General features: G+C 65.8%; 42 protein-coding genes. 13 read left to right on the forward strand and 29 right to left on the reverse strand.

What is annotated here, in order from left to right:
* The first annotated feature begins 246 nt into the window (after nucleotides 1-246).
* Nucleotides 247-1860 carry an ABC transporter substrate-binding protein gene (locus AC6LKD_RS20535; protein WP_013391152.1) on the forward strand — a complete coding sequence of 538 codons (1614 nt, stop codon included), beginning with the start codon at nucleotides 247-249 and terminating at the stop codon, nucleotides 1858-1860.
* Between the two features lie 138 nt (nucleotides 1861-1998).
* Here AC6LKD_RS20535 and AC6LKD_RS20540 read toward each other — a convergent pair whose 3' ends face one another.
* A complete protein-coding gene (locus AC6LKD_RS20540; protein WP_013391151.1) occupies nucleotides 1999-2913 on the reverse strand; it encodes a LysR family transcriptional regulator in 915 nt (304 codons plus the stop codon).
* Nucleotides 2914-3195: 282 nt separating this feature from the next.
* On the opposite strand from AC6LKD_RS20540, the gene AC6LKD_RS20545 reads away from it, so the two are divergent.
* The 10 genes from AC6LKD_RS20545 (at nucleotide 3196) to dapD (ending at nucleotide 13945) form a co-directional block, all read left to right on the forward strand.
* Nucleotides 3196-4167 carry a M14 family metallopeptidase gene (locus AC6LKD_RS20545; RefSeq protein ID WP_013391150.1) on the forward strand — a complete coding sequence of 324 codons (972 nt, stop codon included), beginning with the start codon at nucleotides 3196-3198 and terminating at the stop codon, nucleotides 4165-4167.
* A gap of 69 nt (nucleotides 4168-4236) precedes the next feature.
* Nucleotides 4237-5868, forward strand: coding sequence for an ABC transporter substrate-binding protein (locus AC6LKD_RS20550; protein ID WP_498117307.1), 1632 nt, complete (start codon nucleotides 4237-4239; stop codon nucleotides 5866-5868).
* A gap of 49 nt (nucleotides 5869-5917) precedes the next feature.
* A complete protein-coding gene (locus tag AC6LKD_RS20555; protein WP_013391148.1) occupies nucleotides 5918-6895 on the forward strand; it encodes an ABC transporter permease in 978 nt (325 codons plus the stop codon).
* A 6-nt stretch (nucleotides 6896-6901) separates the two neighbouring features.
* Nucleotides 6902-7822, forward strand: a complete 921-nt coding sequence (locus tag AC6LKD_RS20560) for an ABC transporter permease (protein ID WP_207468781.1) — start codon at nucleotides 6902-6904, stop codon at nucleotides 7820-7822.
* Nucleotides 7819-8802, forward strand: coding sequence for an ABC transporter ATP-binding protein (locus AC6LKD_RS20565; RefSeq protein ID WP_207468780.1), 984 nt, complete (start codon nucleotides 7819-7821; stop codon nucleotides 8800-8802). The genes AC6LKD_RS20560 and AC6LKD_RS20565 overlap by 4 nt, the downstream gene beginning before the upstream one ends.
* Nucleotides 8799-9809: an ABC transporter ATP-binding protein gene (locus AC6LKD_RS20570; RefSeq protein WP_013391145.1), complete on the forward strand. Its 1011-nt coding sequence runs from the start codon at nucleotides 8799-8801 to the stop codon at nucleotides 9807-9809. Before AC6LKD_RS20565 ends, AC6LKD_RS20570 begins: the two co-directional genes overlap by 4 nt.
* A complete protein-coding gene (locus AC6LKD_RS20575; protein ID WP_013391144.1) occupies nucleotides 9809-10714 on the forward strand; it encodes a prolyl oligopeptidase family serine peptidase in 906 nt (301 codons plus the stop codon). Before AC6LKD_RS20570 ends, AC6LKD_RS20575 begins: the two co-directional genes overlap by 1 nt.
* Before the next feature lie 39 nt (nucleotides 10715-10753).
* Nucleotides 10754-11884, forward strand: coding sequence for a M20 family metallopeptidase (locus AC6LKD_RS20580; RefSeq protein ID WP_498117308.1), 1131 nt, complete (start codon nucleotides 10754-10756; stop codon nucleotides 11882-11884).
* 7 nt (nucleotides 11885-11891) lie between these two features.
* Nucleotides 11892-12881, forward strand: coding sequence for an autotransporter outer membrane beta-barrel domain-containing protein (locus AC6LKD_RS20585; protein WP_492275871.1), 990 nt, complete (start codon nucleotides 11892-11894; stop codon nucleotides 12879-12881).
* An 80-nt stretch (nucleotides 12882-12961) separates the two neighbouring features.
* Nucleotides 12962-13945, forward strand: a complete 984-nt coding sequence (gene dapD, locus AC6LKD_RS20590) for a 2,3,4,5-tetrahydropyridine-2,6-dicarboxylate N-succinyltransferase (RefSeq protein ID WP_492275870.1) — start codon at nucleotides 12962-12964, stop codon at nucleotides 13943-13945.
* Nucleotides 13946-13970: 25 nt separating this feature from the next.
* On the opposite strand, the gene AC6LKD_RS20595 is transcribed toward dapD, so the two are convergent.
* The 17 genes from AC6LKD_RS20595 to AC6LKD_RS20675 form a co-directional block, all read right to left on the reverse strand.
* A complete protein-coding gene (locus tag AC6LKD_RS20595) occupies nucleotides 13971-14591 on the reverse strand; it encodes a hypothetical protein (RefSeq protein ID WP_013391140.1) in 621 nt (206 codons plus the stop codon).
* A gap of 136 nt (nucleotides 14592-14727) precedes the next feature.
* On the reverse strand, nucleotides 14728-15582 hold the full coding sequence (locus AC6LKD_RS20600) for a class II glutamine amidotransferase (RefSeq protein ID WP_013391139.1): 855 nt from the start codon (nucleotides 15580-15582) through the stop codon (nucleotides 14728-14730).
* Between the two features lie 102 nt (nucleotides 15583-15684).
* The gene (locus AC6LKD_RS20605) at nucleotides 15685-17748 is read right to left on the reverse strand and encodes a UvrD-helicase domain-containing protein (RefSeq protein ID WP_041654782.1); all 2064 of its coding nucleotides are present in this window, start codon (nucleotides 17746-17748) and stop codon (nucleotides 15685-15687) included.
* A gap of 208 nt (nucleotides 17749-17956) precedes the next feature.
* Nucleotides 17957-20044: a primosomal protein N' gene (locus tag AC6LKD_RS20610; protein WP_498117310.1), complete on the reverse strand. Its 2088-nt coding sequence runs from the start codon at nucleotides 20042-20044 to the stop codon at nucleotides 17957-17959.
* 304 nt (nucleotides 20045-20348) lie between these two features.
* A complete protein-coding gene (gene hemE, locus AC6LKD_RS20615; RefSeq protein ID WP_013391136.1) occupies nucleotides 20349-21422 on the reverse strand; it encodes a uroporphyrinogen decarboxylase in 1074 nt (357 codons plus the stop codon).
* A gap of 176 nt (nucleotides 21423-21598) precedes the next feature.
* Entirely contained in the window at nucleotides 21599-22411 is an 813-nt protein-coding gene (locus AC6LKD_RS20620; protein ID WP_013391135.1) for a helix-turn-helix domain-containing protein, read from the reverse strand.
* 242 nt (nucleotides 22412-22653) lie between these two features.
* Entirely contained in the window at nucleotides 22654-23079 is a 426-nt protein-coding gene (locus tag AC6LKD_RS20625; RefSeq protein WP_013391134.1) for a F0F1 ATP synthase subunit epsilon, read from the reverse strand.
* A gap of 9 nt (nucleotides 23080-23088) precedes the next feature.
* Nucleotides 23089-24489 carry a F0F1 ATP synthase subunit beta gene (gene atpD, locus AC6LKD_RS20630; protein WP_013391133.1) on the reverse strand — a complete coding sequence of 467 codons (1401 nt, stop codon included), beginning with the start codon at nucleotides 24487-24489 and terminating at the stop codon, nucleotides 23089-23091.
* Nucleotides 24490-24532: 43 nt separating this feature from the next.
* Nucleotides 24533-25438, reverse strand: coding sequence for a F0F1 ATP synthase subunit gamma (gene atpG, locus AC6LKD_RS20635; RefSeq protein ID WP_013391132.1), 906 nt, complete (start codon nucleotides 25436-25438; stop codon nucleotides 24533-24535).
* A gap of 98 nt (nucleotides 25439-25536) precedes the next feature.
* On the reverse strand, nucleotides 25537-27078 hold the full coding sequence (gene atpA, locus AC6LKD_RS20640) for a F0F1 ATP synthase subunit alpha (protein WP_013391131.1): 1542 nt from the start codon (nucleotides 27076-27078) through the stop codon (nucleotides 25537-25539).
* 28 nt (nucleotides 27079-27106) lie between these two features.
* Complete coding sequence (locus AC6LKD_RS20645) at nucleotides 27107-27646, reverse strand: F0F1 ATP synthase subunit delta (RefSeq protein WP_013391130.1); 540 nt, start codon at nucleotides 27644-27646, stop codon at nucleotides 27107-27109.
* Nucleotides 27647-27658: 12 nt separating this feature from the next.
* Entirely contained in the window at nucleotides 27659-28129 is a 471-nt protein-coding gene (locus AC6LKD_RS20650) for a F0F1 ATP synthase subunit B (RefSeq protein ID WP_013391129.1), read from the reverse strand.
* Nucleotides 28130-28273: 144 nt separating this feature from the next.
* The gene (gene atpE / locus AC6LKD_RS20655) at nucleotides 28274-28516 is read right to left on the reverse strand and encodes a F0F1 ATP synthase subunit C (RefSeq protein WP_003815363.1); all 243 of its coding nucleotides are present in this window, start codon (nucleotides 28514-28516) and stop codon (nucleotides 28274-28276) included.
* A gap of 118 nt (nucleotides 28517-28634) precedes the next feature.
* Nucleotides 28635-29516 (reverse strand): F0F1 ATP synthase subunit A, encoded by an 882-nt coding sequence (gene atpB, locus AC6LKD_RS20660; RefSeq protein WP_013391128.1) that lies wholly within the window; start codon nucleotides 29514-29516, stop codon nucleotides 28635-28637.
* 82 nt (nucleotides 29517-29598) lie between these two features.
* Nucleotides 29599-30015 carry an ATP synthase subunit I gene (locus tag AC6LKD_RS20665; protein WP_413772869.1) on the reverse strand — a complete coding sequence of 139 codons (417 nt, stop codon included), beginning with the start codon at nucleotides 30013-30015 and terminating at the stop codon, nucleotides 29599-29601.
* Between the two features lie 435 nt (nucleotides 30016-30450).
* Complete coding sequence (locus tag AC6LKD_RS20670; RefSeq protein ID WP_498117311.1) at nucleotides 30451-32001, reverse strand: DUF1254 domain-containing protein; 1551 nt, start codon at nucleotides 31999-32001, stop codon at nucleotides 30451-30453.
* A gap of 256 nt (nucleotides 32002-32257) precedes the next feature.
* A complete protein-coding gene (locus AC6LKD_RS20675) occupies nucleotides 32258-33034 on the reverse strand; it encodes an enoyl-CoA hydratase (protein WP_498117313.1) in 777 nt (258 codons plus the stop codon).
* A gap of 31 nt (nucleotides 33035-33065) precedes the next feature.
* Here AC6LKD_RS20675 and AC6LKD_RS20680 point away from each other — a divergent pair, with 31 nt between their 5' ends.
* Entirely contained in the window at nucleotides 33066-34844 is a 1779-nt protein-coding gene (locus AC6LKD_RS20680) for a M61 family metallopeptidase (RefSeq protein ID WP_498117314.1), read from the forward strand.
* 538 nt (nucleotides 34845-35382) lie between these two features.
* On the opposite strand, the gene AC6LKD_RS20685 is transcribed toward AC6LKD_RS20680, so the two are convergent.
* Nucleotides 35383-36264, reverse strand: a complete 882-nt coding sequence (locus AC6LKD_RS20685) for a LysR substrate-binding domain-containing protein (RefSeq protein ID WP_013391121.1) — start codon at nucleotides 36262-36264, stop codon at nucleotides 35383-35385.
* Nucleotides 36265-36502: 238 nt separating this feature from the next.
* Between AC6LKD_RS20685 and AC6LKD_RS20690 the strand changes: the two genes are divergently transcribed.
* Complete coding sequence (locus AC6LKD_RS20690; RefSeq protein WP_498117315.1) at nucleotides 36503-37264, forward strand: maleate cis-trans isomerase family protein; 762 nt, start codon at nucleotides 36503-36505, stop codon at nucleotides 37262-37264.
* A gap of 16 nt (nucleotides 37265-37280) precedes the next feature.
* Here AC6LKD_RS20690 and AC6LKD_RS20695 read toward each other — a convergent pair whose 3' ends face one another.
* The 10 genes from AC6LKD_RS20695 to urtA all read right to left on the reverse strand — a co-directional run bounded on the left by AC6LKD_RS20695 (nucleotide 37281) and on the right by urtA (nucleotide 47797).
* Nucleotides 37281-37910, reverse strand: a complete 630-nt coding sequence (locus tag AC6LKD_RS20695) for an ANTAR domain-containing response regulator (RefSeq protein ID WP_013391119.1) — start codon at nucleotides 37908-37910, stop codon at nucleotides 37281-37283.
* Complete coding sequence (locus AC6LKD_RS20700) at nucleotides 37910-39064, reverse strand: transporter substrate-binding domain-containing protein (RefSeq protein WP_013391118.1); 1155 nt, start codon at nucleotides 39062-39064, stop codon at nucleotides 37910-37912. The genes AC6LKD_RS20695 and AC6LKD_RS20700 overlap by 1 nt, the downstream gene beginning before the upstream one ends.
* Nucleotides 39065-39161: 97 nt before the next feature.
* Nucleotides 39162-41141 carry a nitric oxide reductase activation protein NorD gene (locus AC6LKD_RS20705; protein ID WP_237709972.1) on the reverse strand — a complete coding sequence of 660 codons (1980 nt, stop codon included), beginning with the start codon at nucleotides 41139-41141 and terminating at the stop codon, nucleotides 39162-39164.
* Between the two features lie 2 nt (nucleotides 41142-41143).
* Nucleotides 41144-41950, reverse strand: a complete 807-nt coding sequence (locus tag AC6LKD_RS20710) for a CbbQ/NirQ/NorQ/GpvN family protein (RefSeq protein WP_498117316.1) — start codon at nucleotides 41948-41950, stop codon at nucleotides 41144-41146.
* 69 nt (nucleotides 41951-42019) lie between these two features.
* Nucleotides 42020-43057 (reverse strand): aliphatic amidase, encoded by a 1038-nt coding sequence (locus AC6LKD_RS20715; protein WP_013391115.1) that lies wholly within the window; start codon nucleotides 43055-43057, stop codon nucleotides 42020-42022.
* 25 nt (nucleotides 43058-43082) lie between these two features.
* The gene (urtE, locus tag AC6LKD_RS20720) at nucleotides 43083-43772 is read right to left on the reverse strand and encodes an urea ABC transporter ATP-binding subunit UrtE (RefSeq protein WP_013391114.1); all 690 of its coding nucleotides are present in this window, start codon (nucleotides 43770-43772) and stop codon (nucleotides 43083-43085) included.
* A gap of 14 nt (nucleotides 43773-43786) precedes the next feature.
* Nucleotides 43787-44548, reverse strand: a complete 762-nt coding sequence (urtD, locus tag AC6LKD_RS20725) for an urea ABC transporter ATP-binding protein UrtD (protein WP_085947826.1) — start codon at nucleotides 44546-44548, stop codon at nucleotides 43787-43789.
* Nucleotides 44549-44580: 32 nt separating this feature from the next.
* Nucleotides 44581-45627, reverse strand: coding sequence for an urea ABC transporter permease subunit UrtC (gene urtC / locus AC6LKD_RS20730; RefSeq protein ID WP_013391112.1), 1047 nt, complete (start codon nucleotides 45625-45627; stop codon nucleotides 44581-44583).
* Nucleotides 45628-45631: 4 nt separating this feature from the next.
* Nucleotides 45632-46534: an urea ABC transporter permease subunit UrtB gene (gene urtB, locus AC6LKD_RS20735; protein WP_041654757.1), complete on the reverse strand. Its 903-nt coding sequence runs from the start codon at nucleotides 46532-46534 to the stop codon at nucleotides 45632-45634.
* A 69-nt stretch (nucleotides 46535-46603) separates the two neighbouring features.
* The gene (urtA, locus tag AC6LKD_RS20740; protein ID WP_013391110.1) at nucleotides 46604-47797 is read right to left on the reverse strand and encodes an urea ABC transporter substrate-binding protein; all 1194 of its coding nucleotides are present in this window, start codon (nucleotides 47795-47797) and stop codon (nucleotides 46604-46606) included.
* Nucleotides 47798-47992: the final 195 nt, after the last annotated feature.

Genomic DNA, 47992 nt, shown 5'->3' on the forward strand with positions numbered 1-47992 from the left:
GCGCAGGCCTCGAGACGAGGCAGCGCGGCGCGCTCTTTCCCCCTCCCTCTCCGCGTTTTCCCTAGCGCCGCGCTTGCCATTGCGCATTGACAGTGCGCGAAGCCCCTACCGATAATCGGCCCCTTGCCGTCGTGCCCGGCGCCAAAACCCCCTGAGCCCCTTCCAGGCGACGCCGCCCGCGCGGCTGGCGCAGGCCGGTTTACACGCAGGCGCGATCCGGTTCGTTTCCCATCCGGAGTTGTCACCATGAAGTTGCGCACTACCCTGGCCCTTGCGGCCGCCGCCATCCCCTTGGCCGCCGCCCAAGCCCAGACGCTGAAGATCGGCCTGTCGGCCGAACCCACCTCGGCGGATCCCCACTATCACAAGATGACGCAGAACGACGCGTTCTCCGCGCACGTCTACAGTTCGCTGGTGGGCCGTAGCGCCGACATGAAGCTGGTGCCCGCCCTGGCCACCTCCTGGAAGACGCTGGACGACCAGACCTGGGAATTCAAGCTGCGCGACGACGTCAAGTTCTCCAACGGCAAGCCGTTCACGTCCGAAGACGTGCTGTTCACCATCTGCCGCACGCTGAACAACGAAACCAACGTGTCGCAGTCCTACATGGACATGACCAAGCGCATCACCGACGTGCAGACGCCGGACGCGCACACCGTCATCATCAAGACCGGCGAGCCCTTCCCCCTGATGCCCGCCGAACTGGCGCGTTCGCTGCCCATCGTCTGGAACGGCATCGTCGAGCACGGCAAGCTCACGTTCGACCCCAAGAAGGGTTGCGGCGTGACCGGCGCCTGGCCCACGGTGGCCGACTTCAACAACGGCAAGGATGCCATCGGCACCGGCCCGTACACCCTGAAGTCCTACGTCAAGGGCACCGGCATCGAGCTGGTCCGCAATGAGAACTACTGGGGTCCCAAGCCCTACTGGAAGGAAGTGAAGTTCGTGCCGGTGCCGTCCGCCGGCCCGCGCCTGACCGGCCTGCTGTCCGGCGACTTCGACATGATCGAAAACCCGGCCGCCCGCGACCTGCCGCGCCTGAAGGACAACCCCAAGTTCGGTTTCGTCGCCACCCCGTCGACCCGCCTGGTGTTCTTCCAGCCGGACGTGGGCCGCAACCCCAGCCCCTTCGTCAAGAGCGCCGACGGCAAGAACCCGCTGCAGGACCTGCGCGTGCGCAAGGCCATTTCCATGGCCATCGACCGCAAGACCATCACCGCCCGCATCATGGACGGCATGGCGACCCCGGCCTTCCAGTACATGCCCGACGGCATGTTCGGCGCCCTGCCCAAGGCCCCGGAAATCAAGTACGACCCGGAAGGCGCCAAGAAGCTGCTGGCCGAAGCCGGCTACCCGAACGGCTTTGAACTGACGCTGTCGTCCACCAACGACCGCTACGTCAACGACGGCCAGGTGGCGCAAGCCGTGGCCCAGTACCTGGCCCGCGTCGGCATCAAGACCAATGTGGACGCCATGACGGCCTCCATCTACTTCCCTAAGCGCGCCAAGCGCGAGTTCAGCTTCTCGATGGGTGGCTGGCCGGCGGAAACGGGTGAAGCCTCGGCGCTGTTCCAGCTGTGGGTGGCTTCCCTGGATTCCCCCAACAGCCTGGGTACCAGCAACTACGGCGGCTTCAGCAACGCCGACTTCGACAAGGTCTACAAGCAGGCCATCGTGACCGTCGACGCGCCCAAGCGCGAGAAGCTGCTGCAGGAATCCACCCAGATCGCGCTGGACAACGTGCCGCTGATCCCGCTGCACTTCGAAAGCAGCATCTGGGCCTTCCGCAAGGGCATCACCTACGAAGGCCGCCGCGACCAGTACACGCTGGCCACCTCGGTCACGCCCGAAAAGCAATAATCAGGTTCGCCTGAATGAACAAACGGCTGCCTTAGGGCAGCCGTTTTTTTTGCCCGACCGATCCAAGGCAAGAGCCTCTTGGGAGGCAGCAAGCACGCATGGCGTCCGCGGCCTGAGGGTCTTTTCGTTCTTGCCAGGCTATGCCGCCGGCCTGCCCTGCAGCGCATCGTCCAGTTCCCGCGCCAGCAGTTCAACGAAGGCTTCCGCCGCGGGCGGCAGCACCCGCCCGGGCATGACCTGGATCTGCAGGGTGCGCGATTGCAGCTCGGCATTGGAAATCGGCACGGCGACCAGTTCGTCGCGCCGCAGGCTCCAGGCCACCGAGATGTAGCCGCTGAGCATGATGGCGTCCGACCCGAAGACAAAGCCATGCAGCGGCGAGGAATCATTGCAGGTCAGCGCCGGCTCCAGCTGCACCGATTCCAGCGCGCAGCCCATTTCGAAGAGCTGCCGCGTGGTGGTGCCCGGCCCGGTCAAGGCCAGCGGATACTGGCTGAGATCCTGCAGGCTGACGCTGGCGCGGCCCGCCAGCGGATGGTCGGCCGCCATCACCGCATGCACCGGCGCGCGGCGCGAATAGCGCGGGCTGACCCCGCCGATGCGCTCGGCGATGAAGACCATGCCCAGTTCCACGCTGCCTTCGGCCACGCGGCGGCTGACTTCGGCCGGCGACCCCACATAGAGGTCGAAGCGGATGTTGGGCCAATCGCGCCGGAAGCGCGCCATCACCGAGGGCAGGAAGATCCGCGCCACGCCTTCGACGGACGCCACCCGGATCTCGTTGCGCGCGGTGCCCTTGATGGCCGCGATCTCCTGCAGCACGGAATCGGCTTCCAGCATGGTGCGGCGGGCATGCGCCAGCAGCAGCTGGCCCGCTTCGCTCAGCACCATGCCGCGCGCGGCGCGCTCGAACAGCGGCGCCCCCGCCTCCTCCTCCAGCTTGGCGATCTGCCGGCTGATGGCCGACACCGCCACATGCAGGCGCTCGGACGCGCCGCTCAAGCTGCCCGCCTGGGCAACTTCCAGAAAGTACTTCAGGGCAATGCCGTGCATGCCAGCCCCTCGCGGTTCTCAATGAATGGGAATGGGGAACAAGCTTTGCCTTTTCTGCAAAGCTCAAGATAAATATTCTAATTGTAGAGAAAGCAGCCAAGCTCCTAGAATTCGCCCAATACTCGAAGGCGGCGTGCGTCTGATGCGCCCCATATATAAGGGAAAACCCGTGCTAGCAGCCCATTTCAGCGCCCTTCGCGCCGCGGCGCCCGCTCATTCCGGCCGCTAGCCGCCCCCCCAGCGCCATCGCCTATACAATCCCGTCGCTTCATCGGAGTTCCCATGCCTACGTCCGCCCCCGCGTCCATTCCGCGCCCATTTCTACTTGCCTGTCCGAACTTGTCGGCGGAGCGGGCCGGCAATACGGACACCCCGGGGGTCTGGCATTTCGATTCGGGCGTGCCGGGCAAGCATGTCATGCTGAGCGCGCTGATCCACGGCAATGAACTTTGCGGCGCCTGGGCTTTGAAGGACGCGCTGGCGGCGGGCCTGCGGCCGCGCCGGGGCGCGCTGACGCTGGCCTTCTGCAATCTGGCCGCGTTCGACCGCTTCGACCCAGCCAATTACGCGCCCGCGCGCTTCGTCGACGAAGACATGAACCGCGTCTGGAGCGACGATAAGCTCGCCGTGCCCATCAGCCAGGAGCGACGCCGCGCCGCCGAGCTGCGGCCCTGGGTCGAGCAGGCCGACTGGCTGCTGGACTTCCATTCGATGAGCAATTCCGACGTGCCGCTGCAGCTGACCGGCATGGAGCAGCGCAATATCGACCTGGCGCTGGCACTGGGCAATCCCGCCACCATCATCGCCGATGCCGGCCACGCCGCGGGCGTGCGCATGCGCGATTACGGCCGCTTTGGCGAAGCCGGCGACAACGGCACCCGTTCCCTGCTGATCGAATGCGGCTTCCATGGCGCCCCCGAGGCGCGCGGCGTGGCCGTCGACCAGATGGCCCGCTTCCTGCTGGAAGCGGGCGCCGTGGACCGCGGCGATCTGCCGGCGGACTGGTTCGCCCCTGCGGCGTCAGCACAGCGCGCACTGCGCGTGACGCATGCGGTCGCCGCCAAGAGCGCCGATTTCCGCTTCGCCCAACCCTGGAAGGGCCTGGAAACGCTGGCCGCGGCCGGCACCCTGATCGGCTGGTCGGAAGGCGAGCCCGTCGTCACGCCCTATGACGATTGCGTGCTGATCATGCCGTCCACGGCCAATCTGCGGCCCGGCGTGACCGTCGTCCGGCTGGCGCAGCCCATCGCCTGAAGACTCGCGGCGGCCCGCCAAGGACGCCACCCAGCACCACAAGACCAATACAACAAAGGGACAAAATCCATGTCTGCCCAGACGCTCACCCGCAGCATGCTCACGGCCTTCGCCATGGCCGCCTGTACCACCGCGGCCATCGCGCAGGATGCCGCCGGCACCCTGAGGATCGGCCTGTCGTCCGAGCCGACGTCGATGGATCCCCACTACCACCAGGCCACGCCGAACGACGCGATGACCTCGCACATGTTCGAGACGCTGGTGGGGCAGGACGCGAAGATGAACCTGATCCCGCGCCTGGCCACGGCCTGGAAGCCGGTGGACGACACGACCTGGGAATTCACGCTGCGCGACGGCGTCAAGTTCTCCAACGGCCAGCCTTTCACGGCGCAGGACGTGCTGTTCACGTTCTGCCGCGTGGTCAACAACGAGCAGTCCATCAGCAGCTCGTACCCGGCCATCGTGCAGAAGTTCGCCGACGTGCAGGTGCGCGACGGCAACACCCTGGTGATCAAGACGCGCCAGCCCTATCCGCTGCTGCCCAACGACCTGACCCGCATGGGCATGCTGTGGAACGGCATCGCCGAGCACGGCCCGATCAGCTTCGACCTGAAGAACAAGTGCGGCGTCACCGGCGCCTGGCCCACCGTGGCCGACTTCAATACCGGCCGCTCGGTGATCGGCACTGGCGCTTACACCCTGAAGAGCTACGTCAAGGGCACCGCCATCGAACTGACGCGCAATGACGCCTACTGGGGCGCCAAGCCGGCCTGGAAGGACGTGAAGCTGGTGCCGGTGCCGGCCGCCGGCCCGCGCCTGACCGGCCTCCTGGCCGGCGACTTCGACCTGATCGAGAATCCCGCCGCGCGCGACGTGAAGCGCATCTCGGAAACGCCGGGCTTCGGCCACGTCATCACGCCCTCGGTGCGCGTGGTGTACTTCCAGCCCGACGTGGCGCGCAGCCCCAGCCCCGGCGTCAAGGCGGCGGACGGCAAGAACCCGCTGCAGGACGCACGCGTGCGCCGCGCCATGTCGCTGGCCATCGACCGCAAGACCATCGCCGCCCGCATCATGGACGGCGCGGCCACCCCGGCCAACCAGTTCCTGCCGGACGGCATGTTCGGCACCCTGCCCAACCCGCCCGAACTCAAGTACGATCCGGCCGCCGCCAAGAAGCTGCTGGCCGAGGCCGGCTACCCGGACGGCTTCGAGCTGGTGGTCTCGTCCACCAACGACCGCTACATCAACGACGCGCAGATCTCGCAGGCGGTGGCGCAATACCTGTCGCGCGTGGGCATCAAGACCACGGTCGACACCATGACGCGCTCGGTCTACTTCCCCAAGCGCGCCAAGCGCGAGTTCAGCTTCGCCATGGGCGGCTGGTCGTCGGAAACCGGCGAGGCCTCGTCGTTCCTGCAATACTGGGTCAGCGCGTTCGACAAGGAACACGGCCTGGGCACCAGCAACTACGGCGGCTATGACAACCCTGAGTTCGACCGCGTGTTCAAGCGCGCGCTGGTCACCGTGGACCCGGCCACGCGCGAAAAACTGCTGCAGGAATCGCTGACGCTGGCGTTGGCCGACCTGCCCAGCATTCCCCTGCATTTCGAAAGCAGCATCTGGGCGTTCCGCAAGGGACTGACCTACGAAGGCCGCGCCGACCAGTACACCCTGGCCATGTCGGCCAAGCCCGCCAAGTAAGCCCCTACGCGGCGCCCGCAACCCCTGAGCCCACCAAGGAAATCATCTCGTGGCCTTGTTCATCCTACGCAGACTGATACAGAGTCTGTTCGTGCTGCTGGCCGTATCGGTCGTGGTCTTCTTCGCGGTCTATGCCGTGGGCGATCCGATCGAACTGCTGGTCAGCCCCGAAGCCAGCCAGGCCGCGCGCGAGGCGATGATCGCCCGCCTGGGCCTGGACCTGCCGGTATGGCAGCAATACACAGGATTCCTGTGGCGCGCGCTGCACGGCGACCTGGGCACCTCCTTCGTGCACGGCATCCCAGCCATCGAACTGATCGTGCAGCGCATCCCCGCGACGTTCGAACTGGTGGTCGTGGCCATCATGCTGACCTGTGTGTTCGGCATTCCGCTGGGGCTGATCGCGGGCCTGTACCGCGACCAGCCGCTGGGCCGCGGCATCATGGCGTCCTCGGTGCTGGGCTTTTCGCTGCCGAACTTCTGGCAGGGCATGATGCTGATCCTGCTGTTCGCGGTATGGCTGGGCTGGCTGCCCGCAACCGGCCGCGGCGATACGGTCACGGTGTTGGGCGTGCCCCTGTCGATCCTCACGGCTGACGGCTGGTCGCACCTGATCATGCCGGCCATCAACCTGGCGCTGGCCAACATCGCCCTGGTGCTGCGCCTGACCGCCTCCGGCGTGGTCGAAGCCCGCAGCCAGGACTACGTGAAGTTCGCGCGCGCCAAGGGCGTCAAGCCCGGCCGCATCGTGCGCCGCCACATTCTGCGCAACATCCTGATCCCCGTGGTCACCGTGATCGGCATGGAATTTGGCACCCTCATTGCCTACTCCACCATCACCGAAACCGTGTTCGCCTGGCCCGGCATGGGCAAGCTGCTGATCGACAGCGTCTACCAGCTGGACCGCCCGGTGGTGGTGGCCTACGTGATGCTGGTCACCCTGATCTTCGTGATCATCAACCTGGTTGTGGACATCCTGTACGCCACGCTCGACCCGCGCGTGCAGCTCGTGACTCCCGCTCAATAATCCGCCATGGCTCAAACTCCCAATTCCGGCCGCACCCGCACCGTCCAGCCCCTGGCTGAGACGCCGCAGCGCGCCTCCATCCTGAAGAAACTGCACGCGCGCCCGACGCTGCGCGGCTCCGTGATCGCACTGGCCATCCTGATCGTGCTGGTGGTCTTCGCGCCCTACTTCGCGCCGCAGAACCCTTACGACCTCGCCAACCTTTCGCTGATGGACGGCCGCCTGGCGCCGCGCCAGGCGCTGATGGACGGCAGCATCGCCTGGCTGGGCACCGACGACCAGGGCCGCGACATGCTCAGCGCCATCCTGTATGGCCTGCGCATCAGCCTGATGGTGGGCTTGTCCGCCGTGGTGCTGGCCACCGCCGTGGGCGGCGCCATCGGCCTGGTGGCCGCCTATGTCGGCGGTGTGGTCGACACGGTGCTGATGCGCATCGTCGACTTCATCCTGGGCTTTCCGACCATCCTGGTAGCGCTGGTGCTGCTGGTGGTGCTGGGGCGCGGGGTCGACAAGGTGATCCTGGCTTTGGTGCTGGTGCAGTGGGGACACTATGCGCGCATCATGCGCAGCCGCGCCCTGCAGGAACGCCGCAAGGAATACGTCGAAGCCGCCGCCAACCTGGGCTACCCGGCCTGGCGCATCATGCTGTTCCATCTGCTGCCCAACTGCCTGGGCCCCGTCATGGTGTTCGCCACCATCCAGATCGCGACCGCAATCGCCCTGGAAGCCACGCTGTCGTTCCTGGGTGTGGGCGTGCCCATTACCGAACCCTCGCTGGGCCTGCTGATTTCCAACGGCTTCCAGTACCTGCTGTCGGGCGACTACTGGATCAGCCTGTTCCCGGGCATCGCACTGTTGGTGCTGATCCTCTCTATTAATATCGTGGGCGACCGCCTGCGCGAAAGCCTGGACCCGCGACGAGCATGAGCGAAATACTCTTAGACGTGCGCGGCCTGCGCACCGCATTCCATACCGAAGCCGGCGCCTGGCTGGCGGTCGACGGCGTCGACCTGACCGTACGCCGCGGCGAGATCGTCGGCTTGGTCGGCGAATCGGGCTCCGGCAAATCCGTCACCGGCTTCTCGCTGCTGGGCCTGATCGATCCGCCCGGAGAAGTGGTGGACGGCGAAGTGAAGTTCAAGGGCACGGACCTGCGCAAGCTGAGCGAAGAGCAGATGCGCCAGCTGCGCGGCAACCGCATCGCCATGATCTTCCAGGATCCCCTGATGACGCTCAATCCGGTGCTGCGCATCGGCGAGCAGATGATGGAAGCCATCCTGACCCACGAAGACGTGCCGCGCGCCGAAGCCGAAGAGCGCTGCCGCGAGGCGCTGGCCATGGTCGGCATTCCTTCGCCCGAAAAGCGCCTGAAGAGCTACCCGCACGAATTCTCGGGCGGCATGCGCCAGCGCGTGGCGATCGCGATCGCCATGCTGAACAAGCCCGACCTGATCATCTGCGACGAGCCGACCACGGCGCTGGACGTCACCATCCAGGGCCAGATCCTCTATCGCATGCAGGAGATCTGCCGCGAGCACAACACGGCGCTCATCTGGATCACCCACGACCTGGGCGTGGTGGCCGAACTGGCCGACCGCGTGGCCGTGATGTACGCCGGCCGCATCGTCGAAAGCGGTCCCGTCGAGCAAGTGCTGGACGCGCCCCGCCACCCCTACACCAAGGGCTTGCTGGATTCCATGCCCGGCGCCACCCAACCCGGCGCGCGCCTGCACCAGATCAACGGCATGGCGCCCAGCCTGGCCGGCCGCCCCTCGGGCTGTCCGTTCCGCCCGCGCTGTACCAGCGCGGTCACGCGCTGCACCGAGCAAGCCCCCACCGTCACCACCGAAGGCGCGCGCAACTACCGCTGCTACGTGCCGATTACCCGCGAGGCCCAGCCGGTATGAGCCAAGCCGATACTCCCGTCATCGAGCTCAAGAACGTCCACAAGCGCTTCGAGCAGCGGCCCGACCTGGCCCAGCGCATCCTGGCCCTGACCGGCCGTCCCATCGACCGCCGCACCGTGTATGCGGTCAACGGCGTGGACCTGTCCATCAAGCGCGGCGAAGTCGTCGGCCTGGTCGGCGAGTCCGGCTGCGGCAAGTCGACGCTGGGCCGCGTCGTCGCCGGCCTGCACGGCCAGACCGAAGGCCAGCTGCTGTACCAGGGCCAGGAAGCCCGCCGCCTGCGCGGCGCCGACAAGCTGGCCTATACGCTGGGCGTGCAGATGATTTTCCAGGATCCGCAAGCCTCGCTGAACCCGCGCCAGCGCCTGCGCCAGATCCTGGGCGAATCGCTCAAGGTCCACAAGCTGGCGCCCGCCGCGCAGATTCCCGCGCGCATCGACCAGGCGCTCAAGGAAGTCGGCCTGGACCCTGAATACCGCGACCGCTTCCCGCACCAGATCTCGGGCGGCCAGCGCCAGCGCATCGGCATCGCCCGCGCGCTGATGGTGGCGCCGAAATTCCTGGTCTGCGACGAGCCCGTGGCCGCGCTGGACGTGTCGATCCAGGCGCAGGTGATCAACCTGTTCATGGATCTGCGCGAACAGCACGGCTTCACCTACCTGTTCATCAGCCACGACCTGGGCGTGGTCAAGCACATCTCGGACCGCGTGGCGATCATGTACCTGGGCAAGATCGTGGAAATCTCCACGTCGGCCGAGATCTTCGCGCGCGCCAATCACCCCTACACCCAGGCCCTGATGGCCGAAGTGCCGGACGTGGGCCGCCGCGGCCGCAAGTTCACGCCGATCAAAGGCGAGATCCCGTCGCCGCTGAATCCGCCGCCGGGCTGTACCTTCAATCCCCGCTGCCCCCACGCCATGCCGCGCTGCCGCGAGCAGGCGCCGGTCCTGAAAGAAATCTCCGCGGGCCACTGGTCGGCCTGCCACCTGAATGAGGCGAACGCCTGATGAAACCCTCCGAGATGTCCAACGTCGACCGCATCGCCATCGAGCTCGGTCATGCCGGCCGCAACGCCATCCTGTATGTGGACGAGGACCGCAATTCCGACCGTCCCTTCAAGCTGCAGACCTACCGCCCCTACGGCTACACGCCGGACCGCCCGGTGGTCATCGTGCAGCACGGCGTGCTGCGCAACGGCGACGAGTACCGCGATTTCTGGGTCGAAGCGGCCGACAAGCACAAGCTGCTGATCGTGGCGCTGACCTTCTCCAACGAGATCTGGCCCGGCGTGGAAAGCTACAACAACGGCCGCGTGTTCTCGGCCGGCGGCAATCCGCGCCACATCGACGGCTGGACCTACGCGCTGGTGGGCAACGTGATCAAGGACCTGATCGCCGGTGAAATCACCGACGGCCAGAACATCTACCTGTTCGGCCACTCCGCGGGCGGCCAGTTCGTCCACCGCCTGATGAGCAGCCAGTCGCACGCGCCCTTCAAGGCCGTGGCCGCCGGCAACCCGGGCTGGTACACGCTGCCGACCTTCGACCATCCCTTCCCCGAAGGCATGGACGGAGTCGGCCTGACCGAAGAGCACCTGGTCAAGCTGCTGGCCTATCCCATGACCATCCTGGCCGGCGACCAGGACATCGCCACCGACGACCCCAACCTGCCGTCCGAGCCCGCCGCCATGCGCCAAGGCCCGCACCGCTTTGCGCGCGCGCAGAACTACTTCGAGTTCGGCCGCAAGGAAGCCGAGCGCCGCGGCGTGCCGTTCGGCTGGACGCTGCAAGTCGTGCCCGGCATCGGCCATGACGGCCGCGCCATGTCGGCCGTGTGCGCCAGCCTCTGGTTCGACGGCAAGATGCCCGACGACGCCGAGCTGGCCCGCCTGGCCGGCCAGCAGGTCGCCTGAACGCTCCCATTTTTTTCGTTGCAGATATCCGTTACCGCCATGTCCAACACCCAGAGCACTGAACAGATCGTCGCCGGCATCAAGAGCTGGCTGCAATGCGAATCGCCTTCCAACTTTCCCGAAGGCATTGCCGCCATGGCGCGCATCATCGCCGACTACGCCGCCGCCGCCGGCCTGACGGTCGAGCTGTCGTCGCTGGGCCCGACCACGGGTCCGCTGCTGTACGCGACCAACCGCGCCCCCGGCGACACGCGCCCCGGCATCCTGATCCTGGCGCACATGGACACGGTGCATCCGGTAGGCACGTTGCTCGAAAACCCCGTACGCATCGAAGGCGACCGTCTCTACGGCCCGGGCGGCTATGACATGAAGGCCGGCATCTACCTGGCGCTGTCAGCCCTGTCCGGCCTGGCGCGCCCCGGCGCGACCCAGCTGCCGGTGGACTTCCTGGTGGTGCCCGACGAAGAAACCGGCAGCCACGCCTCGCGTACGCACATCGAACGCTTCGCCGCCAACGCCAAGTACGCGCTGGTCTGCGAACCGGCTCGCCCCAATGGCGGCAAGTGCGTCACGGCCCGCAAGGGCACCGGCATGCTGAACCTGAACGTCAAGGGCCGCCCGGCCCACGCCGGCATGCAGCATGAGAAGGGCCGCAGCGCCATCCGCGAAATGGCCCACCAGGTGCTGGCGCTGGAAGCCATGACCGACTACGAGCGCGGCATCACCGTCAGCGTCGGCACCATCGCCGGCGGCACCGTGACCAACACCGTGCCGGCGCTGTGCCGCTGCGTGGTCGACTTCCGCGTGCCCGACATGGGCGCCGCCGAAGACGTGCTGCGCCGCATGCGCGAGCTGTGCGCCGTGGGTCCGGACGTCGAACTGGACATCGACGTGGAACTGAACCGCCCGCCCATGGTGAAGACCGAAGCCGCCGCCGACCTGCTGGCTCTGGTGCAGGGCTACGCCGAACGCGCCGGCTTCCTGCTGGAAGACGCGCCCATGACGGGCGGCGGCAGCGACGCCAACTTCACGTCCGCCATGGGCATCCCCACGCTGGACGGCCTGGGCGCCGATGGCGACGGCGCGCACACCTTGAACGAGCACATCCTGATTTCGACGCTGGAACAGCGCATGAAATTCTGGGAACTGCTGCTGAAAGAACTGGCGTAAGCAGCCCTTGCCGCCACCGATAGCCGTCCGCCGGCAGTTGCTGGCGCGGGCGTTCGCCGCGCATGCCGTGTTTGCGGCGGGCGCGGCGCACGCGCACGCCGGACAGACCCGCGACTTGCTGGCCGACCGGCCGGCCAGTCCCGCGCCGGCCCAGCCGGGCTGGCTCGTCGCCGTCGACAATTGGCAGATGCTGGAGGGCGGCGCCAATGTGGCCCGCATCAAGCAGCGCACCACCGGCGTGTACGGCGGCGGCGAGTTCGAAGCGGGCGCCGGCTGGCGGCTGGGCGGCGCGCTGGGCGCCACCCGCAGCCGAGTCAACATCGACGCAGCCGACGCCCGGCTGGACGTCTACAGCTATACCGCGGGGGCCTACGGCAAGAAGTCGTTCAGCGCCGGCCCCGGCAAGCTGAACCTGCTGGCGGCCGCTTCCTACTCCTGGCACGACATCGACACCCGCCGGCATTTCGAGATGCCCGGGATTCCCCGCCAGACACTGACCGCCGACTTCAGCGCCTACACCGCACAGGTCTTCTCGGAACTCGGCTACGAGCTGGCGCTGTCGCCAGGCGCCACCCTTGAGCCATTCGCAGGCGTGGCCGTGCGCAACGTGCGCACCCGCAGCTTCAGCGAGTCGGGCGGTTCCACCGCGCTCTCGGCCGACGCGGGACGCATCCGGCAAACCACGACCACACTGGGCCTGCGCGGCCAGACCGGCTTCGCGCTCGGCCCCACCATGGGTCGGCTGCATGCGACGCTGGGCTGGCGCCGGGCCTTCGGCGACGTGCAGCCGGAAACGACCCTGGTCCTGGACGGCGGCAGCGTGCTGACCGTGGCCGGCGCGCCCATCGCCCAGTCCGCGGCGCTGGCGGGCCTGGGCCTGGAAGTCGCCGTGTCGCGCTCGGCCGTCATCGGCCTGGCCTACGGCGGCCAGTATGGCGGCGGCAACCGCGAACACACGGGCTCGCTGAGCTTGCGCTGGGCCTTCGGCAGTCTCTGAAAACTGCGGCCCGGCGCCCCCGCCATCCGTCCCTTTCGTCTTAGAATTACGCACTCAGACCGCGCATTTTCTCTTTCATCATGGCCGATTCCCCCACGCCCCTCAGCGCCATCGCCTATGGCGTCGCCACGCTGGCCGCCGACGGCGCCATCCTGGACACCTGGTATCCGCGCCCCTCGCTGGCCGACAACTCGCCGGCCACCGGCACCCGCCACCTGTCGCCCGAGGAAGCCCGCGCCGCGCTGGGCGAACACGTGCCCACCGCCCTGATCCGCGACACCCGCCGCAAGGTGGACATCGTCGCGGTACGCACCGCGATCGCGTCGCTCGACGAACCGCCGGTCGACGCGCACGACGCCTACCTGCGCCTGCACCTGCTCAGCCACCGGCTGATCCGTCCGCACGACACCAATCTCGATGGCCTGTTCAATGTGCTGGCCAACGTCGCCTGGACCTCGGCCGGGCCCTGCGCGGTAGACCAGGTGGACTCGCTGCGCTGGCACTTGCGCGCATCGGGGCAGATCCTGGAGATCCGCGGCGTGGACAAGATCCCCCGCATGACCGATTACGTGATGCCCGCCGGCGTGCGCATCGCCGACACCGCGCGCGTGCGGCTGGGCGCGCATCTGTCGCCCGGCACCACGGTGCTGCATGAAGGTTTCTGCAATTTCAACGCCGGCACGCTGGGCGCGTCCATGGTCGAAGGCCGCATCAGCGCGGGCGTCATCGTCGATGACGGCAGCGATATCGGTGGCGGCGCGTCCATCATGGGCACCATGTCAGGCGGCGGCAAGCAGGTGGTGTCCATCGGCAAGCGCTGCCTGCTGGGCGCCAACTCGGGCATAGGCATTTCGCTGGGCGACGACTGCGTGGTGGAGGCCGGCTGCTACATCACCGCCGGCACGCGCGTGCTGACCCCCGAAGGCGCAGTGGTCAAGGCCACTTCGCTGGCGGGCCAGCAAGGCCTGCTGTTCCGCCGCAACTCGCAGACCGGCGCCGTGGAGTGCCTGGTGCGCACCGCCGCCTGGGGCACCCTGAACCCCGATCTGCACACGGGGCATTGACCGGGCGCCGCGCAAGCGGCCCTGCTCAGGCGTATTCCGCCGTCCGGCCCAATTGGTCGTAGACCAAGTTCACGAACAGGTCCGAACTCAGCACGTCTGCGGCCAGGCACGAAAACACGGTCTCGCCGTTTTCGTCCTGCAGGCTGATCGTCTCGGTCCATTGGTTCAGGTCGATGCGCTTGAGCGATTCGTACGGCCATGTAGCGCCGCCGATATGCAGGCCCTCGGCCGACAAAGCCAGCTCCTGCGTCTGCAGGTCCGGGAAATTGCCGCTCTGGACGTAGCGGAACGCGACTCGCGCGCCGTCCGCGATCTTCTCTTCCAGCACGGGCAGGCGCTGCGCCACGTAGCGCGCGCGGAATGCGTCCATCAGCTTGTTGAATTCACCGACCTCGGCGGGCACCAGAGTCCAAGGCTGCGCCGAACCGGTGCGGTAGGCAAAATGATTGATCGGGCCAGGGCCGTCGTCCGGCCCGGAGGCGAACAGGAACAGGTCCTGGATGTCCGCGAAGGCGGTGTAGATGCGCACGTCGCCTTGCCGGCAGACAACGCCGTGCTCGTGCAGTTCAAAACAATCCGGGGTGCTCCCCGTGTGGTTAAACACCGCCAGCGCGACAGAGGCTTGCGGGGTTTTGCTATCGGTCATGCAACTTCCTTATTGGAATTAGGGTGCTTTCGCGGCCCAGGACGTCGCAAAGTCATGCGATCCGTATTCTCCCTTATATAGGAGATACGTGCTTGATGACCCCGTTTTCCAGGTATTCCGGCCTGCCCGGCTGTAGTCACGCCCCCGGCGGCACCGGCGCGAACCGATAGTGCGCCACCGTGCCGCCGCCCGCGATGATGGCGGTGGATTCGGGCACTTCCTCCCAGGCGCCGGGCATTTCGGTCAAGGGTTCCGACAACAGCAGGAAGGCGTCATCGTCCAGCGCCGCGATCTGCGGGTTGTCGGGATACAGCTGGCGCAAATGGCGCACGCAGGTGTTGTGGAACAGCGTGCGCGAGTCCGCCTCGCTGGAATAGCGCACCGCGATCAGGCGCTGGCCGTCCAGCGCGCAGACCGTCATGTTGATGGGCTGCGCCACGCCATGCCGCCTGCCGGTCTCTTCCACCGCGCCCACCATGCGGGCCAGCGCCGTCAGCGGATCTTCGTCCAGGCCGAAGCTGAGCGCCAGCAGGAACATCACCTCGGAATCCGTCGACCCTTCCAGCGAGCCGAAGTACGCAGGCGCGATCATCAGCATCAGGTCGCGCCGGAGCAGCGGATAGTCGCGGATGACGCCGTTGTGGACGAACAGCCATTGGCCGTGACGGAACGGATGGCAGTTGGTTTCCTGGGCGGGCGTGTCGGTGGCGGCGCGGATATGCGCCACGAACAGCGGCGCGTGGATCGCGCGCGCCGCTTCTCGCAGATTGCGGTCGTTCCAGGCCGGATGGACGCTGCGGTAGCGGAATGGCGGCTCCAGCGGTTGGCCTTCGCGCTGGCGGCTGTACCAGCCCAGGCCGAAGCCATCGCCATTGGTAGTGGTGGCGCCCAGACGCGAGTGCAGGCTCTGGTCGATCAGAGAGTGCTTGGCCTTGAACAGCACGCTCTCCATCTGTATTGGACTACCGGTATAAGCCAGCCAGCGACACATGGCGCGCTCCTTCGATCCGCGGGGTTGCCGCCCCGGACCGCGGGACGGGCGCAGTCCAGTGTAGGAGCAGCCCGCGGCTTTTCACAAGCCGCTGCCCCGCCCCTATTTCTTCAGCAGCGCCTTGAGCATGGCCATGCGTTCCTTGGGGTTCATCGCGGCGGTGGCCTCGTCTTCCTGCACGCGCACGTCGCCCAGGCCCATTTCCTCGATGAAGCGCGAAGGCTCGCGCACCAGGTCCTCGCGCGCGCGGCGGCGGCGCTTGCACCAGCTCAGGTTCAGGCTGCGCTGCGCGCGCGTGATGCCCACGTACATCAGCCTGCGCTCCTCCTGGATGCGCGAGGCCAGGTTCTCGGCCGCGCGCGCCGGATCGCCGACTTCGTCGTCCTTGCCCAGGTGAGGCAGCAGGCCCTCTTCCACGCCCGCCAGGTATACGTGCGGATACTCCAGGCCCTTGGACGCGTGCAGCGTGGACATCTTCACCGCGTCGGGTTCTTCTTCCTCGCCGCGCTCCAGCATGGTGACCAGCGCCACGTGCTGCACCAGGTCGAAGAGCGTCATGTTGTCCTCTTCGGCCTTGCGCTTGAGCCAGCCCGTCAGCTCCAGCACGTTCTGCCAGCGCGTCTGCGCGGGCCGTTCCTCGAACAGCTCGTACAGATAGCGCTCGTACTGGATGGCCTCCAGCAGATCGTCCAGCAGCACGCCCGCGGGTTCGGCGGGCGCAGCGTCCTTGCCCGAGGCCGCGCCGCGACCGGCGCGCCATTGCATGCGGCGGATGAACTCGGTGAAGGTGCGCAGCGGTTCCAGCTGGCGCGGCGCCAACTGGCTTTCCAGGCCGGTCTCGGCGACCGCCGCCAGCAGGGACAGCTCGCGGCTGGCGGCGTACTGGCCCAGCGTCTGCAAGGTGGCCTGGCCGATGCCGCGCTTGGGCGTGGTGGCCGCGCGGATGAAGGCCGGATCGTCTTCGTCATTGGCCAGGATGCGCAGATAGGCCAGCACGTCGCGCACTTCGGTCTTGTCGAAAAAACTCTGCCCGCCCGAGATCGTGTACGGAATCTTCAGGTTGCGCAGCGCCTGCTCCAGGATGCGCGACTGATGGTTGCTGCGGTACAGGATGGCGAAGTCCTTCCATTGCGCCTGGCGCTCGAAGCGCGAAGCCGACACCTTCATGGCGATGGATTCCGCCTCCTGTTCCTCGCCGTCCATGGCCGACACCAGGATGGGCTCGCCCACGCCCAGATCGGACCAGAGTTTCTTGTCGAACAGCTTGGGATTCTTTTCGATCACCTGGTTCGCCGCCGCCAGGATGCGCTGCACCGAACGGTAGTTCTGCTCCAGCTTGATCAGCTTGATGTTGGGGTAGTCGGTGGTCAGCTTGGCCAGGTTTTCGATGGTGGCGCCGCGCCAGGCGTAGATTGCCTGGTCGTCGTCGCCCACCGCCGTGAACATGGCGCGCGAGCCCGTCAGCAACTGCACCAGGCGGTACTGACAGACGTTGGTGTCCTGGTATTCGTCCACCAGCAGGTAGCGCACGCGGTTCTGCCAGCGCGTGCGCACTTCTTCATTGTTGGCCAGCAGCAGCGCCGGGATGCGGATCAGGTCGTCGAAGTCCACCGCCTGGTAGGCGGCCAGCGTGGCCGCGTAGCTGCGGTAGACGTTGGCCGCTTCCACGTCCGCCGGCGTGATGGCCTCGCGCGCGGCGTCGTCCGGCTCCATCAGCCCGTTCTTCCACAGCGAGATGATGCCCTGCACGTGGCGCAGCCGGCCCTTGTCGGTGGTGTTCAGCAGTTCCTGGATGATGGCCATGGCATCGTCGGCGTCCAGGATGGAGAAGGTCGGTTTCAGGCCCGCGTTGCGCGCTTCCTCGCGCAGCATCTTCACGCCCAGCGAATGGAAAGTGCTGATGATCAAGCCCTTGGACAGCTTGCGGTCCACCAAGGTCTTGACGCGCTCGTCCATCTCGCGCGCGGCCTTGTTGGTGAAGGTCAGCGCCACCACGTTGCGGCCCATGTAGCCGCACTCGCGCAGCAGGTACGCGATCTTCTGCGTGATCACGCGGGTCTTGCCGCTGCCGGCGCCGGCCAGCACCAGGCAGGGGCCGTCCAGGTACAGCACCGCTTCGCGTTGAGCGGGATTCATGCCTTGGGCTATAGGTTCGCTGGCGGACATTTGAGTCAGGTGATCATGCATCGCGGCGGCCGCATTGAAGATGCGGCCGGCAAGCACGGGGCTTGCGGCCGCCCGTCAGCGGGCCGGTGATACGCGAGAAAAAGGGGACGGGCGCGGCCGCCGCAGCGGGCCTGCCGCGCCGGCGCGATAGAGGAGAAAGATCATAGAACAATCGGATCGGCGGTGCATCGGCCCTTGCCGCAAGCGATCAGATTTCCAGCGGATCGACTTCCAGCTGCCAGCGCACGCGCGCCTCATTGGCGAGGTACGGCAGGTGGTGCGACCAGGACGCCAGGAAGGCCTGCAAAGCCGGGCGGCTGCTGCTTTCCGCCAACAGCTGGGCGCGCTCGATGTTGGCGACGCGCACCACCCGCAACGGCACCGGGTCGTACAGCATGATGGCGTCCAGGCCCGGAAAGTCGGCCGCCCACTCCCCTTCCGGCAAGCTTCGCGCCCGCTCCAGGAACTCCTGGGCCACCTTCAGTTCGCGCGCCTCGGCGGTCAGGAGCGCCTGGTAGACGAAAGGCGGCAAGCCGGTGCTTTCGCGCTCGTGCAGAGCATGGCGGGCGAAGCCCGCGTAATCGTGCCGCAGCAGCGCCTGGTAGACCGGCTGCTCGGGGTAGCCAGTCTGTATCAGCACCTCGCCGTTGCCCTGGTGGCGGCCGGCCCGGCCCGCCACCTGCATCAGCTGCGCGAACAGGCGCTCCGGCGCGCGGAAGTCGTGCGCGAACAGCATCGAGTCCGCATTCAGCACGCCCACCAGTCCAAGGCGGGCGAAATCATGGCCCTTGGCCACCATCTGCGTGCCCACCAGGATATCCACCTCGCCCGCGTGCACCGAGGCGAACAACGCTTCGGCGCTGCCCTTCTTGCGGGTGCTGTCGGCGTCGATGCGCAGGATGCGGGCCTCGGGAAACAATTCCGCCAGGTGTTCTTCGACGCGCTGCGTGCCGCGCCCCATGGGCGCCAAGTCCTGGTCGCCGCATTCGGGACAAGCGCGCGGCACCGGGGCCTGATAGCCGCAGTGATGGCATTGCAGGCGGTGGCCCCGGCCATCGGTGCGATGCAGCACGGTGAACGTAGTGCAACGCGGGCAATTGCTGACCCAGGCGCAGGACTGGCAATGCAGCACCGGCGAATAGCCGCGCCGGTTCAGGAAGATGAGCGATTGCTCCTTGCGCTCCAGCCGCTGCGCAAGGGCGTCCAGCAGCTGCGGCGACATGCCATGCTTCAGTTGCAAGCGGCGCGTGTCCACCAGCCGCATCGACGGCAGACTGCTGGCGCGCGCCCGGCCCGGCAGGGTCAGGCGCAGATAGCGGCCGCGCTCGGCGTGCTGCCAGGTCTCCAGCGACGGCGTGGCCGATCCCAGCACCACCGGGATGCCCAGGTCATGGGCGCGCCACACCGCCAGATCGCGCGCCGAATAGCGCAGGCCGTCCTGCTGCTTGTAGGAGGCGTCGTGCTCCTCGTCCACCACGATCAGGCCCAACTGGCCCAGCGGCGCGAACACCGACATGCGCGTGCCCAGCAACATGCGCGCCTCGCCGCGCTGGGCGCGGGCCCAGGCCTGCAGGCGTTCGCCGTCGGACAGGCCGCTATGCATCACCGCCAGGCCATCCGGCCCGACCAGCGCCTCCAGACGCGCGCGCAGCGCGCTTTCCAGCTGCGGCGTCAGATTGATTTCGGGCACCATCAGCAGTACCTGGCGTCCTGCGGCCAGCACCTTTTCGGCCGCGCGCAGGTAGACCTCGGTCTTGCCGCTACCCGTCACGCCGTGCAGCAACACGGGCTTGAAGCCGTTCAGCGCGCCTATGGTGTCCACCGCCTCGCGTTGGGCGTCATTGAGTTCCGGCGGCTGATCGGCCTGGGCCGGCGCGCGCGCAGCCTTGCGCTTGCGTCCGTCCAGCCGCGCCACCGGTCCGCCGGCCGAGCGCTTGCCCTGATAGGCCGTGGGCTTGCGCAGCGGCGGCGGCAAGGTCGGCAGCATCACCTCGCCCAGCGGCCGCTGATAGTAGTCCGCGGCAAACCGGGCCAGGCGCAGCCAGTCCTCATCGAACGGCGGCAAGTCGTCCAGCACCTCTTCGATCGGCCGGATCTGCTTGGGGTCGAAGGACGGTTCCGCCGGGTTTTCCACCACCACGCCGATCAGCTTGCGGCGGCCGAACGGCACGATGACCCGCAGGCCGACCGTCACCGGGGCCTCGCTGCGGTAGTCGAACGGGCCGGGCAAGGGCACGTCCAGCGCCACGCGCACCCAGCAGACCGCGGGGGTCGTATTTGGCTGCGCTTCAGACATGGAGGCTAGGACGGTGCATGTAGAAGGATGATCCCGGATGATGGCGGCGTGCTCCGTTCCCGGCCTGTGGATAACTTTGGGGAAAAGGCTGGAGCAACATCGAAAATTGGAATTTGACAAGATTGCGCAAACTTGCGAAATCTTCTTGAAAACCATCAATTCATTATTTAAAACAATAACTTATGATGGCTTCCCAGATTGTAAACTAGCATCTAAAGGGTTTTCCCCGAGAGCAATCTTGCTGTGCACAAGTGTCCCCGGGGGCCCTCCTGCTCCGGCCCTTTAGACCGAAGCGTCCACTCACTTACCCCCGCAGCGAACGGCTGTGCTGGTGGACTTCATCCACCAATTCGGCTACGGCTTCCGGCGGAGTAAAGCGCGAAATTCCGTGCCCCAGATTGAACACGTGGCCGCCCTTGCCCACCGGTCCGAAGGCATCCAGCACGCGCCGCGCCTCGGCCCGGATGGCGGGTCCGCCGCCGAACAAAGCCATGGGATCCAGGTTGCCCTGGAACGCCACCGAGTCCCCGGTGCGCCGCCGCGCGGCGGCCAGATCCACCGTCCAGTCCAGGCCCACGGCGTCGGCGCCGCAGGCGGCAATCTGTTCCAGCCATTGGCCGCCGCCTTTGGTGAAGACAATGGCCGGCACGCGGCGGCCTTCGTGTTCGCGCTTCAGGCCGGCCACGACCTTGCGGGTGTAGGCCAGCGAAAACTGCTGGAACAGGCCGTCGGCCAGCACGCCGCCCCAGCTGTCGAACAGCATCACGGCTTGCGCGCCCGCGTCGATCTGCGCGTTCAGGTACTGCAGCGTGGCTTCGGCGTTGATCTCGAGTATGCGGTGCAGCAGGTCGGGACGCGCATACAGCATGGTCTTGATCAGGCGGTAATCATCGCTGCCCTGGCCTTCCACCATGTAGCAGGCGATGGTCCAGGGGCTGCCGGCAAAGCCGATCAGCGGGACCTTGCCGTCCAGGTCGCGCCGGATCGTGCGCACGGCGTCGAAGACATAGCGCAGCTTGTCCATGTCCGGCACTTCCAGGCGCGCCACGTCTTCCTCGGTACGCACCGGACGCGCGAAGCGCGGCCCCTCGCCTTCGGCGAAATCCAGGCCCAGGCCCATGGCGTGCGGCACCGTCAGGATGTCCGAGAACAGGATGGCCGCGTCCAGGTCGAAACGCTCCAGCGGCTGCAGCGTGACTTCCGAGGCGTACTCCGGATTCTGCGCGAGGCCCATGAAGGAACCCGCACGGGCCCGCGTCTGGCGGTACTCGGGCAAGTAGCGGCCGGCCTGGCGCATCAGCCAGATCGGGGTGTAGGGCACGGGCTCGCGCAACAGCGAGCGCAAGAACACATCGTTCTTCAGTACGGAAGCAGACACGACTATCCTCGATGATCGGAAGCCGTGATTTTACTTCCCCTGGCTGACAAATCCCGGCCCGCCGCCGGCCCGTGCTTGCCCGCGCGCAAGTACGGCGCTTTCCGCGCGGGACGACGCGTGCGACGCCCGGGTGGTGGAGCTGACGCGCCAGCAGTCCTGCCTGCCGCGCAGGCGCTTCAGGCACCCTGCTCCTGCGCGGCCTGCCGGTACGGCGCCGCCTCGATGCCGTGCTTGCGCATCAGCGCCCAGAAGGCCCGCCGGTGCTTGCAGCAGGCCCGCGCCGCCTGCGCCACGTTGCCGCCATGACGCGACAGCGCAAGCCGGATGTAGTCGCGCTCGAAGCCGTCCACCACCCGCGCCTTCGCGATCCGGAAGGATTCGTGCGCGAGCCGCGGGTGTTGATGACGCGGGCCGGGCACGGCGTGATCGACAAGATCGGACGCCACCCGGGCGCGCAAGGCTGCGGGACGAGGTAATCCGCCCGCGCCTGCCTGAGGCCGCGCCTCGCGGTACATCGTCGCGGGCTCACGGATCTCTACCCGCGCCGTGCCGCGCCCCTGCGCGGCGCGGGCCAGGCGACCGAGCCGCACCCGCAGGCTCTCCCGGCAGGCGGGCTGCGTCTCGAAATCCGATGCGCCCAGGCTCAGCAGGTCTTCGATGGCGGGCGCCTTCACGTCCGAGATCAGCAACAGCAACGGGGTAGTCAACACGGCGTCGGCCTGCTGCAAGGCCATGCGCGTCCAGGCCAGCGAAGACGGTGCCACGGGCAGGATGCAGCAGTCATAGCGCCTGAGCGCCACAGCCAACCGCGCCAGCGCCTGCACGTCCGCTTCCGGGACCGGGGCTTCAGGCACGGCGTCAGCCGCCGCATCTGCGGACGTATCGCGGGACGCCGCGCCAGCGGCGGCATAACGCACCGGACTCAGCGATACCAGGTGCAGCCGCACACGCATCTGCCTGGCCGGGTGCTGCGCAACCAGATCGCGCATCGCCCCTTCGTGGCCCGGCGCCAGCAGAACCCCGCAATCCAGGACTTCTCGCACGCTTTCCCCCTACGCTTCACTAGGCAAAACTGAAGGCTACTGTTGCAGCCGCCAGCCAGCTATTCGTAGTGATCGCATTGCGGCTCGCACAAAGGCGAATGCCGCAGCCTTGGCTCGGACATGAAAAAAGCGGCCCAAAGGCCGCTTTCTTCGAGTCCGGGGCGTACCCCGGGGCACAGCTTCGCCGCTTAGTGCGAACGGCCGCCTTGGCGCAGCTTGCGCGCCGCGATGGCTTGCGCAGCCAGCATGGCGAGTTCGGCTTCGACCACGGCGATGTCCGCCTTGTCCTTGGCGTTGGCCAGGGCCTGTTCGGCCTTCTGGCGCGCTTCCAGGGCGCGGGCTTCGTCCAGGTCGGCGGCACGGATAGCCGTGTCGGCCAGAACCGTCACGCTGCCCGGCTGCACTTCCAGAATGCCCCCGGCGACGAAGATGTTTTCCTCGCCTTGGTCGGCACGAACGATCTTGACCGTCCCGGGGCGTATGCGCGAAATCAGCGGGGTGTGGCCGGGCAGAATGCCCAGTTCACCCGCTTCGCCAGGCAGCACCACGAACTTCGCCTCACCGGAGAAGATCGCTTCCTCTGCGCTGACGACATCCACATGCAGGGTAGCCATATCGGTTCCTTATTGCAGTTTCTTGGCCTTCTCGAAGGCCTCGTCGATCGAGCCGACCATGTAGAAGGCCTGTTCCGGCAGTGCATCGCACTCGCCGTTCACGATCATCTTGAAACCACGGATGGTTTCGGCCAGCGGAACGTACTTGCCGGGCGAACCGGTAAACACTTCAGCAACGTGGAACGGCTGCGACAGGAAGCGCTGGATCTTGCGAGCGCGGGCCACGGCCTGCTTGTCTTCCGGCGACAGTTCGTCCATGCCCAGAATCGCGATGATGTCGCGCAGTTCCTTGTAGCGCTGCAGCGTTTGCTGCACGCCACGGGCAACGGCGTAGTGCTCTTCGCCCACGACTTGCGGGTCGAGCTGGCGGCTGGACGAATCCAGCGGGTCCACGGCCGGGTAGATACCCAGAGCGGCGATGTCACGCGACAGCACGACGGTCGAGTCCAAATGCTGGAAGGTCGTGGCAGGCGACGGGTCGGTCAAGTCGTCCGCAGGGACGTACACGGCCTGGATCGAGGTGATCGAGCCGGTCTTGGTCGACGTGATGCGCTCTTGCAGCTTGCCCATTTCTTCGGCCAGCGTGGGCTGGTAGCCCACCGCCGACGGCATACGGCCCAGCAGTGCGGACACTTCCGTACCGGCCAGGGTGTAGCGGTAGATGTTGTCCACGAAGAACAGGATGTCGCGGCCTTCGTCGCGGAACTTCTCGGCCATGGTCAGGCCGGTCAGCGCCACGCGCAGACGGTTGCCCGGGGGTTCGTTCATCTGACCGAACACCATCGCAACCTTGTCCAGAACGTTCGACTCTTCCATTTCGTGGTAGAAGTCGTTGCCTTCGCGGGTACGCTCACCCACGCCGGCGAACACCGACAAGCCGCTGTGCTGCTTGGCGATGTTGTTGATCAGTTCCATCATGTTGACGGTCTTGCCCACGCCGGCGCCGCCGAACAGGCCGACCTTGCCGCCCTTGGCGAACGGGCAAACCAGGTCAATAACCTTGATGCCGGTTTCCAGCAGTTCCACCGACGGCGACAGTTCGTCGAAACGGGGAGCCGGCTGGTGAATGCCGCGCTTTTCTTCGTGCTGAATGGGGCCGGCTTCGTCAATGGGACGACCCAGCACGTCCATGATGCGGCCCAGCGTGCCGGTGCCGACGGGCACCGAGATCGGGGCGCCCGTGCCCGTGACCTTCATGCCGCGGCGCAGGCCGTCGCTGGAGCCCAGCGCAATGGTACGCACCACGCCGTCGCCCAGCTGTTGCTGCACTTCCAGCGTCAGACCCTTTTCGGCGAACGAGGAACCCTCGTCGGCCAGGGTAAGCGCTTCGTAAATCTTGGGCATGTGATCGCGGGGGAACTGAATATCCACCACGGCGCCGATGCACTGAACGATGGTTCCGTTGCTCATGTCGATTCCTTGCTTGATAGCTTGTGACGGGATGCTGCCTGCCTCAAACGGCGGCAGCGCCCCCTACGATTTCCGAAATTTCTTTGGTGATCGCGGCCTGACGGGTCTTGTTGTAGACCAGTTGCAGATCGCCGATGACCTTCTTGGCGTTGTCCGACGCCGCCTTCATGGCGACCATCCGGGCCGACTGCTCCGAAGCCATGTTCTCGGCCACGGCTTGGTACAGCAGGCCTTCAACGTAACGCTGCAGCAGGTCGTCGATCACGCTACGGGCGTCGGGTTCGTAGATGTAATCCCAGCTGTAGTCCGACTTCACTTCCGAGGTCTTGGCCAGCTTCTCGGCACCCATCTGGTACGGATCATCCAAACCGCTGGCCAGGGGCAGCAGACGCAGGAACAGCGGCTCCTGCTTCATCGTGTTGACGAAGCGGGTCGAAGCCACGTACAGCGCGTCGATGCGGCCTTCCAGGTAGGCGTCCAGCTGCACCTTGATCGCGCCCAGCAGGCGGTCGAGTTGCGGCTTGTCGCCCAGTTGCACTTCCTGGGAAACCAGTTTGGCGCCGATGCGCGTCAGCACGCCCACGCCCTTGTTGCCGAAAGCGGTCGCTTGCACGGCGATGCCGTTCTTCTCGAACTCTTTCAGCTTGCCCAACGTCACGCGGGTGATGTTGGTGTTCAAGCCGCCGCACAAACCCTTGTCGGTCGTCACCATGACCACGCCGACCGCTTTGATTTCGCGTTCGACCAGGTACGGGTGGCTGTATTCGGGGTTGGCCTGCATCAGGTGCGCAGCAATCTCGCGCACCTTGGTGGCGTACGGACGGCCTGCACGCATCCGCTCCTGCGCCTTGCGCATTTTGGATGCGGCGACCATTTCCATCGCCTTGGTGATCTTGCGCGTGTTTTGCACGCTCTTGATCTTGGTTCGGATTTCCTTAATTCCGGGCATTGCGCTTTCCTGTGAAGACTGGCCGATGGGTTCCGCTGGCGCCTCATCCATCCGGGAAGGATGGGTGAGGCGTCGCGGACGCCTAACCCATCACTTTCTTAAAAAGCACCGTGCTTCTTGAATTCCTGAATGGCGGCGGCCAGTTCGGCCTCGTCATCCTTGGACAGTTCCTTGGTGTCTTCGATGCGCTGGATCAGGGCCGCATGCTTGGCCTTCAGTTGATCCTTCAGCGACTTCTCGAACGACAGCACTTGGGCCACGTCCACTTCATCCAGGTAGCCGTTGTTGACCGTGTACAGCGTGACGGCCAGTTCCCACACTTGCAGCGGCTGGTATTGCGGCTGCTTGAGCAGTTCCACCACGCGCTTGCCGCGTTCCAGCTGGCGACGGGTCGCGTCGTCCAGGTCGGAAGCGAACTGCGCGAAGGCGGCCAGTTCACGGTACTGCGCCAAGTCGGTACGGATACCGCCGGACAGCTTCTTGACGACCTTGGTCTGAGCAGCGCCACCCACACGCGACACCGAAATACCGGCGTTGATTGCGGGGCGGACACCGGCGTTGAACAGGTCGGTTTCCAGGAAGATCTGGCCGTCGGTGATCGAGATCACGTTGGTCGGAACGAAGGCCGACACGTCGCCTGCCTGGGTTTCGATGATCGGCAGCGCGGTCAGCGAACCGGTCTGGCCCTTGACGGCGCCGTTGGTGAACTTCTCGACGTACTCTTCGTTGACGCGGGCAGCGCGTTCCAGCAGGCGCGAGTGCAGGTAGAACACGTCGCCCGGGTAGGCTTCGCGGCCCGGCGGACGGCGCAGCAGCAGCGAGACCTGGCGATAGGCCCAGGCTTGCTTGGTCAGGTCGTCATAAACGATCAGGGCGTCTTCGCCGCGATCGCGGAAGTATTCGCCCATCGTGCAGCCGGCGTAGGCGGCCAGGTACTGCATGGCGGCCGAGTCGGAGGCCGAAGCGGCCACGACGATGGTGTATTCCATCGCGCCGTGCTCTTCCAGCTTGCGGACCACGTTGTTGATCGTGGAAGCCTTCTGGCCGATAGCGACGTACACGCAGGTGACGCCCTTGCCCTTCTGGCTGATGATGGTGTCGACAGCGACGGCGGTCTTGCCGGTCTGGCGGTCGCCAATGATCAGTTCGCGCTGGCCGCGGCCGATCGGCACCATCGAGTCGATAGCCTTGATGCCGGTTTGCAGCGGCTGCGACACCGAGCGGCGGGCGATAACGCCAGGCGCCACTTTTTCGATGATGTCGGTGGCCTTGGCGTTGACCGGGCCCTTGCCGTCGATCGGCTCGCCCAGCGTGTTGACCACGCGGCCTTTCAGTTCGGGACCGACCGGAACTTCCAGAATGCGGCCGGTCGTCTTGACCTGGTCGCCTTCGGAAACGCCGGTGTAGTCGCCGAGAATAACGGCGCCGACGGAATCACGCTCGAGGTTGAGCGCCAGACCGAAAACGTTGTTGGGGAATTCGAGCATTTCGCCCTGCATCACGTCGGACAAGCCGTGGATGCGGGTAATACCGTCGGTCACGGACACGACGGTGCCCTGAGTACGGACATCAGCCGAAGCGCCCAGGCCCTCGATGCGGCTCTTGAGCAGTTCGCTGATCTCGGAGGGATTGAGTTGCATATTGACTCCTGGAATCCTGTTAGTTGCCTTAAGCGGCGAGCTGATCGCGCATGCGGGCCAATTGGGCTTGTACGGAAGTATCGAGCACCTGGTCACCGACGGCCACGCGCACGCCGCCGATCAGCGACGGATCAACGGTGACGCTGGGCTTGAGCTTGAGGCCAAATTTTTGTTCGAGGGCGGTAACCAGTTCTTTGACCTGGGCATCGCTCAGTTCGAACGCGCTGGTGATTTCCGCCTGCGCCGTGCCGTCGTGACGATTCCGCAGCACCGCGAATTGCGCGGCGATGTCGGGCAGCAGCAGCAACCGGTCGTTTTCGACCAGCAGCTCGATGAAATTGCGGGCGGCTTGAGGCAGTTCGGCCTTTACCAGGCCGGAGAACAGCTCGACGCGCTGCTTGTCGCCCAGACGCGGGTCGGCCATGGCCTCGCGCACGTCGGGGTTGGAGGCGACCTGAGCCAGTTCGCTGACCAGGTCGGACCAGGCCGGCAAGCCGGCGCGGTCGTCGCGCGCCGCGCTGAAGAGCGCTTCAGCGTAGGGCCGGGCAACAGTGGAAAGTTCAGCCATGACGGTCCCGGATTAAAGCTGCGCGCGGAGCTGGTTGAGCAGCTCGGCGTGTGCGCGGGCGTCAACCTCGCGCTTGAGGATCTGTTCAGCACCCTTGACGGCCAGCGCAGCGACGTCGTCGCGCAGCAGGTCGCGGGCGCGCTGGACTTCCTGCGCGGCATCCTGGGCAGCCTGCGCCACGATGCGGGCGCGCTCGGCTTCCGCTTCACGGCGGGCCTGCTCGATCAGGGAGGCGGCTTGCTTCTCGGCCTCGATGATGCGGGCGTGGTTTTCGGACTTGGCAGAAGCCTCGATCAGACTGACGCGCGCCTGGGCTTGAGCCAGATCGGCTTTGCCCTTCTCGGCGGCGGCCAGGCCGTCGGCGATTTTCTGGCGGCGCTCGTCCATCGCCTTCGTCAGGGGGGGCCACACGAATTTCATCGTGAACCAGCCCAGAACGAAGAACACGAGCATCTGGAAAATGATCGTCGCGTTCAGATTCACGGTCGTTCCTTTAACACCTTGCGGCTCCGACCGCACCCGGAAAGGGGCGTCACGGAGCACTCGATACTTTGCTAGGCGGCGACGGAGCTTGCACCCGCATCGCCGCCAGCGTCATGACCCGCCTTTTCGCCGGCGGGCGGTGCCTTAGCCGACGAACGGGTTGGCGAAGGCGAACAGCATGGCGATACCCACGCCGATCAGGAATGCCGCGTCGATCAGGCCAGCCAGCAGGAACATCTTCGTTTGCAGAGCGTTCATCAGTTCAGGCTGACGAGCCGAGGCTTCCAGATACTTGCCGCCCATCAGTGCGATGCCGATGCAAGCGCCGATAGCGCCCAGACCGATGATAAGACCGCATGCGAGGGCAACGAAAGCGACGTTGGTCATGACAACTCCTTGGTTAGAAATCTGAAGTCAAAAATTGAAAAATAAGGGGTACTGCTCAATGCAAGATAATCTTGCTATCCCGTGCTGGCCGGGTGGCCAGCACGGGAAATTCGGGGGATCAGTGGCCTTCGTGAGCCTGGCCGAGGTACACCAGCGTCAGCATCATGAAGATGAAGGCCTGCAGCAGAACGATCAGGATGTGGAAGATCGCCCAGATGGAACCGGCCAGGATGTGACCGATGCCCAAGCCGATGCTGGCGCCGTTGAAACCGGTCCAGGCGCCGCCCAGCAGGGCGATCAGCATGAAAATCAGTTCGCCGGCGAACATGTTGCCGAACAACCGCATGCCCAGCGAGACGGACTTGGCGGCGTATTCGATCAGGTTCAGCAGCAGGTTGAACGGAGCCAGCACAATGGCGCCGATGCCGTGCGCATGGAACGGCGCGGTGAACAGTTCTTTGACGAAGCCGCCCGGGTGCTTGATCTTGATGCCGTAGTAGAACATCAGCAGCAGCACGCCCAGCGACATGCCCATCGGCACGTTCAGGTCGGCGGTCGGCAGAATGCGGTGGTAGTAGAGAGGGTCGCCATGCTCGGCACCCAGGCCGGTCAGACGCCAGATGGAGGGCAGCAAGTCGACGGGCAGCAGGTCCAGCGCGTTCATCAGGATGATCCAGAGGAACACGGTGAGCGCCAGCGGGGCGATGAAGAGACGGCTCTTGGCGTTGTGGACGATGCCCTTGGCCTGGTCGTCGACCATGTCGACGATCATTTCCACGAAGGCCTGGAAGCGGCCCGGCACGCCGTTGGTGGCGCGGCGCGCAGCGCGCCAGAGGAAAAAAATGACGATCAGGCCCATCAGGCCGGACCAGAACAACGAGTCGTAATTGATGATGTCGAACTGAGCAATAGCGCTCTGTTTCTCACCGGTATTGTTCAGATGCACCAGGTGGTGCTGAATATACGCGGACTGAGGCGACACGTCGCTGGCAGCAGCCATTTGAATCCTACCCTATTTGCTGTGCCCGGCCCTTGCGAACCGGACGATTCCACGATTTCGTTTGCCGCAAACCTGCTCGGCGCTATGACAACTTGCGGAACATCAAGAGCAAGAGATAGCCCTTCAATGTGAGTATCAGACCGAGCAGCGCGGCAGGCCATACGAGGCTGTCCTGCGCCACACGCGAAAGCAGCCACAACAGCAACGCCGTTGCGAACAACTTGATCAACTCACCAGAGAGAAAGGTAAAGGGACTGGACTTACCGGCCCGTACGCTGACAGCCAGGCGCAATGCGAACAACGCATTGGGAATGAAATACGCTCCCGCCCCCGCCAGCGCCGACCAACCTGCCGCCGCCCCTCCGACAACCCCCGCTATCACTGCTGCTGCGAGCCCCATGGCACCTTGCGCTGCCAATGCCAACAGGAGCCCGCGGCTTGCTTGAGCATTCAGCGCCGCGCGATCCGCGTCACTGAGAACCAGAACTTTATCCGTCATGTCGTGGTCAAACATTGCTTGCTGCTGACCCTGACCTTCAACCGGACCCTGCCGCACTTCCTGCTGCATGGAGTTCTGTTGCATCAAACTTCCTCGCTTTGCTTCTTTGCCCCTATCAGAACCGGCGCGTCCCGCTGCCCGTAGCTGCCTCCCATAGCCGGCGCCAAGTCGTTGATTTCAAAAGGCTCATCAACGCCGTGCCTGCTACTTGTCAGCCGCTACGTGTTCTTATCCCGCAAGCGTCAAACCCGCAGAGTATAGCGTGATTCTTTTTACCCTAGCAAATGAACTTTCGGCCGTTTGTAAGGTGCAAACAACGCTTGGATCTGACGAAATTAGGGACGCGAATCAGCCCGCAACGCACGGTGCGCAAACCCTGCGCCATGCAACGCGGCCTCCGCAATGGAGGCCGCGCTTTATACCATCAAAACAAGGTCAGTCTTCCTTGACCGGCGGCGGCGCCCACAGACCGTCCAGCGCCGTATCCTGGGGCGAATACAGGCGCATGCTGAGCAGGAACGGCGCATCGGCCGCCGGCGAGGCGATCCAGTTCGAACGCTTGCGTTCGCCGGGGTCGCGGCGCTGGATGTAGATGTCCAGCGAGCCGTCGGCGTTGTACTTCAGGCCGTCGGTGCTGCGCAGCACGTAGCGGTTGGCCGGATTGTCGGCAAAACCGTGGTTCGCGTCGTAGACGTGCAGCGACCAGAAGGCATTCGCCGGCGGCAACTGGCCCTTGTCGAAGTGCAGCACATAGTCCTCGTTGGAGTTCAGCGCGCGGCCCTTGGAATCGGACACCGTCACCGGGTAGAGCACGTCCTCGGGCGTCGGCGCGCCCAGGCCGGCATAGGCGATGGCGGCACGCCGCGTGTAGTCGGTGCCGTAGGTGCCGATGCCGGACAGCACGGTGCTCCAGCCGTTCATGGGCGTGCCCAGGCGCGACACGCCATCGGCGATGCGCCGGCCGGCCAGCGGCTGGGCCTGCGCCAGCGCCTGCTGCACAGCCGGATTCAGGCGGCCATACGAGAACGGTTGGCGGCTGTCCAGGCCGATGCGGCGCATGCGGTCCAGGATGGGCGTGTCATTAGCGTGCGGCGGGTTGTTGCGCATCACGTCGAAGAACAGCGTGAAGAACGAGGCGGCATCCATGCCCGCGGCCTGCTCGGCAGGCGTGCCGTCGGGTACCGTCACGGGCATGGGCGGCGGCAGGTCGCTGCCGATTGGCGCCGAACCCACGCCGGGACCGGTCTGCGGATAAGCGCTGCGGGAGCCGCGGTTGACGGCGGGCCGAGCGGTGGCGGACGCAGCCAGCGGACTGGCGGTCATGCCGGCCTGGATCTGATTGACGGCCGCGTAGTCTTGCGGGCCGCCCGCCTGGGTCCAGCCGATCAGCCAGCCGGTGGCGGTGGGGCTGTGGATCACGTCCATGCCGGGCGGCACGCTGCCTTGCCAGCCGGGGCCGACGATGGCGAAGGATTGGGCGCCGTTGCCATTGGTACGCGTGCCGCGCGAGGCGAACACGTCGCTCCACATGTCCAGCGCCGACAACACCATATAGCGGTCGCCGGTGGCGGGCAGGTTCACGATCAGCGGCGCGCGCGACACGTCGAACCACAGGCTGGAATAGAGCGCATCGGCGCTGGGCCACGGCACGTCGCCGGCGCGCGGATCCGGGAAGGCGGCCTTGTGGCCGAATTGATTCACCGGCGCCTTGCCGTCCAGCGGCGTCTGCACGGCGGTGGCCTTGCGGCGCGCCAGCTCCATCAGCACCATCGGATAGGCGTAGACATAGGCGTCGATGGCGATGTCGCGCAGCTCTTGCTCGCTCATCTGCGCGGCGGGCGCGGAAGCGGCCGGATATGGCGTCTCGGACACCAGGCGCAAGGAGGGACGCGGCGATTGCGCCTGCGCGGCGGTAACGAAGCAGGCGCTCAGCGCGCCGGCGAGAACCGCGGCGGACCACCGGCGGGTAGCGATAGATGTACGCATGCAAGGCTCCTTCTTGGTTTTGTCTGCAAGCGAGCCGCCGCGCCGGGCTTGCCAGTTCGGGCAAGCCTCTCTGGCGCGGCACCTCGTGGTGACGCTTTTTCAGGATAGGACCGAACTCTGCAACAAGGTGCTGCCCAAGCGTTTCAAGGCGCAACACGGCGCGCACTAGAGCATGCATGCAAAAAAATCGCGCCCTGAGTGGGCGCGAGGGGCGAATCCGGGTGCGCTCGGACCATAGGCCCGGGCGTAACAAGGATTAACGGTGTTTGAAGTCCGGTTTACGCTTTTCAGTGAAAGCCGCCATGCCTTCCTTCTGGTCTTCGGTCGCGAACAGCGAATGGAACACGCGGCGCTCGAACAGCAGGCCTTCGTTAAGCGAACCTTCGAAGGCGCGGTTGACGCATTCCTTGGCCATCATGACCGAGGGCAGCGACATGGAGGCGATGACGGTGGCCGCGTCCATGGCTTCTTCCATGAGCTTGTCGGCCGCAACCACGCGCGACACCAGGCCGGCGCGTTCCGCTTCCTCTGCGCCCATCATGCGGGCGGTCAGCGCCAGGTCCATGGCCTTGGCCTTGCCCACCGCGCGCGGCAGGCGCTGGGTGCCGCCGGCGCCCGGGATCACGCCCAGCTTGATTTCGGGCTGGCCGAACTTGGCGGTATCAGCGGCGATGATGATGTCGCACATCATGGCCAGTTCGCAGCCGCCGCCCAGGGCGTAGCCAGCCACGGCGGCGATCACCGGCTTCTTGATGCGCTTGAGCGTTTCCCAGTTGCGCGTGATGTATTCGTTGCCATACACGTCCATGTACGACCAGTCTTTCATGGCGCCGATGTCGGCGCCGGCGGCAAAGGCTTTTTCGCTGCCGGTGATGACCACGGCGCCGATACCGGCATCCGCTTCGAACGCCAGCAAGGCCGCGCCGAGCTCATCCATCAGTTGATCGTTCAAGGCGTTCAGGGCCTTGGGACGGTTCAGCGTCAGCAGGCCGACGCGGCCCCGGGTTTCGACCAGCACAAACGACTCGCTCATTGATGTCTCCGAATAAGTATGAAAGTAAGATATGTCCATGGAAAAAGACAACGCTCTGCCGCTACTTTACCGCCTCGCGCCCCACGACCCGGCCGGACACCGCTACCGGATAACCCTAAGCATCGCAGCGCCCTCCCCCGGCGGCCAGCGCCTGTCGCTGCCGGCCTGGATTCCGGGCAGCTACCTGATCCGCGATTTCTCGCGCCAGATCGAATCGCTGGCGGCCTATTCGGGCTCGCGACGCGTACCGGTCGAGAAGATCGACAACCACACCTGGCAGGCCGCGCCCTGCGAGGGTCCGCTGCGGGTCGAGTACGAAGTCTATGCCTGGGACCTGTCGGTGCGCGGTGCGCACCTGGATGAGACTCACGGCTTTTTCAATGGCACCAGCGTGTTCCTGCGGGTGCATGGACAGGACCATCTGCCGTGCCTGGTGGACCTGGCGCCGCCGCGTTCGATCCAGGGCTGGAAGGTCTACACCAGCCTGCCTGAAGCGCGCGGCCACAAGGGCGCCGCGCGCCGCCATGGTTTCGGGTTGTACCTGGCGCCCGGCTATGACGCGCTGATCGATCATCCGGTGGAGATGGGCACGCCGCAGGTGTCGAGTTTCGTGGCGCATGGCGCGGAACACGAGTTGGTATTCACCGGGGTTGCGCCCAATCTGGATCTGGCGCGGATCACGGAAGACGTGCGCAAGATCTGCGAGACGCAGATCGCGTTCTTCGAGCCGCGCAGCAAGCGCGCGCCTTTCCTGGATAGCTCGGACCGCTACGTGTTCATGACGATGGTCACGGGCGACGGCTATGGCGGGCTGGAGCATCGCGCCAGCACGGCGCTGATGACGGCGCGCAAGGACTTGCCGGTGATGGGCCAGCAGGGCCAGGGCGAGGGCTATCGCGGTTTCCTGGGGCTGGTGAGCCATGAGTATTTCCATACCTGGAACGTCAAGCGGATCAAGCCGGAAGCCTTTGTTCCCTACGATCTTTCGCAGCCTGACCTGACGCGCCTGCTGTGGGTGTTCGAGGGTTTCACTTCCTATTACGACGATCTGCTGCTGCTGCGTTCAGGCGCGATCACGCAGCCGGACTATCTGCGTCTGCTGGCCAAGACCATCACCAGCGTGGCGCGCACGCCGGGGCGTACGAAGCAGTCGGTGGCGGAGAGTTCATTCGATGCCTGGACGCGCTATTACAAGCAGGACGAGAATTCGCCGAATGCGCTGGTCAGCTATTACACCAAGGGCGCGCTGGTCGCGTTGGGACTGGATCTGCTGATCCGCCGGGAAACGGACGGGGTGCGCTCGCTGGATGATGTGATGCGTTTGCTGTGGGGCCGGTATGGGCGTGACTTTTATCAGGGCAAGCCGCAGGGTTTGGCCGAGGACGGGCTGCCGGCGTTGATTCTCGAGGCCACGGGCGTTGATACTCGGCGCTTCATTGCACGCCATGCCTATGGGACGGCGGATGTGCCGCTGGCCGAATTGCTGGAGCCGCAGGGCATCAAGCTGCAATGGAAGACGGCGGCCAATATTCCTTCGCTGGATGTGCGTACGCGCAAGCAGGGGGAGTCGCTGGTGCTGGCGACGGTGCTGGAGGGCGGCGCAGGGCATAAGGGCGGCTTGTCTGCCGGGGATGTGCTGGTGGCGGTGGATGGCTTGCGGGTGGATGCGCCGGCGGGGCTGGAGCTGTTGCTGGCGCAGTATCGGGCGGGTGACCGGATTACTGTGCATGTGTTCCGGCGGGATGAGTTGAGGGAGTTCCGGGTTAGGTTGAGTCCGCCTGAGGCTTTGGATTGTGTATTGACGGGTTGAGTGTTTTTACTTCGCTCGGTTTTTTTGGGGGCCGTGTGTTGTGGGACGGTCCTTGTTTTTTGGGCGGCCGGGTTTGGATTCTTAAGGCCGCCCGGCGCGGCGGCCCAGCCGGTGGCGCGGGGCAACGATTGCGGTCCGGAGCCTACGCTCCGGACTGCCCCTGCGTCATCCTCGTACGCCTTCGGCTCCCTACGGATTCCCTTGGGCTTATCGACGCCCCGCGCCACCGGCTGGGCCGCCGCGCCGGGCTCGGTTGTATGAATCTTTACGGGCGCTGGGACGAGCTGGGTGCTTGGGGTTCTGGCCTCGGTCTGGGGTTTGGCGAAGATCTTGCGGGGTCCGCCCCAGGGCGGCCGCGCGGGCGGCCTTCTGGGGCTTACGCGGAGTCTTGCGTCGGATGGTGACGCTGCGCGACGGTCACTGCCCTTCGTTGGCACCGTTGCGTTGGATGTTATGGCGCACCTCGCACGGTTCCCGGGATTCCGGCGTCTGGCATCAGTATGGCCACGACATTTTTGGACCGTCAGCGATTACGCCCTCACTCCTCCTTCATCTGCGCCGCAGTCTGCAAGAACGTATCCAACGCGCGTCTCCTGCCCAGCCTGCGGGTGACGGCGTAGACCATGGCGCGGGAGATATTGGCGGGCAGGCTGCAGATGGCGACCCGGTCGGTGGCATGGCGGCAGGTGGAACGCGGAACCAGGGCCACGCCCAGGCCTGCGGCGACGAGCGCCAGTTGCGCCGGGACTTCGGCGACGGTTTGGGCGGCGGACAGGGGCAGGCCGGCGCGGGCGCAGGTTTCGGCCAGGGTGCGGGCGAAGGCCGACGTGTCCTGGCGCAGCATGACGAAGGCTTGGCCGGCCAGGTCCTTCAGCTCCAGCCGCTTGCGAGCGGAGAGGGGGTGGCCCTTGGGGAGCACGGCCACGACGGGATCGGGCCATAGGGGCATGGACTGTAGTTCCTCGTCGTCGACGGCGGTGCGGGAGATGCTGACGTCGATGCGGTGTCCGCGCAGCGCGTCCAGTTGCGCGGCGGGATTCATTTCGTTGAGCAGCACGGAGACCTGGGGATGGGACGCCTTGTAGCGCGCGATCAAGGCGGGGACTGGGCCCATGAAGTGCGATCCGGACAGGCCCACTTCGATGCGGCCCGCCAGGCCCTGGTCCACGGCGCGGACCCGCACGGTGGCGTCCTTCAGACTGGCGAGGAGCGCGCGTACATCGTTGAGGAAAGCTTCGCCGGCTTCGGTCAGGGTCACGCGGCGGTTGTTGCGGTCGAACAGCTTGACCTCTAGTTCGCGCTCCAGCTGCGCAATCTGCAGGCTGAGCGGCGGTTGCGAAATGTGCAGGCGTGCGGCGGCGCGGGTGAAGTTGAGTTCTTCGGCCAGCACGGCGAAATAGCGCAGTTGGCGGATTTCCATGGCGGTCAGTTATTTGGGAAAGATATCAAACCAGATAAAAACTATATTGGAAAATATCGTTCCCGGCGACCAGAATAAGTCCTGCCGATAGAGCACACGAGCACATCCGGGGACCTGCCATGAGACCGGCGCTAGCCGCCGCAGGCTCCGCCATCGGCTGACATCCGCATTCCGTATCGCCGAACTCCCGCGCATCGCAGCGGGCCGGCCCCTCTTACGCCTTTCGAGGAGCATCGCCATGACCACTTCCCACCGCGCCCTGCGCATCGGCCAGATCGTGCCCAGTTCCAATACCACCATGGAAACCGAGATCCCGGCCATGCTGCGCCTGCGCGAGACCATTGCGCCGGAACGTTTCACCTTCCATTCCAGCCGCATGCGCATGAAGCAGGTGACGGCAGCGGAACTGGCGTCGATGGACCGCGAATCGGACCGTTGCGCGCAGGAACTGTCCGACGCGCGGGTGGACGTGCTGGGCTATGCCTGCCTGGTGGCGATCATGAGCCAGGGACTGGGTTATCACCGCGTCTCTCAGGAACGCCTGCACCAGGCCACGGTGGACAACGGCGCGCCGGCGCCGGTGATCTCCAGCGCGGGCGCGCTGGTGGAAGGCCTGCACGCCATTGGCGCGCGCAAGGTCTCGATCCTGACGCCCTATATGAAGCCGCTGACCAAGCTGGTGGTGGACTACATCGAAAACGAAGGCATCGAGGTGCAGGACAGCCTGTCGCTGGAGATCCCGGACAATCTGAAGGTCGGCGCGCAGGATCCGATGGCGCCTGCCAGCCATGTGGAGCGCCTGAACACGCGCGGCGTGGACGCGGTGGTGTTGTCCGCCTGCGTGCAGATGCCGTCCTTGGCATCGATCCAGCCGACACAGGATCGCCTGGGCCTGCCGGTGGTGACGGCCGCCGCAGCGACGGTCTACCGGATGCTGAAGGTGCTGGACCTGGAAGCGCGCGTGCCCAACGCGGGCGAGCTGCTGACCGGCAAGTACTGAGCCGGCGCGGGGCGCCCTACTTGCCCAGCGACAGGATCTCGTTGGCGTTGACGATGGCGCCCGCGATTTCCTCGGTGGTGACGCGCTTGTTCATGGCCTGCTCGCGGATCAGGTCGTAGGCCTGGTCCTCGGTGACGTTGCGCGTGCGCATGAGGATGCTCTTGGCCTCCGCGATACGGCGCACGCCCAGCAGCTTGCCCTCGAGCTTGCGCAGGCGCCGGGCATGCGACTTGATGTCGTCATAGACCTGGCGCGCCACCACCAGCGAAGACAGCAGGCCGAATGAGCGCACGGGCGAAGGCAGCACCGCTTTCGCGCCGATGCGCAGCACGGCCTCGACGATGGTCGGATTCTCGTAGGTGACGATGGCAATGACCATGGGCGCGTCGTCGCTCTTGGCCCATTCGAAGCCCAGGTCGATCACGTCCGGCCGCACGGCCAGGAATACCGCGTCCAGCCCTTCGGGCAGGGTGGGCGCCGGCGGCCAGAAGGTCTGGACCTGACAGCCGATGCGCTGAAGCTGTTGCGTCAACTGGCGGCCGTCGGCGTCGTCGGGATGATAGACCGCGATCCGCAGCGTGCGCAGGTCCTTGAGCAGGGAAGGCGTCGCGCGCTCCGCGCGCTGGCGGCTGGCGGTATCGCCCATCAGATGTCCAGCGAGCTCAGGGTGGCCGTCCAGTCGCCCAGCGAATGGGTGACCAGGTACGGATCGGGATGCACGGACCGCGTGGCCTCGCGCACGATGGTGAATTGGCCCTTGGCATTGACCCGGCCGACACGCGGATACAGGCAAGTGTGATGATTGGTGGGATCGATGCGCACCCGGCCCTGGGGCGCCTGGAATTCGCTTTGCAGCACGCGCGGCAGAATTTGCGCGATCTCGTCGGTGCCAGTGTCGCGGAAGGCGTTGGCGAAGATGTGCATCTGGAAGTACGCCGCTTCCCAGCAAAGATTGGGCACGCAATCGTGGCCGAAGCGCCGCCGCAAGCGTTCCAGGCAGCGCCGGTTGATGTCGGAATCGATGGACTGGAAGTACGGCGCGGAGGTGAAATGGCCGGCTGCGACCTCGGGCTCCATCTGCGAGATCTCCGCTTCGGAGGTCGTCAGGCTGGCGATGGGCATGGTCTTCGGATCGAAGCCCGCGTCCGCGTAGGCGCGGTACAGGCAAGCGGTGGAGTTGCCGACCACGGTGGAGAAGATGAAGTCCGGGCGCTTGTTGCGGATGTCGTCCAGAATTTCCCGGTAATCGCGCTCGGTCGCGGTCAAGGGCACGTAGCGCTCGCCGAGCTTGGCGCTATCCTGCCGCTGCAACACGAGTTCGCCCATGATGCGGTTGGACTCGTAGGGATAGATGTAGTCCGAGCCGATCAGGTAGACCCGGGCGCCGAAGTTGGCGGTCATGAACTCCGCCAGTTGCACGCTGTTCTGGTTGGGCGCGGCGCCGGTATAGATGATGTTGTTCGAGAACTCGAACCCTTCGTACAGCGTCGGGTAGAACAGCAGCCGGTTCCACTTCTCGACCACCGGCAGCACCGCCTTGCGGCTGCTGGACATATAGCAGCCGAATATGACGTTTACGCGGTCTTGCGTGATCAGCTTTTCGGCCAGCACGCTGTAGGTGGCGGGGTCCGACCTCGGGTCGTAACGCACCGGCACGATCTCACGGCCGTCGACGCCGCCCGCCTCGTTGATCTCGTCGATGGCCAGCAGCGTGCCTTGCAGCTGGGAACGGCCTATGGTCGATGTGGCCCCCGTTTCAGAGAACAACACGCCTACACGGATGGGATCTTTGTTTGCCATGATCGGGAGGCCCGCTGGCGCGGACATCCATCCTTTTTCGAGTTCATCAGTTTCAGCACAGCCGCAGCCGCCGTCAACACGTGGATTCCTGGGGTCGTCACGGCGCCGCCCTGGCATAGACGCGGACCAGCGCCTGCGGCAGCGCCGCCGGGTTCGTCACGATCCGGTAGCCGCGAAAGCCGAACATGGCGCGCAGCTGCGGTTCGGCCTTGGCGTCCAGCGCAACGCAATGCACGCTCACGCCGCGCCCGCGCAATTCCAGCACCGCCTCGCGCGCGTCGTCCACCAGATAGCGCGGGTCGTGCGCGTCGACATCGGAAGGCTCGCCGTCGGTCACGACGATGATGGCGCGCCGCTCCCCCGGGACGAGCAGCGCCAGCCCGCCTGCATGCCGCAGCGCCGCGCCCAGGCGCGTCGAATAGCGGGCCTGGGCCGCGCCTATGCGGCCCAGCGCCGTCGCCACCGGAGCGCCGGGCTCCAGCAGCCGGTAGTAATACACCGCCGCCCGCGTATCCGAACAGAAGCCGTGCACGGCAATCCTGTCGCCTTCGCCCGATGTGGCCTGCGCCAGCAGCATCGCTGCCTGCTTCTCCAGATCCAGCACCGTCGTCCCGGCGTCGGATGCCAGGTCGTTGGCCGAAGCCGACAGGTCCAGCAGCACCAGCGTGCTGCTGGCGCAGGGCTGGCTGCCGGGCCGCATGAAGAAGCGGGCGTCGGGCGCCAGATCCAGGCGCCGGTCGATCAGGACCTCGATCGCGGCGTTCAGGTCGATGTCATCGCCCTCCCATTGCCGCCTCAGGCGGCGCGCGCGGCTCAGGCGTCGCGACTGCGGCAAGGCCAGGCGTTGCACAGGAGCGGCGGGCGCAGGCGGCGCCGTGCCGTTCCAGCCGGGCAGCTTCTCGATCACGGTGCACCAGTCCGGCCGGCTGCGGCCCAGCTTGTAGTCCCATTCCGGATAGCGATAGCGCCCCAGTTCCGTTTCGTCGGCAGCTTGCTGTACGTCTTCCTGCCCTTGCGGCGCCGCGTCGCGGGGCTCGGGCGCCATCCCCTGCGAACCCAGGGTCAGTTCAGGCGGCGGTTCGGCCGCGTCGCCGTAGTCCCACAGGTAGGCGTTGTCGTCGCGGTAAGGGACCGGCACGGCGTATTGCTGCGGATTGAAGCGCACCCGCATCTGGCCCAGGTCGTTCGCCAGTACCGACGCCAGGCGGCGAAAGGCCGCCGTGTCCCGCAGGTCGGCGGACTGCGCCTCGAACAATGCCCGCGCCTTGTTCACCCAGTGGTTGTCGTCGCGCAGCGACGGGTCCATCAGCAGACGGCTCATGCGCTGGATCAGCGCCGCGAACCCCAGGTCCGCAGGATCGGGCGGCGGCGGCGCGAACGGTAGGAACCAGCGGCGCACGCCGGGATAGTCCACGGCCAGCAGCCGCTCCACTCGCGCGTCCTCAATGGCGGACACCACTGCCACGCCCATGGGCTTCAGGCTCGCGACCGGTTGCGCCGCCGGCGAATAGCGCAGATGGGCCGCCGCATGCGCCACGGCCGCGCGGTACAGCGCCCAGCGGTCGGCGCCGTCCAGCACGGTGTAGCTGTCCGGCACCAGCAGATGCGTAGGTGCGAGAATGGGGCGCGAAGGCGGACCGTCCAGCGCCGGACGCCGCAAGGCTTCGACCCCCATGGCTCTGCCCGAAAGGCCGCACAGAAGCCATGACAGCCGCGCCTGCGCGGCTTCCAGATCCTGCGCGCCCGCTTCGCCGTTCAGGGCCTCGCGCGCATAGGCATCGCGCAACTGGAAGTAGGCGCGCAGCAAGGCGGGCTGGCGTTCGTAGCGCCGCAGGCCCGCCAGCATCCAGCGCCCCAGCCCGCCCGCCGTCAGCTTCGCCATCAACTGGTCGAGCCGCTCCGCCACGGCTGCGGCGCACTCCGCGTCTTCGTCGTGCAGCAAGTCGATCCAGCGCCGCACTGCCGCGGCCTGGTCCTCGCCGCTGCGCGCGGCCAGGCGGCGCAACTTGTCGTCCAGCGTGCCTGCCAGGCGTGCGCCGGCGCCGGCTCCCTCCCCCGCGGACAGGACGGCTCGCATGTTCATTCCAGGTTCGCATCGACCAGCGCCCGCAGCGCGGCCGCCATGTCGGGGTCGTCAGTCAGCGCACGCGTCATCGTCATGTCGCAGCTCTCGGCGGGACTGACGCCGTCGCGGATCAGGATGCCGGCGTAGATCAGCATGCGGGTGGACACGCCCTCGTCCAGCCCATGGCGCTTGAGCTCGCGCGAACTGTGCGCGATCCGCACCAGCCGGTCCGCCAGCCCGACGGCTATGCCCGCCTCGTGCGCCACGATTTCGGCCTCGTGCCCGGGTTCCGGATAGTCGAAATCCAGCGCCACGAAACGCTGCCGGGTGGAGGGCTTGAGGTCCTTGGCGCTGCTCTGGTAGCCAGGGTTGTAGGACACCACCAACTGGAAATCCGGATGGGCTCGCACCACCTCGCCCTTCTTGTCCAGGGGCAGGATGCGCCGCGCATCGGTCAGCGGATGGATGACGACCGTCGTGTCCTGGCGCGCCTCCACGATCTCGTCCAGGTAGCAGATGCCGCCATGGCGTACCGCCAGCGTCAGTGGGCCGTCATGCCAGGCGGTGCCGTCGGCGTCCAACAGGTAGCGGCCCACCAGATCAGAGGCCGTCATGTCCTCGTTGCACGCCAGCGTGACCAGCGGCCGGCCCAGCTTCCAGGCCATGTACTCCACGAACCGCGTCTTGCCGCAGCCGGTGGGACCCTTCAGAATTATTGGCAGCCGATGCGCGTACGCATGTTCGTACAACGCGGTTTCCCGCCCCGTCGGGCGGTAAAAGGGTTCTTGCGCAATCCGGTAGGTATCGAGCGGAGACGGCACGGTTCATGTCCTCGGAAAGCGTCCGTCCGGCACGGCAGGCCGGACGGACCGGATGATCGGCAGGCGCGCCTAGCGATGCTTTGCGTCCTCGTTGGGAATGCCTTCCATCGGGCACTCCGGCGTGCCCACCGTGGACCGGGTAAAGGACTCGACCATCTTGCGCGTGCCCTCCGGATCGTTGATCCAGTTGGCGTAGAAGTTGTAGGGGCAGGCCGCGACGCCCGTGGCCTCCTCGCCGGAATTGATCTTGCCGGTGTAGCCGCGATGCACCAGTTTGAACAGGTGGTTCTGCGACTGCATGTTCTTGCGCGCGTCGCGGATCAGGCTGGTCGACAGCTCGGCGTACTGCACGCCCATGTCTTCCTCGCCGCATTCGCCCAGCGTGCGGCCGTCGAAGCCGATGATGGCCGAATGGCCGAAGTAGGAATAGACGCCATCGAAACCCGCGGCGTTGGCCACCGCCACATAGACGTTGTTCATCCACGCCATGGCCTTGGACACCATGACCTGCTGATCCTTGGCCGGGTACATATAGCCCTGGCAGCGTACGATCAGTTCCGCGCCGCGCATGGCGCAATCGCGCCAGATCTCGGGGTAATTGCCGTCGTCGCAAATGATGAGGCTGATCTTCAAGCCCTTGGGGCCTTCCGACACATAGGTGCAATCGCCCGGATACCAGCCTTCGATCGGCACCCAGGGCATGATCTTGCGGTACTTCTGTACGATCTCGCCCTTGTTGTTCATCAGGATGAGCGTGTTGTAGGGCGCCTTGTTGGGGTGCTCTTCGTGGCGCTCCCCCGTCAGCGAGAACACGCCCCAGACGTTGGCCTTGCGGCAGGCGTCGGCGAACACCGCGGTCTCTTCGCCCGGAATGGCCGACGCGGTTTCGTACATTTCCTTGGCGTCGTACATGATGCCGTGGGTCGAGTACTCGGGGAAGATGACCAGGTCCATGCCGGGCAGGCCGCGCTTCATGCCCACGACCATGTCGGCGATCTTGCGGGCGTTCTCCATCACCTCCGCGCGGGTGTGCAGCCGCGGCATCTTGTAGTTCACGACGGCCACGCCCACGCAATCGTTGCTGCTGGAGATATCTCCATGTCTCATGACAATGCTCCTCGGTGGTTGACGGTCATACCGTCAGGAAAGATCTGACTTTTTCCTGGTCCAGGTTCTCGCGGCACGCCTCATGCACGATGCGGCCCCGATCTATCACCAGGAAGCGGTCGGCCAGGTCCAATGCGAAGCCCAACATCTGTTCCGACACGACGATGGCGAAGCCGCGTTCCTCGCGCAGCGCATTCAGGACCCGCGCGATGTCCTTGATAATGGAAGGCTGGATGCCCTCGGTAGGCTCGTCCAGGATCAGCACGCGCGGATCGGAAATGAGCGCCCGGGCGATCGCCAATTGCTGCTGCTGTCCGCCGGACAGGTTGCCGCCTTTGCGCCGGCGCATCTCATGCAGGACCGGAAAAAACCGGTACAGGTATTCCGGCACGGCCTTGAGCCCGCTGCGCTCGGCGCCCGTCAGGATGTTCTGCTCCACGGTCAGGAACGGGAAGATCATCCTGCCCTGCGGCACGAAGGCCAGCCCATTGCGTACACGCTGGTAGCTCTCCATGCCCGCCAGTTCCACGCCGTCCAGCCGGATGCTGCCCGAGCCCGACCGCAGCATGCCGATCAGCGCCTTGAGCAAGGTGGTCTTGCCCATGCCGTTGCGGCCCATGATGGCCACGGATTCCCGGGGCGCCACGTCGAAGCACACGTCGTGAACGACGTGGGATTCCCCGTAACTCACGTTCAGCTTGTCGATCTGGAACACGGCGCGCCCTCCTATCAATGGCCCAGGTACACATCCAGCACGCGCGGATCGGCTTGCACCTCGGCCACGGTGCCTTCGCTCAGCAGCCGGCCCTGGTGCAGCACGGTGACTTTGTGCGCGATGCGCTTGACGAAATCCATGTCGTGCTCGATGACGACCATCGATTTGCCGCGCGAGATCCGCGCCAACAGCTCGGCGGTCTGTTCGCGTTCGCGCGGACTCATGCCGGCCACCGGTTCATCCAGCAATAGCAGCTGCGGGCTCTGCATCAGCAGCATGCCGATCTCCAGCCATTGCTTCTGCCCGTGGCTCAGGCGGCCCGCCTTCTCCGCCAGGCGGTCCTGCAGAAACACTTGTGCGGCCATGTCCTGGATGCGCTCGCGGATGTCGGCCGTACGCCGGAACCGCAACGAGCGGACCACGCCGTGCGCGTTGGGCAACGAGATCTCGAAGTTCTCCAGCACGGTCAGGTCTTCGTAGACCGATGGCGTCTGGAACTTGCGTCCCACGCCGGCGCGCACAATGTCGAATTCCGCCATCCGCACCAGGTCGCGGCCCTGGAACATCACTCGGCCCGCGGACGGCCGGGTCTTGCCGCAGATGATGTCCAGCAGCGTGGTCTTGCCCGCGCCGTTGGGGCCGATGATGACGCGCAGTTCGTCCTGTGCCACGCGCAGGCTCAGCCCGTCCACGGCCCGAAAGCCGTCGAACGAGACTGTCAGATCCTCGACGCTCAGGATGGCGCCCGGCGCCGGGCGGTCGCTGCTCATGTCCATGCTGGCGGGCTCCTGCAGGTCCAGGGTGGCGCTCATCGCGCGCTCCCCGCGGCGCGGCGCGCCTGGATCTGGCCGAACACGCCGGCCAGGCCGTTGGGCATGATCACGACCACCGCAATGAAGATGGCGCCCAGGAAGTACAGCCACACTTCCGGGAAGGTCTCGGACAGATAGGATTTGAGAAAGCCGATCAGCAAGGCGCCAACCACGGCTCCGGGAATCGACAGGCGGCCGCCGACCGCGGCATAGATCACCATTTCGATCGACGCCACCACGCCGATCGCTCCCGGGGAGATCAGGCCCACCTGCAGGGTGAAGAATGCGCCGCCGATGGACGAAAGGACCGCAGCCACCGCGAAAATGCAGGCTTTCACGTGCGCCGTGTCGTAGCCCGAGAAGCGCACGCGGTCCTCGCGGTCGCGGATGGCGATCAGGATCTTGCCCAACCGGCTGCGCACGATCGCCAGCGCCGCCAACATCGCCACGATCAGCGCCCCAGCCTCGATGAAGTACAGCGCCTGCTTGCCATCGTCGCCGACGATGTCCCAGCCCAGCAGCGTGCGGAAGTCGGTAATGCCATTGGCCCCGCCCGTGTCTCCCTGCTGGCCGATGATGAGGACAGTCAGCGTCATCGCCAGGGCCAGCGTCACGATGGCGAAGTACACCCCGCTGACCCGCTTGCGGAAAATTGCCAAGGAAAACAGATAGGCGGCCAGGCCCGGCAGGACCACGATCAGCAAGAGCGTCAGCGTCAGCGAGTGGAACGGCTGCCACCAGACCGGCAGGCTATCCACGCTGCTCCACACCATGAAGTCGGGCAGTTCCGGCGCGGAAGCCTCCAGCTTCAGGAACATGGCCATCATGTAGCCGCCCAGCCCGAAGAATATGCCTTGCCCCAGGCTCAACACGCCGCTGTAGCCCCAGGTCAGCACGATGCCTATCGCCACGAAGGCGAACGCCATGTACTTGCCGACCAGGTTCAGCCGGAACGGATCCAGCGACAGGGGCAGCACAGCCAGGATCAGCGCCGCGACCAGCAGGATCGCGATCTCTTCGGTTTTCCGGTGCAGGGCCTTCATCGCATCACCCCCGAGTCTTATTGGCGAACAGCCCGTTTGGGCGGAAATAGAGCACTACGATCACCAGGACCAGGATCGTGACCTTGGCCATCGAGCCGCTCATCAGGTATTCCAGCGTGGTCTGCGACTGCGCGATGGCCAGGCCGGAAAACGCCGTTCCCAACAGACTCTGCACGCCGCCGAACACCACCACGATGAACGAGTCGACGATGTAGAGCTGGCCGGTGCCGGGGTTGGTCGACCCGATCATGGTGAAGACACAGCCGGCGATCCCCGCCAGGCCGGAACCCAGCGCGAAGGTCAGCGCGTCCACGCGCCGCGTGTTGATGCCGACGGCGCCTGCCATCGCGCGGTTCTGCGTGACGGCGCGCACCCGCAGGCCCCAGGCGCTGCGATAAAGCAGCAGGTACACGCCCACGGCCACCAGCAATGTCAGGCCGAGGATGAAAATGCGGTTCAGCGGGAACTGCAGGTCGGGCGTGGGCTCCCACGCGCCGCTGAGCCAGGAGGCCAGCGGCACGCTGACCTCCTGCGCGCCGAATATCGAGCGGTAGGCTTGCTGCAGGATCAGGCTCAAGCCCCAGGTCGCCAGCAGCGTGTCCAGCGGACGGTTGTAGAACCAGCGTATGAAGCCGCGCTCAAGCACATAGCCAAATGCGAAGGTAACCAGGAACGCCAGCGGAATGGCCGCGAACAGATAAACGTCCATCCAGCCCGGCGCCCAATGCTGGAACGCCGCCGAGACCAGATAGGTCGTGTAGGCCCCCATGGCCATCAGTTCGCCGTGGGCCATATTGATGACGCCCATCAGGCCGAACACGACGGCCAGGCCGATCGCCATCAGCAGAAGAATGCTGAAGAGGCTGATCCCGTTGAAAAACTGCATTGCCGCAATGTCGAGATTCATGGTCACGTTCCAGGCTGTGCCGGCGGCATCGCCGCCGGCCATGGGCTCGCGCGCATCCGCCAGCGCGCGCTACAGCTTCGGGAAGGGATTGGGTTCGATCAGGTCCGCCGATTCCCAGACGATGTCGAACTGCCCATCGGGCCGGGCCTTGCCCACGCGTACCTTCTTCCAGACGTGATGGTTGGTTTCATGCACGCGCACGGTGCCCTCCGGCGCTTGCAATGTGAGACCCGCCGAGGCCGCGATCACCTTGTCGGGATCGAACGAACCGGCCTTCTCCACGCCGAGCTTCCACAGGTACACGCTGTTGTAGGCAACCTCCATCGGGTCGCCGATGACGCGGTCCTGGCCGTACTTGGCCTTGAACGCTTTGACGAACTTTTCGTTGGCCGGATTCTGCAGGCTCTGGAAATAACCCATGCAGGCGTAGTAACCCGCCGCGTTGTCCTTGCCTATGCCTTCGATCTCGTTCTCGGACACCACCGTGGACAGCAGCACGACGCGGGTTCCGTCCAGGCCGGCCGCGCGCAGCTGCTTGTAGAACGCCACGTTCGAACCGCCCACCACGGTGCTGTAGATGCACTCGGGCTTGGCCGCCTTGATCTTGTTGATGATGGAAGAAAATTCCGTGTGCCCCAGCGGCGCGTACTCTTCTCCCACCACCTTGGCGTTCATGCGCGCGATGGCCGGCTTGGCGATCTTGTTGCAGGTGCGCGGATAGATGTAGTCGGAGCCGACCAGGAAGAAGGTCTTGCCCTTTTCTCGCGCCATCCACTCCACCGCCGCGATCACGGACTGCGTGGCTTCCTGCGACGGGTAGAACACCCGCGCATCCTGCTCCTGGCCCTCGTAGTAGGTCGGGTAGTAAAGCAGGCCCTTGCTGCGCGAGAGCACGGGCAGCAAGGCCTTGCGCGAGGCCGAGGTATAGCAGCCCACGATGGCCGCGACCTTGTCGCGGTCGAGCAGCTTGCGCGCCTTCTCGGCGAACACCGCGTTCTCGCTCGCGCCGTCTTCGACCACGGGTTCGATCTTGCGGCCCATCACGCCGCCCGCGGCGTTGATCTCTTCGATCGCCAGCTTTTCCGCGTCCACCAGCGAAGCCTCGGCGATGGCGATGGTGCCGGACAGGGAATGCAGCAGGCCCAGTTTGACGGTGTCTTGGGCGTAAGCCTGGCGGGGCAAGGCTGCCATCCCCGATGCGGCACTCAGTAAGACCATGGAGCCGCTGTGCTGCAGAAAGCGGCGGCGGTTGTATACGCTCATCGTTGCGCTCCTGTGCGTTTCTGAAGGCAAGCCTCCGGCCGGGGCTTGCACGCAAGCCCTGAACTGCCCGGGATTGGACAGGCGCCATTGCCCACCACATCACGACGACTGCCGTCCGCCCGCAGCGTCCACGTTTCTTCAGGCAAAGCTGCGCCCACGGCGCAGCGAAACGCCATTCGAAGAGAAGCGATGGAC

The organism is Achromobacter sp. D7-1, from assembly GCF_059760445.1.

Coding starts and splice junctions, on each gene's coding strand:
- AC6LKD_RS20535 (WP_013391152.1), top strand. CDS start 247: ATGAAGTTGCGCACTACCCTGGCCCTTGCGGCCGCCGCCATCCCCTTG.
- AC6LKD_RS20540 (WP_013391151.1), bottom strand. CDS start 2,913: ATGCACGGCATTGCCCTGAAGTACTTTCTGGAAGTTGCCCAGGCGGGC.
- AC6LKD_RS20545 (WP_013391150.1), top strand. CDS start 3,196: ATGCCTACGTCCGCCCCCGCGTCCATTCCGCGCCCATTTCTACTTGCC.
- AC6LKD_RS20550 (WP_498117307.1), top strand. CDS start 4,237: ATGTCTGCCCAGACGCTCACCCGCAGCATGCTCACGGCCTTCGCCATG.
- AC6LKD_RS20560 (WP_207468781.1), top strand. CDS start 6,902: ATGGCTCAAACTCCCAATTCCGGCCGCACCCGCACCGTCCAGCCCCTG.
- AC6LKD_RS20565 (WP_207468780.1), top strand. CDS start 7,819: ATGAGCGAAATACTCTTAGACGTGCGCGGCCTGCGCACCGCATTCCAT.
- AC6LKD_RS20570 (WP_013391145.1), top strand. CDS start 8,799: ATGAGCCAAGCCGATACTCCCGTCATCGAGCTCAAGAACGTCCACAAG.
- AC6LKD_RS20575 (WP_013391144.1), top strand. CDS start 9,809: ATGAAACCCTCCGAGATGTCCAACGTCGACCGCATCGCCATCGAGCTC.
- AC6LKD_RS20580 (WP_498117308.1), top strand. CDS start 10,754: ATGTCCAACACCCAGAGCACTGAACAGATCGTCGCCGGCATCAAGAGC.
- dapD (WP_492275870.1), top strand. CDS start 12,962: ATGGCCGATTCCCCCACGCCCCTCAGCGCCATCGCCTATGGCGTCGCC.
- AC6LKD_RS20595 (WP_013391140.1), bottom strand. CDS start 14,591: ATGACCGATAGCAAAACCCCGCAAGCCTCTGTCGCGCTGGCGGTGTTT.
- AC6LKD_RS20600 (WP_013391139.1), bottom strand. CDS start 15,582: ATGTGTCGCTGGCTGGCTTATACCGGTAGTCCAATACAGATGGAGAGC.
- AC6LKD_RS20605 (WP_041654782.1), bottom strand. CDS start 17,748: ATGTCCGCCAGCGAACCTATAGCCCAAGGCATGAATCCCGCTCAACGC.
- AC6LKD_RS20610 (WP_498117310.1), bottom strand. CDS start 20,044: ATGTCTGAAGCGCAGCCAAATACGACCCCCGCGGTCTGCTGGGTGCGC.
- AC6LKD_RS20620 (WP_013391135.1), bottom strand. CDS start 22,411: ATGCGCGATCTGGTTGCGCAGCACCCGGCCAGGCAGATGCGTGTGCGG.
- AC6LKD_RS20625 (WP_013391134.1), bottom strand. CDS start 23,079: ATGGCTACCCTGCATGTGGATGTCGTCAGCGCAGAGGAAGCGATCTTC.
- atpD (WP_013391133.1), bottom strand. CDS start 24,489: ATGAGCAACGGAACCATCGTTCAGTGCATCGGCGCCGTGGTGGATATT.
- atpG (WP_013391132.1), bottom strand. CDS start 25,438: ATGCCCGGAATTAAGGAAATCCGAACCAAGATCAAGAGCGTGCAAAAC.
- atpA (WP_013391131.1), bottom strand. CDS start 27,078: ATGCAACTCAATCCCTCCGAGATCAGCGAACTGCTCAAGAGCCGCATC.
- AC6LKD_RS20645 (WP_013391130.1), bottom strand. CDS start 27,646: ATGGCTGAACTTTCCACTGTTGCCCGGCCCTACGCTGAAGCGCTCTTC.
- atpE (WP_003815363.1), bottom strand. CDS start 28,516: ATGACCAACGTCGCTTTCGTTGCCCTCGCATGCGGTCTTATCATCGGT.
- atpB (WP_013391128.1), bottom strand. CDS start 29,516: ATGGCTGCTGCCAGCGACGTGTCGCCTCAGTCCGCGTATATTCAGCAC.
- AC6LKD_RS20665 (WP_413772869.1), bottom strand. CDS start 30,015: ATGACGGATAAAGTTCTGGTTCTCAGTGACGCGGATCGCGCGGCGCTG.
- AC6LKD_RS20670 (WP_498117311.1), bottom strand. CDS start 32,001: ATGCGTACATCTATCGCTACCCGCCGGTGGTCCGCCGCGGTTCTCGCC.
- AC6LKD_RS20675 (WP_498117313.1), bottom strand. CDS start 33,034: ATGAGCGAGTCGTTTGTGCTGGTCGAAACCCGGGGCCGCGTCGGCCTG.
- AC6LKD_RS20680 (WP_498117314.1), top strand. CDS start 33,066: ATGTCCATGGAAAAAGACAACGCTCTGCCGCTACTTTACCGCCTCGCG.
- AC6LKD_RS20685 (WP_013391121.1), bottom strand. CDS start 36,264: ATGGAAATCCGCCAACTGCGCTATTTCGCCGTGCTGGCCGAAGAACTC.
- AC6LKD_RS20690 (WP_498117315.1), top strand. CDS start 36,503: ATGACCACTTCCCACCGCGCCCTGCGCATCGGCCAGATCGTGCCCAGT.
- AC6LKD_RS20695 (WP_013391119.1), bottom strand. CDS start 37,910: ATGGGCGATACCGCCAGCCGCCAGCGCGCGGAGCGCGCGACGCCTTCC.
- AC6LKD_RS20700 (WP_013391118.1), bottom strand. CDS start 39,064: ATGGCAAACAAAGATCCCATCCGTGTAGGCGTGTTGTTCTCTGAAACG.
- AC6LKD_RS20705 (WP_237709972.1), bottom strand. CDS start 41,141: ATGCGAGCCGTCCTGTCCGCGGGGGAGGGAGCCGGCGCCGGCGCACGC.
- AC6LKD_RS20715 (WP_013391115.1), bottom strand. CDS start 43,057: ATGAGACATGGAGATATCTCCAGCAGCAACGATTGCGTGGGCGTGGCC.
- urtD (WP_085947826.1), bottom strand. CDS start 44,548: ATGGACATGAGCAGCGACCGCCCGGCGCCGGGCGCCATCCTGAGCGTC.
- urtC (WP_013391112.1), bottom strand. CDS start 45,627: ATGAAGGCCCTGCACCGGAAAACCGAAGAGATCGCGATCCTGCTGGTC.
- urtB (WP_041654757.1), bottom strand. CDS start 46,534: ATGAATCTCGACATTGCGGCAATGCAGTTTTTCAACGGGATCAGCCTC.
- urtA (WP_013391110.1), bottom strand. CDS start 47,797: ATGAGCGTATACAACCGCCGCCGCTTTCTGCAGCACAGCGGCTCCATG.